General features: G+C 70.6%; 48 protein-coding genes (2 of these 48 only partly in view). 29 read left to right on the forward strand and 19 right to left on the reverse strand.

Features of this window, described 5'->3' with window-relative positions; genetic code table 11:
* Positions 1-464, forward strand: partial view of a hypothetical protein gene (locus AB0K67_RS17025; RefSeq protein WP_364060176.1) — the 3' portion only. It extends 928 nt beyond the left edge of the window; 464 of the gene's 1,392 nt are visible here — the last part of the coding sequence; the start codon falls outside the window, past its left edge; it ends in the stop codon at positions 462-464.
* Between the two features lie 61 nt (positions 465-525).
* Here AB0K67_RS17025 and AB0K67_RS17030 read toward each other — a convergent pair whose 3' ends face one another.
* Positions 526-1,554 (reverse strand): RDD family protein, encoded by a 1,029-nt coding sequence (locus AB0K67_RS17030; protein ID WP_364060179.1) that lies wholly within the window; start codon positions 1,552-1,554, stop codon positions 526-528.
* 51 nt (positions 1,555-1,605) lie between these two features.
* Here AB0K67_RS17030 and AB0K67_RS17035 point away from each other — a divergent pair, with 51 nt between their 5' ends.
* Positions 1,606-2,598: a stage II sporulation protein M gene (locus AB0K67_RS17035; protein ID WP_364060182.1), complete on the forward strand. Its 993-nt coding sequence runs from the start codon at positions 1,606-1,608 to the stop codon at positions 2,596-2,598.
* Positions 2,599-2,700: 102 nt separating this feature from the next.
* On the opposite strand, the gene AB0K67_RS17040 is transcribed toward AB0K67_RS17035, so the two are convergent.
* From AB0K67_RS17040 to AB0K67_RS17060, 5 genes are read right to left on the reverse strand one after another with little or no spacing between them, the layout of a single operon-like run.
* On the reverse strand, positions 2,701-4,074 hold the full coding sequence (locus tag AB0K67_RS17040; RefSeq protein ID WP_364060185.1) for a DUF58 domain-containing protein: 1,374 nt from the start codon (positions 4,072-4,074) through the stop codon (positions 2,701-2,703).
* 34 nt (positions 4,075-4,108) lie between these two features.
* Entirely contained in the window at positions 4,109-5,089 is a 981-nt protein-coding gene (locus AB0K67_RS17045; RefSeq protein WP_364060187.1) for a MoxR family ATPase, read from the reverse strand.
* Positions 5,079-6,254, reverse strand: coding sequence for a DUF4350 domain-containing protein (locus tag AB0K67_RS17050; RefSeq protein ID WP_364060190.1), 1,176 nt, complete (start codon positions 6,252-6,254; stop codon positions 5,079-5,081). The genes AB0K67_RS17045 and AB0K67_RS17050 overlap by 11 nt, the downstream gene beginning before the upstream one ends.
* Entirely contained in the window at positions 6,251-6,949 is a 699-nt protein-coding gene (locus AB0K67_RS17055; RefSeq protein WP_364060193.1) for a DUF4129 domain-containing protein, read from the reverse strand. Before AB0K67_RS17055 ends, AB0K67_RS17050 begins: the two co-directional genes overlap by 4 nt.
* The gene (locus tag AB0K67_RS17060; protein ID WP_364060196.1) at positions 6,946-7,959 is read right to left on the reverse strand and encodes a hypothetical protein; all 1,014 of its coding nucleotides are present in this window, start codon (positions 7,957-7,959) and stop codon (positions 6,946-6,948) included. The genes AB0K67_RS17055 and AB0K67_RS17060 overlap by 4 nt, the downstream gene beginning before the upstream one ends.
* Positions 7,960-8,447: 488 nt before the next feature.
* On the opposite strand from AB0K67_RS17060, the gene mtrA reads away from it, so the two are divergent.
* The 6 genes from mtrA to AB0K67_RS17090 all read left to right on the forward strand — a co-directional run bounded on the left by mtrA (position 8,448) and on the right by AB0K67_RS17090 (position 16,059).
* Positions 8,448-9,125 (forward strand): MtrAB system response regulator MtrA, encoded by a 678-nt coding sequence (gene mtrA / locus AB0K67_RS17065; protein WP_090763607.1) that lies wholly within the window; start codon positions 8,448-8,450, stop codon positions 9,123-9,125.
* 18 nt (positions 9,126-9,143) lie between these two features.
* The gene (mtrB, locus tag AB0K67_RS17070) at positions 9,144-10,889 is read left to right on the forward strand and encodes an MtrAB system histidine kinase MtrB (protein ID WP_364060200.1); all 1,746 of its coding nucleotides are present in this window, start codon (positions 9,144-9,146) and stop codon (positions 10,887-10,889) included.
* Positions 10,876-12,615 (forward strand): LpqB family beta-propeller domain-containing protein, encoded by a 1,740-nt coding sequence (locus AB0K67_RS17075; RefSeq protein ID WP_364060203.1) that lies wholly within the window; start codon positions 10,876-10,878, stop codon positions 12,613-12,615. The genes mtrB and AB0K67_RS17075 overlap by 14 nt, the downstream gene beginning before the upstream one ends.
* A gap of 477 nt (positions 12,616-13,092) precedes the next feature.
* Entirely contained in the window at positions 13,093-13,893 is an 801-nt protein-coding gene (locus AB0K67_RS17080) for a ComF family protein (protein WP_364060206.1), read from the forward strand.
* Positions 13,894-14,519: 626 nt separating this feature from the next.
* Complete coding sequence (raiA, locus tag AB0K67_RS17085; RefSeq protein WP_364060209.1) at positions 14,520-15,188, forward strand: ribosome-associated translation inhibitor RaiA; 669 nt, start codon at positions 14,520-14,522, stop codon at positions 15,186-15,188.
* A 172-nt stretch (positions 15,189-15,360) separates the two neighbouring features.
* Positions 15,361-16,059, forward strand: a complete 699-nt coding sequence (locus AB0K67_RS17090; RefSeq protein ID WP_364060212.1) for a response regulator transcription factor — start codon at positions 15,361-15,363, stop codon at positions 16,057-16,059.
* A gap of 879 nt (positions 16,060-16,938) precedes the next feature.
* On the opposite strand, the gene AB0K67_RS17095 is transcribed toward AB0K67_RS17090, so the two are convergent.
* Complete coding sequence (locus AB0K67_RS17095; RefSeq protein WP_364060215.1) at positions 16,939-18,138, reverse strand: crosslink repair DNA glycosylase YcaQ family protein; 1,200 nt, start codon at positions 18,136-18,138, stop codon at positions 16,939-16,941.
* Between the two features lie 786 nt (positions 18,139-18,924).
* Entirely contained in the window at positions 18,925-19,185 is a 261-nt protein-coding gene (locus AB0K67_RS17100) for an HGxxPAAW family protein (RefSeq protein ID WP_364060218.1), read from the reverse strand.
* Positions 19,186-19,409: 224 nt separating this feature from the next.
* On the opposite strand from AB0K67_RS17100, the gene secA reads away from it, so the two are divergent.
* Positions 19,410-22,199 carry a preprotein translocase subunit SecA gene (gene secA / locus AB0K67_RS17105; protein ID WP_364060221.1) on the forward strand — a complete coding sequence of 930 codons (2,790 nt, stop codon included), beginning with the start codon at positions 19,410-19,412 and terminating at the stop codon, positions 22,197-22,199.
* 266 nt (positions 22,200-22,465) lie between these two features.
* Here the strand turns inward: secA and AB0K67_RS17110 are convergent, their stop codons facing one another.
* The 4 genes from AB0K67_RS17110 to AB0K67_RS17125 form a co-directional block, all read right to left on the reverse strand.
* Positions 22,466-22,876 (reverse strand): Rv3235 family protein, encoded by a 411-nt coding sequence (locus AB0K67_RS17110; protein WP_364060225.1) that lies wholly within the window; start codon positions 22,874-22,876, stop codon positions 22,466-22,468.
* A gap of 209 nt (positions 22,877-23,085) precedes the next feature.
* Positions 23,086-24,321: a PTS transporter subunit EIIC gene (locus AB0K67_RS17115; protein ID WP_364061361.1), complete on the reverse strand. Its 1,236-nt coding sequence runs from the start codon at positions 24,319-24,321 to the stop codon at positions 23,086-23,088.
* 300 nt (positions 24,322-24,621) lie between these two features.
* Positions 24,622-25,935 carry a PTS transporter subunit EIIC gene (locus AB0K67_RS17120; RefSeq protein WP_364060228.1) on the reverse strand — a complete coding sequence of 438 codons (1,314 nt, stop codon included), beginning with the start codon at positions 25,933-25,935 and terminating at the stop codon, positions 24,622-24,624.
* 93 nt (positions 25,936-26,028) lie between these two features.
* Positions 26,029-26,769, reverse strand: coding sequence for a GntR family transcriptional regulator (locus AB0K67_RS17125; RefSeq protein WP_364060231.1), 741 nt, complete (start codon positions 26,767-26,769; stop codon positions 26,029-26,031).
* 127 nt (positions 26,770-26,896) lie between these two features.
* Between AB0K67_RS17125 and AB0K67_RS17130 the strand changes: the two genes are divergently transcribed.
* The 11 genes from AB0K67_RS17130 to AB0K67_RS17180 all read left to right on the forward strand — a co-directional run bounded on the left by AB0K67_RS17130 (position 26,897) and on the right by AB0K67_RS17180 (position 36,207).
* Positions 26,897-27,931 carry an SIS domain-containing protein gene (locus AB0K67_RS17130; RefSeq protein ID WP_364060234.1) on the forward strand — a complete coding sequence of 345 codons (1,035 nt, stop codon included), beginning with the start codon at positions 26,897-26,899 and terminating at the stop codon, positions 27,929-27,931.
* 38 nt (positions 27,932-27,969) lie between these two features.
* Positions 27,970-28,206 carry a PTS glucose/sucrose transporter subunit IIB gene (locus tag AB0K67_RS17135; protein WP_364060237.1) on the forward strand — a complete coding sequence of 79 codons (237 nt, stop codon included), beginning with the start codon at positions 27,970-27,972 and terminating at the stop codon, positions 28,204-28,206.
* Between the two features lie 10 nt (positions 28,207-28,216).
* The gene (locus tag AB0K67_RS17140; RefSeq protein ID WP_364060240.1) at positions 28,217-28,663 is read left to right on the forward strand and encodes a PTS glucose transporter subunit IIA; all 447 of its coding nucleotides are present in this window, start codon (positions 28,217-28,219) and stop codon (positions 28,661-28,663) included.
* Positions 28,664-28,845: 182 nt separating this feature from the next.
* Entirely contained in the window at positions 28,846-29,106 is a 261-nt protein-coding gene (locus tag AB0K67_RS17145) for an HPr family phosphocarrier protein (protein ID WP_364060243.1), read from the forward strand.
* The gene (ptsP, locus tag AB0K67_RS17150) at positions 29,103-30,770 is read left to right on the forward strand and encodes a phosphoenolpyruvate--protein phosphotransferase (RefSeq protein WP_364060247.1); all 1,668 of its coding nucleotides are present in this window, start codon (positions 29,103-29,105) and stop codon (positions 30,768-30,770) included. The genes AB0K67_RS17145 and ptsP overlap by 4 nt, the downstream gene beginning before the upstream one ends.
* A gap of 253 nt (positions 30,771-31,023) precedes the next feature.
* Positions 31,024-32,319, forward strand: a complete 1,296-nt coding sequence (nagZ, locus tag AB0K67_RS17155) for a beta-N-acetylhexosaminidase (protein ID WP_364060250.1) — start codon at positions 31,024-31,026, stop codon at positions 32,317-32,319.
* Positions 32,320-32,382: 63 nt separating this feature from the next.
* On the forward strand, positions 32,383-33,027 hold the full coding sequence (locus tag AB0K67_RS17160; protein ID WP_364060253.1) for an HAD family phosphatase: 645 nt from the start codon (positions 32,383-32,385) through the stop codon (positions 33,025-33,027).
* A gap of 90 nt (positions 33,028-33,117) precedes the next feature.
* On the forward strand, positions 33,118-33,624 hold the full coding sequence (locus AB0K67_RS17165) for a hypothetical protein (protein ID WP_364060256.1): 507 nt from the start codon (positions 33,118-33,120) through the stop codon (positions 33,622-33,624).
* A 104-nt stretch (positions 33,625-33,728) separates the two neighbouring features.
* Positions 33,729-34,172 (forward strand): DUF2690 domain-containing protein, encoded by a 444-nt coding sequence (locus AB0K67_RS17170; RefSeq protein ID WP_364060259.1) that lies wholly within the window; start codon positions 33,729-33,731, stop codon positions 34,170-34,172.
* A gap of 570 nt (positions 34,173-34,742) precedes the next feature.
* Entirely contained in the window at positions 34,743-35,369 is a 627-nt protein-coding gene (locus AB0K67_RS17175; RefSeq protein WP_364060262.1) for an HAD family hydrolase, read from the forward strand.
* Between the two features lie 97 nt (positions 35,370-35,466).
* On the forward strand, positions 35,467-36,207 hold the full coding sequence (locus AB0K67_RS17180) for a haloacid dehalogenase-like hydrolase (protein WP_364060265.1): 741 nt from the start codon (positions 35,467-35,469) through the stop codon (positions 36,205-36,207).
* A 67-nt stretch (positions 36,208-36,274) separates the two neighbouring features.
* Here AB0K67_RS17180 and AB0K67_RS17185 read toward each other — a convergent pair whose 3' ends face one another.
* Complete coding sequence (locus tag AB0K67_RS17185; protein ID WP_364060267.1) at positions 36,275-37,846, reverse strand: penicillin-binding transpeptidase domain-containing protein; 1,572 nt, start codon at positions 37,844-37,846, stop codon at positions 36,275-36,277.
* Positions 37,847-37,933: 87 nt separating this feature from the next.
* Between AB0K67_RS17185 and AB0K67_RS17190 the strand changes: the two genes are divergently transcribed.
* From AB0K67_RS17190 to AB0K67_RS17200, 3 genes are read left to right on the forward strand one after another with little or no spacing between them, the layout of a single operon-like run.
* On the forward strand, positions 37,934-38,851 hold the full coding sequence (locus AB0K67_RS17190; protein WP_364060270.1) for a LysR substrate-binding domain-containing protein: 918 nt from the start codon (positions 37,934-37,936) through the stop codon (positions 38,849-38,851).
* Positions 38,848-39,705: a serine hydrolase gene (locus tag AB0K67_RS17195; RefSeq protein ID WP_364060273.1), complete on the forward strand. Its 858-nt coding sequence runs from the start codon at positions 38,848-38,850 to the stop codon at positions 39,703-39,705. Before AB0K67_RS17190 ends, AB0K67_RS17195 begins: the two co-directional genes overlap by 4 nt.
* A gap of 58 nt (positions 39,706-39,763) precedes the next feature.
* On the forward strand, positions 39,764-41,725 hold the full coding sequence (locus tag AB0K67_RS17200) for an acetoacetate--CoA ligase (RefSeq protein WP_364060276.1): 1,962 nt from the start codon (positions 39,764-39,766) through the stop codon (positions 41,723-41,725).
* An 88-nt stretch (positions 41,726-41,813) separates the two neighbouring features.
* Here the strand turns inward: AB0K67_RS17200 and AB0K67_RS17205 are convergent, their stop codons facing one another.
* On the reverse strand, positions 41,814-42,449 hold the full coding sequence (locus AB0K67_RS17205) for a GNAT family protein (RefSeq protein ID WP_364060279.1): 636 nt from the start codon (positions 42,447-42,449) through the stop codon (positions 41,814-41,816).
* Between the two features lie 168 nt (positions 42,450-42,617).
* On the opposite strand from AB0K67_RS17205, the gene AB0K67_RS17210 reads away from it, so the two are divergent.
* The gene (locus AB0K67_RS17210) at positions 42,618-43,412 is read left to right on the forward strand and encodes a L,D-transpeptidase family protein (RefSeq protein ID WP_364060282.1); all 795 of its coding nucleotides are present in this window, start codon (positions 42,618-42,620) and stop codon (positions 43,410-43,412) included.
* Positions 43,413-44,323: 911 nt separating this feature from the next.
* On the opposite strand, the gene AB0K67_RS17215 is transcribed toward AB0K67_RS17210, so the two are convergent.
* From AB0K67_RS17215 to AB0K67_RS17230, 4 genes are all read right to left on the reverse strand, one after another.
* A complete protein-coding gene (locus tag AB0K67_RS17215; protein WP_364061364.1) occupies positions 44,324-45,907 on the reverse strand; it encodes an NADH-ubiquinone oxidoreductase-F iron-sulfur binding region domain-containing protein in 1,584 nt (527 codons plus the stop codon).
* 61 nt (positions 45,908-45,968) lie between these two features.
* The gene (locus AB0K67_RS17220; protein WP_364060285.1) at positions 45,969-46,820 is read right to left on the reverse strand and encodes a ferric reductase-like transmembrane domain-containing protein; all 852 of its coding nucleotides are present in this window, start codon (positions 46,818-46,820) and stop codon (positions 45,969-45,971) included.
* A 71-nt stretch (positions 46,821-46,891) separates the two neighbouring features.
* Positions 46,892-48,547 (reverse strand): DUF1996 domain-containing protein, encoded by a 1,656-nt coding sequence (locus AB0K67_RS17225; protein WP_364060288.1) that lies wholly within the window; start codon positions 48,545-48,547, stop codon positions 46,892-46,894.
* 15 nt (positions 48,548-48,562) lie between these two features.
* A complete protein-coding gene (locus AB0K67_RS17230; protein ID WP_364060291.1) occupies positions 48,563-49,189 on the reverse strand; it encodes a DUF4142 domain-containing protein in 627 nt (208 codons plus the stop codon).
* 108 nt (positions 49,190-49,297) lie between these two features.
* Here AB0K67_RS17230 and AB0K67_RS17235 point away from each other — a divergent pair, with 108 nt between their 5' ends.
* From AB0K67_RS17235 to AB0K67_RS17250, 4 genes are all read left to right on the forward strand, one after another.
* Positions 49,298-49,852, forward strand: coding sequence for a sigma-70 family RNA polymerase sigma factor (locus AB0K67_RS17235; protein ID WP_345396666.1), 555 nt, complete (start codon positions 49,298-49,300; stop codon positions 49,850-49,852).
* Positions 49,852-50,055 (forward strand): zf-HC2 domain-containing protein, encoded by a 204-nt coding sequence (locus tag AB0K67_RS17240; protein ID WP_364060295.1) that lies wholly within the window; start codon positions 49,852-49,854, stop codon positions 50,053-50,055. Before AB0K67_RS17235 ends, AB0K67_RS17240 begins: the two co-directional genes overlap by 1 nt.
* An 85-nt stretch (positions 50,056-50,140) precedes the next feature.
* Positions 50,141-50,944, forward strand: coding sequence for a tryptophan 2,3-dioxygenase family protein (locus tag AB0K67_RS17245; protein ID WP_364060298.1), 804 nt, complete (start codon positions 50,141-50,143; stop codon positions 50,942-50,944).
* Between the two features lie 38 nt (positions 50,945-50,982).
* A complete protein-coding gene (locus tag AB0K67_RS17250) occupies positions 50,983-55,857 on the forward strand; it encodes an NAD-glutamate dehydrogenase (protein ID WP_364060301.1) in 4,875 nt (1,624 codons plus the stop codon).
* 179 nt (positions 55,858-56,036) lie between these two features.
* On the opposite strand, the gene AB0K67_RS17255 is transcribed toward AB0K67_RS17250, so the two are convergent.
* Entirely contained in the window at positions 56,037-57,053 is a 1,017-nt protein-coding gene (locus tag AB0K67_RS17255; RefSeq protein WP_364060304.1) for a hypothetical protein, read from the reverse strand.
* A gap of 47 nt (positions 57,054-57,100) precedes the next feature.
* Between AB0K67_RS17255 and prfB the strand changes: the two genes are divergently transcribed.
* Positions 57,101-57,671, forward strand: partial view of a peptide chain release factor 2 gene (prfB, locus tag AB0K67_RS17260; protein ID WP_364060307.1) — the 5' portion only. 548 nt of this gene lie beyond the right edge of the window; only the first 571 of its 1,119 coding nucleotides appear in the window; the start codon lies at positions 57,101-57,103; its stop codon lies beyond the right edge, outside the window.

Raw genomic sequence — 57,671 nt, forward strand, 5'->3', positions numbered from 1 at the left:
CCACCTGCAACGAGGCCACCGGGCCGAACCGGGGCGCCGACGCCATCTACGAGATCGTCCGCGGCAAGCTCGTGTTCCAGAGCTACTTCAAGATCTCCCGCTACCAGGACGACAGCGAGAACTGCGTCGCGCACAACGGCTCGCTCATCCCCGTCAAGGGCCGCGACATCATGGTCCAGGCGTGGTACATGGGCGGCCTGTCGATCTGGGACTTCACCGACTCCAAGCGGCCCAGGGAGATCGGCTACTTCGAGCGCGGGCCGCGCTCGGACGGCAGCGGCGGCGGCATCTGGTCCGCGTACTACTACAACGGCTACATCTACGGCGCCGACTTCCACGAGGGACTCGACATCATCAAGATCGACGACCGCCTCACCGACAGCGCCAAGCACGTTCGTACCAACCGGTTGAACGTGCAGACGCAGGAGTCGTACCGGGGCGGCGGACCGGGGCACGGCTGGTGACGGCCCTGCTCTGAGACCCTGCCCAGAGAATCCCGCTCGCCGGCGCGCTCGCTGATCGCGCTCACTGAGGTGGCGCGAACCCGCCCGGAGTCGCCTGAGGCGGCTCCGGGGCGGGTGCGGGCCCCGCCGGCGGCACCGGCCCCTGCTGTCCAGGCCCGTGCCGCCCAGTCTCATGCTGAGCGGGCGGCGGCGCGTACGGCGACGCGGCCGGGGCTGGACCGGGAACCGGTCCGGAACCCGGGACCGGGGCCGGGGGAGCGTAAGGCGGCGCGGCCGGAGGGGCGTAAGGCGGCGCGGCCTGATCAGGTGCCGGAGCGTACGGCTGCGGCGGCTGAGCGAGCCCCATGCGCTGCGCGAAACGTTCCTGCTCCCGCCGATGACGCTCGGCCAGGACGGCGCTCAGGTACGCGTGCGGCGGCACGCCCGCCGGAGCGGCGGGCGAGACGAAGGCCGCCACCTGCGTGGCGATGCGCACCCCCATCTCGTGCTGGACCTGCGGCGACAGGTCGTGCCATCGCGCGAGGTACTGCCTGGCGGCCTGCGCCACCTCCTCGGGAAGCTGAGAGAGCTCCAGCGTGGCCGCCCAGCCCGCGAGCTGCGGCGGCATCAGGATCGGCCGGGCCCGGTCGCGCGGTGCCCGGTCGGAGATCACGATGGTGCCCGCGAAGATGTCACCCAGCCGCTTGCCCTTCTGCGAGATCAGTGACGAGATCAGCGCCGGAGCCCCCGACAGCATCCAGAACTCCAGTACTCCCGCCAGGCCGCGGAACAGCGCCTGGCGGAACCGCTCGGGGCTGCCGTCGTCGCCGACGACCCGCAGGCCGAGTGCGAGCTTGCCGAGGCTGCGGCCCCTGGTGAGCGACTCGAAGATCACCGGATAGCCGACGAGCACCAGCACCAGCAGGACGATCATCGTGGCGCCGAACGCCGCCACGTCGGTCATCCCGGCGAACATGCCCAGGAGCATGTAGGCGCCGATGAGCAGGGAGATCTGCACCGCCATATCGATGAGGAGCGCCAGGGCGCGCGAGGGCATCTGGGCCACGCGCACTTCGACGACGACGGCGTCACCGGTCACAACCTCGGACATACGTGGAGCCTAACGGCTCGGATGCGGTGATCGAGCGGCCAGAATGGTCACGTGGACATCGATGCGTTCGTCACGGCACACCGCCCGGTCTGGGACCGGCTCGACCACCTGGTCAAGCACCGCTCCTCACTGACCGGCACCGAGATCGACGAGCTCGTCGAGCTCTACCAGCGGGTGTCCACGCATCTGTCCATCGTGCGCTCGTCGTCCACCGACGCGCTGCTGATCGGGCGGCTGTCGGCGCTGGTGGCGAGGGCCAGGTCCGCGGTGACCGGGGCCCACACGCCGGCCTGGCGCGAGCTGATCCGCTTCGTCACGGTCTCGTTCCCCGTCGTGGCCTATCGGGCGCGGTGGTGGTGGCTGGCGAGCACGGCGGCGTTCCTGGTCGTCTCGTGGGTGATCGCCGCGTGGGTGGCGGCCAATCCCGACGTGCAGGCCACGATCGGCAGCCCCGACGAGATCGCCCGGCTCGTCAACGAGGACTTCGCCGACTACTACTCCGAGCACCCCGCCGCCTCCTTCGCGAGCCGGGTGTGGACCAACAACGCGTGGATCAGCGCCCAGATGATCATGTACGCGGTGGTGCTCGGCCTGCCCATCCCGTACGTGCTGTACCTCAACGCCGAGAACGTCGCCGTCTCCGCGGGCCTCATGGCCTCCCGCGACAAGCTCGACATCTTCTTCGGCCTGATCCTGCCGCACGGCCTGCTGGAGCTGACCGCGGTCTTCCTGGCCGCGGCCGTGGGCATGCGCCTCGGCTGGACGGTCATCGACCCGGGCCCGCGCCGCCGGCTCGACGCGCTGGCCGAGCAGGGCAGGGCCGTGATGAGCGTGGCGCTGGGGCTGGTCGTGGTGCTGTTCGTGTCGGGGCTGATCGAGGCGTTCGTGACGCCGTCGGGGCTGCCCACCTGGGCGCGGATCGGCATCGGGGCGCTGGCCGAGGTGGCGTTCCTCGCGTACGTGATCGGCTTCGGCCGCCGCGCCGAGCGGCTCGGCGAGTCCGGCGACATCGAGCGCGCCCCCGACGTCGCCCCGTCCGCATAGACCCCGTCCGCGCTTAGACGCCGGCCGCCTGATAGCCGCACGTCTGCGAGACGCACGTCTGCGAGACGCCCGCCTGAGGGACGCCCGTCTGAAGGAGCCTTCTCAGAGACGGCCGGCGGCCTTCAACGCCAGATACGCGTCCGCCAGCGCGGGCGCGATGTCGTCCGGCGGCGCGTCCACCACCTCGACGCCGTGCCTGCGCAGCCGGGCCGTGATGCGTCTGCGGCCGAGCCTGGCCTGTTCGGCGGCCGCCGCGTCATAGACCTCCTCGGCCGACTCCCGGCGCTCGGCCATGGCCGCCACGCTCGGGTCGGACACACCGGCGACCAGCACCAGGTGCCGGGAGGCGAGCTGCGGCAGCACCGGCATGAGCCCTTCGTCCATCGCCGCCGGGTTGAGGTCGGTCAGCAGCACGACCAGGCAGCGCCGCTTGGCGCGGGCGAGCACGGCGGCGACCATGCCCTGCGCGTCGGCCTCGACCAGCTCGGCCTCGATCGGCGCCATCGCGTTGACCAGCGACGGCAGCAGCTCGGTGCGGGACGCCCCGCTCACCCAGGCGCGTACGGCACGGTCGTAGGCCAGGAAGTCGACCCGGTCACCGGCCCTGGCGGCGAGCGCGGCGAGCAGCAGCGCGGCGTCCATCGACCAGTCGAGGCGCGGCCAGCCGGCCGCCGGTCGCACGTCGGGCCTGGCCGGCAGCCCGCCGCCGCTCGGCTGCTCCCCGGCCAGCGGTACGGGGGCGATGCCCACCCGGCCCGCCGAGGTGCGGCCGGTGTCGAGCACGATCAGCACGCGGCGGTCGCGCTCGGGCCGCCAGGTGCGTACGACGACGTCGTGGCGGCGCGCGGTGGCCCGCCAGTCGATGGAGCGCACGTCGTCGCCCACGACGTATTCGCGCAGGGAGTCGAACTCGGTGCCCTGGCCGCGTACCAGGGCGGGGTGCCGGCCTTCCAGCTCGCGCAGCCGGGCCAGCCTGGACGGCAGGTGCTTGCGCGACAGGAACGGCGGCAGCACGCGCACGGTCCAGGGGGAGCTGTGGCCGCCCTGGCGGGCGGCCAGCCCCAGCGGCCCGACCGAGCGCACGGTCACCGCCACGGACGAGCGGTCGCCGCGCCTGGTGGGGGAGAGCGTGATCGTGACCTTGCGGCGCTCCCCGGCCGGCACGTCAAGGGGGACCGCCCTGGGAGCCGCGCCCGCCGACGGCGGCCAGGCGTCCCTGAGCACGCCGCGTACCCGGCGTCCGCCCGGGTTCTCCACCACCAGCTTCACGGTGCCCTGCTGGCCCAGCCGCAGCAGCGTGTCGCCGGAACGGTGGAAGCGCAGCGGGCGCACGGCCCCCGCGAACGTCAGGTCCACCACGATGCCGGCGGCCAGCAGCAGGCACACCCCGGCGAGCGCGGCCCCCGGCTGGGGCGCGAACAGCACCACCACGATGCCGATCGCCGCGAGCAGCCCGGCACGTCCGGTCAGCGCCATCGGCACCCCCGCCCTGCGAATGCGGTGCCCGCCATCAGCGCGGGACCGGGACGGAGGCGAGGATGCCGTCGAGCAGGCCGTCGGCGGTCGCGCCCTCAAGCTCCGCCTCGGGGCGCAGCTGCACGCGGTGGCGCAGCGCGGGCCTGGCCAGGGCCTTGACGTCGTCCGGCGTGACGTACGTGCGGCCCGACAGCCACGCCCACGCCCGCGAGGCCGCGAGCAGCGCCGTGGCACCGCGCGGGGAGACGCCGAGCTGCAGCGACGGGGAGTTCCGCGTCGCGCGGGCCACGTCCACGATGTAGCCGAGCACCTCGGGCGCCACGTGCACCGCGGCCACCGCCTCGCGCCCGGCCGCCAGGTCGGCGGCCGACGCGACGGCCTTGACCTGCGACAGGTCGCGCGGGTCGAAGCCGCGCGCGTGGCGTTCGAGCACCGCGATCTCCTGCTCGCGCGGCGGCAGCGGCACGGTCAGCTTCAGCAGGAACCGGTCGAGCTGGGCCTCGGGGAGCTGGTAGGTGCCCTCGTACTCGACGGGGTTCTGGGTCGCGCAGACCACGAACGGGTCGGGCAGCTCGCGCGCCGTGCCCTCCACGCTGACCTGCCGCTCCTCCATCGACTCCAGCAGCGCCGCCTGCGTCTTCGGCGGCGTGCGGTTGATCTCGTCGGCGAGCAGCAGGTTGGTGAAGACCGGGCCCTCGCGGAACTCGAACTCCGCGGTCTTGGTGTCGTAGACCAGCGAGCCGGTCACGTCGCCCGGCATCAGGTCGGGGGTGAACTGCACCCGCTTGAAGTCCAGCGCCAGCGCGGCGGCGAGCGTGCGGACCATCAGCGTCTTGGCCACGCCGGGCACGCCTTCGAGCAGGACGTGGCCCCGGCACAGCAGCGCGATGACCAGCCCCGTCACCACCGAGTCCTGGCCGACCACGGCCTTGGACACCTCGGCGCGCAGCGCGCTCAGCGCTTCCCTGGCCGCATCGGCCTGCTGCGGTGCGCGGTAAGTCTCGTCAAAGCTCACTGACGGTCCTTTCGATGGAGTCCAGATATCGGGCGAGCGCCACCAGCTCCGCGTCGTCCGGCGGGGGCGGGCCGTAGAGCGCGTCGCCGACCAGGCGGGGGTCCTCGCCCGTACGGGCCGCGAGCGCGGTCACCACCTCGTGCCGGGCCGCGCCCGTGCCGAGCCCCAGCCTGGGCGTGAGCCGGTCGATCGTAGCGGCGCGCAGCGCGTCGGCCGCGCGTTCCCGCGCGCGCCTGGCGCGGTAGAGCCGGCCCCGGCCCTCCACGGTCTCGGCGGCCCTGACCACGACCGGCAGCTTCTCCACGACCACCGGGCCCAGGCGGCGGCCCCGCCAGAACGCGGTGACGGCCACCGCGATGATCGCCATGTAGACGCCCCAGCGGATGCTGCCGGGCATCAGGTCGTACAGCGAGGCGCCGCTCTCGCCGGGCAGCCTCGCCGGAGGCGGCGTCTGCGGGCGTACGACCCAGATGACCGGCTTGCCGGTGCCGATGAGGTTGAGCGCCAGCGCCGCGTTGCCGTCCTCGGCCAGACGCTGGTTGGTCATGAACGAGCCGTCGCCGACGACCGTGATCGTGCCGCCGCCGTACTGGTAGCGCACCAGCGCGTACCCGCCCTCGACCGGGTAGCAGCCGGTCGAGCCCGCGGGGCCGCGCAGCCGCGCGCCGCCGAGATAGGCGCTGCCCGCCGCCGTGGCCGCCGGCAGGTCGCACTCGGGCTCGCGCGAGCGGGTGCGGGCCAGGCCGTCGGGCGCGGAGGTCACGCCGGGGGCGAGCGCGGGCAGGCCGGGCAGGTCGCCGACGAGCACCCGGTCGCCGGGGACCCTGGCCAGGCTGTAGTGGTCGAGGTAGGTGGTGTCGGTGATCAGCAGCAGCCGGTCGCCGCCCGCGCCCTTGGCGGCCGCCGCCTCGACGGAGTCGACCTTCTCGACGGTGACGCCCCGGCCGCGCAGCAGCTCGGCCAGCGCCTTGGAGCCGGCGAGCGAGGTGTCGTCGGGGTCGAGATGGCGGGCGGGTGCGGGGTCGCGGCCCAGCAGCACCGACAGCACGGCGGCCAGCACGATGGCGGCGCCCAGCAGCACGATCGTCCGGCTGGAGCGCCAGGCGGAGCGCACGGTGGGCGAGGTGGGAGTGGAGGCCGCCGGGGGGACGGTGGTGAGGCTCACGGGCCGCTCCCCGTGGCGGAGCCGGCGGTGGGGCCGGCGGCGGTGGCCTCCGCGCCGGTGGGCTTCGCGCCGGTGGGTTCCGCGGCCGTGGCCATGGGGGCGGGGCGGGCCTGGCGCAGGCGCTCGTCGAGGCTCGCCATCGCCGCGTACGCCTCCCTGGTGCCCGCCACCCCGCCATAGGTCACGTCGTCGAACGAGCGGGCCGCCGCCGCGAGTTCCCCGGCGAAGGCGGGCAGCGCCTGGGCCGCTTCGGCGGCGAGCTCGTCGGCCGTGCGTCCGGGCATGCCGACGACCAGCGCGCGCTCCTCCAGGTCGCGGGCGATGGCGCGCAGGCGTTCCTGCAGCGCCTCCGTCCAGCGCTCCTGGGCGGCGAACTCTTCCGCGGCCTGGCGGTGCTGGGCCGCCGTCATGGCCTGCTCGCCGAACAGCCCGGCCGACGGGGCCGCGTCGCGGCGGGACGCCTTGCTCAGCCGCCAGCCGATGAGCGCGATGAAGCCCAGGATGATCGCCGTGATGATCACGGCCGCGATGACCCCGCCCGCCGTGCCGCCGCCGATGACGCCGTCGACGAGGTCGCCGATGAACTGGAGGATGTACCGGCGGATGCGGTCGAGCAGCGGCTCCTTCTCGTAGTCGGGGCGCAGGAGCTCTTCCGCGGCCCTGCGGGCGGCCTCCTCCCGGTCGATCGGGCTCACGACCGCGCGGAGTTGTCCGAGTGCCACAGCTCGTCGGCGGAGGCGTGCACCCAGCCCTGGCGCTGCTGCTCGATGGCCGCCGTCTGCAGGACGAGGTCGAACGCCTCGCTGCGCATGCGACGGTCGGCGTACAGCAGGCCGGCCACGCCCGCCTCGAACGGATAGACCACCATCAGGCCGACCGTCGAGCCGACGGCCAGCAGGACGGCGGTCACCACGGTCGTCGCCGCCGAGCCCGCACCGAACGTGCCGAGGGCGGTGCCGACAACCGTGAACGGAAAGGTCAGGACGCTTCCGACGAACTGCACCAGCAGCATGGTGAGCAGCAGGATGCCGAACATCCGCCAGAAGTCGCCGGTGACGAGCCGCCACGAGCGGCGCATGGCGGCGATGGGGCCAAGGCCCTCCAGCACGACGGCGGGGGATGCGAGGGCGAAGCGGGTTCTGAAGAACAGGTAGTAGCCGATGTAGAAGAGCAGGAACAGCAGCGTCGCTCCGAGCATCCCGCCGCCGCTCGCCCCGGAGACGCTGAGCCCGATGACGAGCACGGCGAACACCACCACCGGTATGATCATGATGAGGGTCATCAGCCCCACCACGCCGAACAGCGCAGGAACGCGCGACTTGGACAGCTGCCACGCCTCGCCCGCGGTGATGTTGCCGCCGAAGACGGCCCGGCCGAGAATGCGGGTCAGCACACCGGTCAGCAGCGTGACGGCGATGAACTGCACGGCGTACGAGACCAGCGTGGCGCCGAACGTGCCGACCATGGCCTCGAACTCGGCGTTGGAGGCGCGTACCGGATCCTCGATCGCGGCACGGCTGGAGTCCATGATGAGCGCCTGCCCCACGCCCAGCGGGACGGAGGTGAGCAGCGCGGCGACGGCCGACAGGCCGAGCACGGCCTTGGGGTTGGACCTGATGAGCTTGATCGTGCCGTCGAGGATGTCGCCGAGACCGAGCGGCCGGAGCGGGATGATGCCGGGCCTGAGCGCCGGCGGATGGAGCATGCTCTGGTACGGCCGCTGCGGGGGATGGGGCGGTTGATGCCCGTCATGGGGTGCCTGCGGCCCGGTGGGCGCCTGCTGATAAGGGGGGCCGCCGTAGGGCACCTGCTGCTGAGAGCCAGGCGCGGTCCAAGGGGAGGCCGGCGGGGCGCTGTAGGGCGGGGGCTGTTCGGCCGACCAGCCTGATGGCGTCTCGGGCGTGGGACCGTGACCGTCTGACATATCCCAATCCTGGCATGCTGGGCCGGACGATGGTGTCACGGAGAGGATTCACCGGTGCATCTTGCCCCCATAGGTTGATGATTCGGGGCAAGGTTCGCGTCCAGGGATGGCCGAAAGTCACCTTGTTCCCGCAGACTGAGATAGCGGTCGCGGGGGCGGACCTAAAATTCGCCTTTTGTAGGGCTCAGGTCACACTCATGGGCCGACCAAGGGTAACCTTCAGCGATCGTGCGGGTATGTCCCACAATGCGTAGAACGAATGAGGGGCCATGAAAGGTCGCGTGCTGGTCGTTGACGACGACGCCGCTCTCGCCGAGATGCTGGGGATCGTGCTGCGAGGGGAAGGCTTCGAGCCGTCTTTTGTCTCCGATGGCGACAAGGCCCTCGACGCGTTCCGGGATACACGCCCGGACCTGGTCCTGCTCGACCTGATGCTGCCGGGAGCCGACGGCATCGATGTCGCGCGCAGGATCAGGGCTGAGTCGGGGGTCCCGATCGTCATGCTCACGGCGAAGAGCGACACGATCGACGTCGTGCTCGGCCTCGAGTCGGGTGCCGACGACTACATCGTCAAGCCGTTCAAGCCGAAGGAACTGGTCGCCAGGGTGCGGGCGCGGCTGCGCCGTACGGACGAGCCCACCCCCGAGATCCTGCAGATCGGCGACATCACCATCGACGTCGCCGGCCACTCGGTCAAGCGAGGCGACGAGACCATCAACCTCACGCCGCTGGAGTTCGACCTGCTGGTGGCCCTGGCCCGCAAGCCGCGCCAGGTCTTCACCCGTGAGGTGCTGCTCGAGCAGGTGTGGGGCTACCGCCACGCCGCCGACACGCGGCTGGTGAACGTCCACGTGCAGCGGCTCAGGGCCAAGATCGAAAAGGACCCCGAGCACCCCGAGATCGTCGTGACGGTACGCGGCGTCGGCTACAAGGCCGGCCCGGCCTGATCCTCGTTCCACCCCGCCATGCCCCCGACGACGAGACGTAAGACCCGCCGACGGACGCTCCGCCAGATTCTTGGCGGCGTCCGCCGGAGGGTCCGTCGTGCGGCGGGCAGGACGCGGAGCATCTGGCGGCGCTCGCTCCAGCTCCAGGTGGTCACCAGCACGCTGGTGATCTCGATGATCGTCGTGGTGGTGCTCGGCACCTTCCTGTACGGCCAGATCTACCAGTCGGTCATCAACAGCAGCACCCAGTCGGCCACCAACGAGGCGTTCACCGACCGCCTGCAGATCGCCGACGCGCTGGCCCCGGAGACCGACGACGAGACGCAGACCGCCGACTCCGGCAAACAGGGCGTGGTCAACCGGCTCGACGAGGTCATGAACACCGTCGCAGGCACCGGCGAAGACGGCTCGGGCAAGCGCTACGACGTGCTGATACTCAACCTGACGACCCCCGGCGAGTCGCGGGCGTCCGGCAACGTCGTGCCCGCGAACGTGCCCGAGCAGCTCAAGCAGAGCCTGCGGCGCAACATCAAGAACGGCCGCTTCGACAAGACCGTCGCGTCGATCCAGACGATCAAGTTCTCCGGCGAGAGCCAGCCGCGGCTCACGTTCGTCGTGGTCGGCGCCGTGCACCAGCCCGACGGGCGCAACTACGAGGTCTATCACTTCTTCCCGATGACCGAGGAAGAAGAGATGCTCTCCAACGTCCGGCTGGCCATCGTCGTGGTGGGGCTCGGGCTGGTGCTGCTGCTCGCCGCCATCGCGTACCTGGTGGCCAGGCAGGTCGTCACCCCCGTACGGCTGGCCCGCCAGGCCGCCGAGCGCCTCGCCGCGGGCAAGCTGGACGAGCGGCTCAAGGTGCGCGGCGAGGACGACCTCGCCCGGCTTGCGAACTCGTTCAACGAGATGGCCGCCAACCTCGCGCTCAAGATCCACCAGCTCGAAGAGCTGTCCCAGGTGCAGCGGCAGTTCGTCTCCGACGTCTCCCACGAGCTGCGCACCCCGCTCACCACCGTCCGTATGGCGGCCGACCTGCTCTACGACGCCCGCGAGGACTTCGACCCCATGGTCGCGCGCTCGGCCGAGCTGATGCAGGCCCAGCTCGAACGCTTCGAGTCGATGCTGGCCGACCTGCTGGAGATCAGCCGCTACGACGCCGGCGCCGCCACACTCGACCTCGACTCCGTCGACATCCGCGACGTCGTGCTGCGCGCCATCGGCGACTCCGAGGCGCTGGCCGAGCGCCACTCCACCCGCTTCGAGCTGCGGCTGCCCAACGAACCCTGCATGGCCGAGGTCGACAACCGACGGGTCGAGCGCATCCTGCGCAACCTGCTGTTCAACGCCATCGAGCACGGCGAGGGCCGCGACATCGTGGTCACCGTCGGCGCCGACCGCGACGCCGTCGCCGTCGCCGTACGCGACCACGGCATCGGACTCAAGCCAGGCGAGGAGACGCTGGTGTTCGACCGGTTCTGGCGGGCCGACCCCTCGCGGGCGCGCACCATCGGCGGCACCGGGCTCGGCCTGGCCATCTCCCGCGAGGACGCCACCCTGCACGGCGGCTGGCTCCAGGCGTGGGGCCAGCCCGGCGAGGGCTCGCAGTTCCGGCTCACGCTGCCGCGCGTCGCGGGCGCCGACCTCAAGGGCTCGCCGCTGTCGCTGGTGCCGCCCGAGATCGAGATGCGGCGCACGTGGCGCACCTCCATGACGCCCGTCCTCCTCCCCGCCACGGCAGACGGGGGCGCCCATGAGGAGGACTAGCCGGCTCGTCGTGACGGCCCTGATCGCGATCCTCGCGATGCTCGCGGGCTCCGGGTGCACGGTCATCCCGCCGAGCGCGCCGTACACGGTGAACGACGAAGGCGCGGGCGACCCGCTGACCAAGCCGTTCCAGCGCATGATCGCCATCGGGCCGCAGCGGTCCTGGGGGCCCATCGAGACGTTCAGGGGGCTGCAGGCCGCCATGGCGGCCTACCCCGAGGACCCGGCCGTGCTCCAGCAGTACCTGACGCCCCAGGCGCGGCAGAAGTGGAGCGCGTCCGGGCCGGTGACCGTGATCGAGGACCTGTACGAGGTCATACCGCCCGCATCCATGGACGGCACCGAGCCCTCCATGAAGATCACGGTCAAGGGCCGGTGGGTCGCACAGATCAGCGAGGACGACTCGTACAAGCCGACCGCCGGGCCGTGGTCGCAGGACTTCGAGCTGGTCAGAGAGCCGGGCGGCGGCTACCGCGTCAACAGCCTGCCGCAGGGGCTGCTGCTGACCGCCGCCGACGTGGCCCGCTCGTACCGGCCGACCAACCTCTACTACCTGGCACTCGACGGCCAGTCGCGGCTCGTCGTCGACCGAGTGCGGCTGCGGCTCAAGACCACCGAGACGTACGCCGAGACCGTGCTCAAGCGCCTGCTCGAGCCGCCGACGGAGGCGCTGCGCGGCGCCGTCACCACGGGCTTCCCGGCCGGCAGCGCCATCGAGTCCATCCGCTCCGGCGAGGAACGCGTCGTCATCAACCTCCGGGGCGACTTCGACGTGCTCGACCTCAGCGCCGAGGACGCCCTGCGCGCCCAGATCCGCCACAGCCTCAACAACAACGAGATCGCCAAGGGCCGCATCATCGAGGTCCAGGTGGACGGCGAGCCGTACATCACCGACCGGCCGGGCACCGAGGACAGCTGGCTCGGCGACGGCGGCGAACGCGCCTACTACGTGGACAACGGCGCCCTGCACTACCTCGGCCAGGACGGCGCGGCCGGCGCCGTCGCCGGCGCGGCGGGCGAGCAGCGCGACGGCTACGACCACTTCGCCGTCTCCAAGGACAACGGCAACGGCATCTACGTCGCCGCCCGCACCTCCACCGGCGTCTCCATCGCCAAGATCGGCCAGGACGGGGGCTGGCAGGAGGTCATCCAGGGCAAGCACCTCACCCCGCCGACCTGGCGGCGCGACGGCACGCTATGGACGTACGACCGCGACAAGCAGGCCCTGCTGCGCTACGACCCCAACGGCAGCGGCGGCCCCCAGCGCGTCGCCACGCCCAAGCAGTTCGTCGGCCTGAACATCACCGGCCTGCGCATCGCCAGGGACGGCGTGCGCGTCGTCGTCACCATCGACAACGAGACCGTGCAGATCGGGGCGCTGATCGGCGAGGGCCGCGGCGTCCGGCTCGGCAACCTGCAGTCGCTGACCACCACGGAGGGCAGCGACGAGATCATCGACGTGGCCTGGGCAGATGACCTGCGGCTGCTCGTGCTCGTGAAGAGCAAGGCCGGGCAGATACTGAACGAGATCAACGTGGGGGACGGGCAGACCAGCGGCGTGCCCTTGAAGGACCGCGTGTCCTCGCTTGCCGCCCTGAACGACCGCATCCTGGCCGGGGTGGGGAGCGGCGGCGACGGCAAGATCCTGGAGCTCAACCAGGACCGCCAGACCTGGACCGCCAAACTGGAGTCGGCCGCCGGCGATCCCCTCTTCCCCCTGGGCTGAGCGATCCGCCGGCGCCCGGCCCGGCCGCGGCCCAAGGCAAGGACCACGACCGCCACCGCCCAAGCCTCGGCCCGGCACCATGCGAGAGCACGAAGGGCCGAGCCCGTCGCTGTCCAGGTCACTGGGGAGCAAGTTCGGCACCGCTGAGGACGTTGAGAGCCGAGCCTGTCACCGCTGTGGGCGTTGAGGACCATGCCCGTCACGGCCGAGGAGGTTGAGGACCACGCCTGGCACCGCTGAGGAGGTTGAGGACCACGCCTGGCACCGCTGAGGAGGCTGAGGGCCGAGTCGGCACCGCTGAGGGGTTGAGGACCATGCCCGCCATCGCCTGGGGACGGTGAGGGCCATGCCCGTCACCGCCGAAGACGTGAAGGACCGAGCCCGGCACCGCGGGCAGGTAGAGGACACAAAGGGCATTTGCGCGGGGCCCTCGGCCGTGGGGCGGAATTGTCGGTGGCGGGCGGCATGCTGGGGCGCGTGCTGACCGCCGTACTCGATCTGGTGTTGCCCGCCGCCTGTGTGGGGTGCGGGGCGAAGGGGGCGTCGTGTTGCGCCGGCTGCCACGCAGCGCTCACCGCCGCGCCTGCGCGGCGCATGCCCGACCCGGCCCCGCCCGGCCTGCCCGACTGCTGGTCGGCGGCGCCGTACACCGGCTCGGTGCGCCGCCTCATCCTGGCCTACAAGGAGCGGGGCGCGGTGGCGGTGGCCGGGGCGCTGACGGAGGCGGTCACGCTGGCGGCGTTGACGGCGTTCGGGTGGTGGCCGCCTCCGGAGAGGCACGCGGCGGCGTTCGGGCGGTGGTCTCCGGAGAGGCGCGCGGCGGCCTTCGGGTGGCCTCTGCCGGAGAGGCGTGCAGCGGCGGCGGCGTTCGGGCGGTGGCGGCCGCCGGAGAGGTTCGCGGTGGTGCCCGTGCCCAGCTCACGCAGGATGCGCAGGGGGAGGGGGCACGACCCCGTGGGGCGGCTGGCGGCGCTGGTCGCGGACCGGCTGCGGGGGCTCGGGCTGGGCGCGGAGCTGTGGCTGGGGCTCGAGCAGGCACGCATGGTGACCGACCAGGCGGGCCTGAGCGGCACTGAGAGAGCCGAAAATCTCGCAGGCTCACTCCAGGTGCCCCAAGCCGTGAAAACGCCTCCAGGGCCCTGTGCGCTGCTCGTGGACGACATCGTCACGACCGGCGCGACGCTCGCGGAGGCCGCGAGGGCGCTGCGGGCGGCCGGCGTGAGGGCGCCACTCGCGGTGACCGTGGCCGCGACACGCCTGACTTACCGAAGATCTTGACCTTTATTACGGTCACCGTCCGTTAGAAAGATCATTTTCATCAATATGCCCAGGAGGCCACATGTCTCTGTCCTGTCACCACTGTGCCCCGGGTCGGGCGTACGGGAGTCACGTCCCCATAAGGGTTGCGGACCGGTTGAAGCGGACATCGGCGAGCGCTTACCCACCCAGGGGAAATCACGGAAAGTGATCCTTCGGCCAACCCTCCGGCTGACATTCGTGCTGGATGCGGATAGCGTTCTGACATGGCACCCGTTCGGGTCCGTGGTTGCGCAGGGTCGGGGTCCCCGGCTCTGCTAGCCGATGCCAGCCGCAGGCAAAACGGTCCACGTAAGGCGACTCTTTGTCGACCGATCACGGTGCGGCTTAGGGGTAAGTCCTGCCTTCCCGGGGGTCCAGATGTCCCCCGTCAGAAGAGAAGGGCAGTAGTGGCGACAGCGCTGCGAGACCCTCAGCAGGCGGATGTGGGGTCGAAGACCAGGTCGGCCGGGCGGGTGCCCTCCGAGATCCCGGTGACGCTCCGTCGGAAGAGGGGAACGGTGAGAGAAAGGCAGACAGTGCACCCGGTCCGGCGCACCTGTCGTCGGGCGCTCTTGCTCAGTCGTTAGACGAAGGGGGGCTGTTGCATGGACATCATCGTCAAGGGCCGGCACACAGGAGTGAGTGATCGGTTCCGCGACCACGTGACGACCAAGCTGGCCAGGATCGAACGTCTGGACAACAAACTCATCCGGGTCGATGTGGAGGTGTCGAAGGAACGCAACCCGCGTCTCGCCGGCCAGCGAGAGCGCGTCGAGCTCACCATCCACTCGCGAGGACCCACAATCCGTGCAGAAGCCTCGGCCGACGACCGGTTCGCCGCCCTCGACCTCGCCCTCGACAAGCTGGAAGGCCGCCTGAGGAGGCTCGCCGACCGGCGCAAGGTCCATCACGGCAACCACTGCCCGCCCTCCGTGGCGGAGATCACCAGAACGCTGCCCGGCGCCCTTGAGCCGGAGCCGAGCACCCAGACCGCCGTCCCCCGGCAGGCCGAAGCCGCAGAGGACGAGCGGCGGCAGGAGAACGACCAGCAGTACGACGACATCGTCCCGATCGAGATGGACGGCGAGGGGCCGCTCATCGTCCGGGAGAAGTTCCACAAAGCCGAACCCATGACCATCGACCAGGCCCTACTCGAAATGGAGCTGGTCGGCCACGACTTCTACCTGTTCCGTGACAAGGAGAGCGGGCTGCCGTCGGTCGTCTACAACAGACGTGGGTACAACTACGGCGTGCTGCGGCTCGTAGAGCCCTGATCACACGCTAAAAGATCTTCTCGACCACCCGAGAACCGCGGGTTACGTGCCATCATGGCGGTTCAACGGCTCTGGCCCCCCGACGAGGAGGAGACGTGAGCGAGCTCAGTCAGGCGCAGGTGAGCGAGCGAAACGAGGGAAAGTCAGGCACGAGGCGGATCAGGGAGGCCTCGTGACCGAGTCTGGCGAGACCCGCACACAGTCGAGCGAACCCATCCGCGTGCTGATCGTGGACGACCACGAGCTGATCAGGCGGAGCCTGGCACTGGCGTTGGCCGCGGAGCCCGACATCGAGGTGGTCGGCGAGGCGAGCGACGGGCAGGAGGCGGTCGAACTGGCCGATCGCCTCATGCCCGACGTCGCGCTCATGGACGTGCGCATGCCCAAGCAGGACGGGATCGAGGCGACGAAAGGCATCAAGGCCTCCGTCCCGAGCACCCGCATCATCATGCTGACGGTGAGCGACGAGGAAGAGGATCTCTTCGAGGCCATCAAGGCGGGAGCCACCGGTTACCTGCTCAAAGACGTGCAGATCAACGACGTCCCCGCCGCGGTGCGGGGCGTGCACGAAGGCCAGTCGTTAATCAACCCGGCGATGGCGGCCAAGCTGATCAGCGAGTTCGCCAACATGAGCCGCAAGGAGGCAGAACGTCCGCCCCAGCTGCCCGTCCCCCGCCTGACCGACCGGGAGATGGAGGTGCTGCGGCTCGTCGCCAAAGGCATGAACAACCGGGAGATCGCCAAGCAACTGTTCATCTCCGAGAACACGGTGAAGAACCACGTCCGCAACATCCTCGACAAGCTGCAGCTGCACTCGCGGATGGAGGCCGTGGTCTACGCGGTACGGGAGCGCATGCTCGAAATCACCTGACCCCCGAACAGCGTCACGGATGGTCGCGCGCGCCGCCGATCCCGGGATCCCCCAGCCAACACCCCCACCCCGCCCAGCCAACACCCCCACCCCCCACCCGGGCCGACACCCCCACCCGGGCCGACACCCCCACCCGGGCCGACACCCCCCGCCCCGCCCGGCCGACAACCCCGCCCCGCCCGGGTCAACACTCCCGTCCCGCCCGGCGCAGCAGGTCGGTGATTTCGGTGGTTCGCGGGTGTTGCTCGTGCTGGGCCGGCATCGCCCGCCTTGCCTGGGGTTGTAGGTCGGTGATTTCGGTGGTTCGCGGGTGCTGCCCGTGCTGGGCCGACACTCCCGCCCCGCCCCGGCTCACCCTGCTGCCCCGCCCTGTCAGTCGCCAGTCGTGTGGGCTGGCCCGCTTGGTGCGGACTATGGTCTTGCTGCGCGCTGTGGCGCTGTGAGGTTCGGCGAACCGGTCTGCCTGCGTGATGGACCCGCAGGTATTCGCCCTTCGCGTTGGACTGGTCTCCTGATGCCTGGGCTTGGTGAGTGGGCAGGTCTTGCGACGGCACCGTCCTGCGCGACGGGCAGCCCCGCCCCGGCGAACCGGTGGGCGGCCGTGGGCAGTGGTGTTGGCTCCAGCGGTTCTCGGGTCTTGCGGTCGGGTGTGATGCGTGGTGTGTGGTGTGGTTTTCGCGGTCAGTCTGTGGTGCGCGGCCGGTCTCGTGAGCCGTCGGTCTTGTGAGCTGGCGGGTGCGTGAGCTCCCTGCGCGCGGCGGTTCGTACTGCCGGCCCACGGCCCCGCTCACATGCTGGGCGGGGCCATGGGGCTTAAGCGCGTTCGTCCCCAGCGCGCGTGCTGAGGACGAACGCAGGGGAGCCGAGTGTCGCTGCGGGTTACGCCCCGTCGGGCCGTGTGTTGAGGATGGGCAGGAGCTCCGGAGGGTTGGCGCGTTCGACGCGTACGTTGTCGCAGCCGACCCACGAGGCCGCGGACCACAGGGCCTCGCGCATGGCGTCGGCCCACTTGGCGGCCGAGAGGCCGGGCTCCAGGCTGAGCTGCCGGGCCACCAGGGTCGAGCCCTCGCGGGCCGGGTCGACCCGCCCGATCAGGCGGCCGCCCGCCAGCACGGGCATCGTGAAGTAGCCGTGGACGCGCTTGTGCTTGGGGACGTACAGCTCGAGCGTGTACGTGAAGCCGAACACGCGCTCGGTGCGCCCCCGATGCCAGATGAGGGAGTCGAACGGCGACACCAGCGTGGTGCGGTGGCGCCCGCGCGGCTCGGCGGCCAGGGCGGACGGGTCGGCCCAGGCGTTGGGGCGTCCACGCTTGCCCGGCCAGCCGGTGACCGTCACCGGCACCAGGCCGGCCGCGCCGCTGAGCAGGGCCTCGTCGAGGATTTCGGCGTAGCGGCCCTTGAGGCGCAGGAAGTCGGTGAGGTCGGTACGGTTGGCCACGCCGAGACTGCGACCGGCGATGCCGGCCAGGCGGGTGATGCACTCCTCGTCGGTCGGCTCCTCGGCCAGCAGCTCCGGCGGAACAGCGCGCTCGGCCAGGTCGTAGACGCGGCGCCAGCCGACGCGGCGGGTGCAGACCAGCTCGCCGATGTCGAGCAGCCACTCCAGGCCGATCTTGGAGTCGGACCAGTCCCACCAGGGGCCGCCGTTCTTGGCGCCGCCCACGTCGGACGTGGTCAGCGGGCCGGACTCGCGGGCCTGGTCGAGCAGCTTCTCGACGCCGTCGGGGACCTCGTGCCAGCGATAACGTCGCTCGCGGAAGGCCCGGCGCCGGAACGAGTAGAGCGGCCAGTGCTCGATGGGCAGCAGGCAGGCGGCGTGGCACCAGTATTCGAAGCTGAGCGCCGGGTCGTGCCAGTAGGCGCGCTCGACCGCGGCCCTGCCGATCGCGCCGAGCCGGGCGTAGGCGACCAGCTCGTGGGAGCGGGCGAGGACCGAGATGGTGTCGAGCTGCACGGCGCCGAGCCTGCGGAGCATGGCGTGCACCCCGCCTTTGCGGGCATCGGCGCCGATGAGGCCCTGCGCGCGGAGGATGATGCGGCGGGCCTCGTCGGGGGTGAGGTCGGTGACGTCGCTCATATCTGCGAGTCCGTACGGCGATGCATGCGAGCAATCTAGCGACGTCCACCGACAAAACCGCCGGCCGAGCAAACCGGCCAGACGAACCGAATGAAGGACATCGACGGTGATCACGTGATGGCCGGTCGTCGGCGTCGGGCGGTTTGGTGTGGCGAGGTGCTCGTCGGGCGGTTTGGTGTGGCGGAGTGGTCGTCGGTGCGGCTGGGTTCGCCTTACCGGGCAGTGTCCGTGTGAGGGTGGGTGGTTTCGGGTTGCTGGGCAGTGTCCGTGTGAGGGTGGGTGGTTTCGGGTTGCTGGGCAGTGTCCGTGTGAGGGTGGGTGGTATCGGCTTGCCGGGCAACGTCCGCGTCGGGGCGGGCCGGGTGACGATCGGACTCGTCCGACGCGCGGCACGTGTGCCCGGCTCAAGGGCGCAGGTGCCGCCCTGTCGTGTGCAGCCGATGGTTCCGAGCACGAAGGCTGCGCGTGCTCATTTGGTGAGCGTTTTCGTGGGTCGCCTGGCCGGTGTGGCCGGTTCGCCCACAAGGCGTGCCGTCCCCATCGACGGCCTGGTGCGGGTCCGTTGAGTGCTGCCGGCGTGTGATCCGGCGACGGATTTCATGCCTGGCCCGCGGAGCGCGTCGAAGATCTTCTGATGGACGTTCGGTGAGCGCTACAAGACGGGGCGGAATGTGGGTGTTCGAGGGGGAATGTGGGGGTGGGACACGCCCGGGCGTAGTCGCAAAGATCTGGATATGAAACGGCGGGCGGCCCGGTGTTCGGGCGCCCGCCGTGCGAAGCCTGGGGTCAGCGATGATCCTCGGCGCGCATCCCCACCCGGGGCGCGTCGATCACGACGTCGGTGAAGATGTCGAAGACGAGGGCGAGGATTCCGCCGACGACGAACACACCGGCGCCGATCCACACGATCGTCCAGTTCGAGGCCGTGAGTCCGAAGCCGGCCACGACCGTTCCCACCAGCATCACGACCACCGCGAGCCACGAAGACGCGCGCCCGGCGTGGCTGCCGAGATGCTCGGTTTGCTCCGACTTCTTCCCCTCAACCATGACTAATCCTTCCTTTGCCGGAAATCCCGCAATTGGTGCGAGCCGGCTCTCCACCGGCATACCCTCTGCCTTCCCTTCATTCTCCCAGACCGGTTCGGTGCCCTCGTCGGCACGGTGGCTGTGTCTGGTTGCGAGACCGCCTACGATGGCAGGCGGGGAAGTTTGTCTCGGCCTCTCCTCCTGGCGGCGCCGCCGGGGTAGACCTGCGAGGAGCTTTACATAAAGTGGCAGCCATTCTCGACAAGATCCTACGTGCCGGCGAAGGCAAGATCCTGCGCAAGCTCAAGCGGATCGCAGACCAGGTCAACTCCATCGAGGACGACTTCACGAGCCTGTCCGACGCGGAGTTGCGTGCGCTGACGGACGAGTTCCGCCAGCGTCACGCTGACGGCGAAAGCCTCGATGACCTCCTGCCTGAGGCTTTCGCTACCGTGCGCGAGGCGGCTCGCCGCGTGCTCGGGCAGCGGCCCTATGACGTTCAGATCATGGGCGGCGCCAACCTTCACATGGGCAACATCTCCGAGATGAAGACCGGTGAGGGCAAGACGCTGACCTGTACGCTGCCGTCTTACCTCAATGCGATCGCAGGCAAGGGCGTCCACGTCGTCACCGTCAACGACTATCTGGCCAAGCGCGACGCCGAGACGATGGGCCGTGTCCACCGCTTCCTCGGCCTCGAGGTGGGCTGCATCGTCGCGGGCCAGCAGCCCGATGAGCGGCGCAAGCAGTACCAGGCCGACATCACGTACGGCACCAACAACGAGTTCGGCTTCGACTACCTGCGCGACAACATGGCCTGGTCGCTGGACGAGTGCGTGCAGCGCGGCCACTTCTTCGCCATCGTCGACGAGGTCGACTCGATCCTCATCGACGAGGCCCGCACCCCGCTGATCATCTCGGGTCCGGGCGAGCAGTCGGGCAAGTGGTACCAGGAGTTCGCCAAGATCGTGCCCCGCCTGCGCAGGGGCGTCGAGGCGAAGAACCCCGGCGAGGAGAGCACCGGCGACTACATCGTCGACGAGAAGAAGCGCACGGTCGGCATCCTGGAGTCGGGCGTCGCGAAGGTCGAGGACTGGCTCGGCATCGACAACCTCTACAAGCCGGAGCACACCCACCTGGTCGGCTTCCTGAACAACGCGCTCAAGGCGAAAGAGCTGTTCAAGAAGGACAAGGACTACATCGTCGCCGACGGCGAGGTGCTGATCGTCGACGAGTTCACCGGCCGCATCCTGCACGGCCGCCGCTACAACGAGGGCATGCACCAGGCCATCGAGGCCAAAGAGGGCGTGAAGATCAAGGACGAGAACCAGACTCTCGCCACGGTCACCCTCCAGAACTACTTCCGCCTCTACGAGAAGCTGGCCGGCATGACCGGTACGGCGACCACCGAGGCCAACGAGTTCCACCAGACGTACAAGCTGGGCGTCGTCCCGATCCCGACCAACCGGCCGATGATCCGCAAGGACCAGCCGGACGTCGTCTACAAGACCGAGGACGCCAAGTTCGCCGCGGTGGTCGAGGACATCGCCGAGCGCCACAAGAAGGGCCAGCCGGTGCTGGTCGGCACCACCTCGGTCGAGAAGTCCGAGCGGCTGTCGCGGGCGCTCAAGCGGCGCGGCGTGCCGCACGAGGTGCTCAACGCGAAGAACCACGCGCGTGAGGCCGCGATCATCGCCGAGGCGGGCCGCAAGGGCGCCGTGACCGTCGCCACCAACATGGCCGGTCGAGGCACCGACATCATGCTCGGCGGCAACTCCGAGTTCCGCGCCGACCAGGAGCTGCGCCAGCGCGGGCTCGACCCGGTCGAGACGCCGGAGGAGTACGAGAAGGCCTACCCCGAGGCGCTGGAGAAGGCGCGTGCGGCGGTCAAGGCCGAGCACGACGAGGTGGTCGCGCTCGGCGGCCTCTATGTCCTCGGCACCGAGCGCCACGAGTCGCGCCGCATCGACAACCAGCTGCGCGGTCGGTCCGGCCGTCAGGGCGACCCGGGCGAGTCGCGCTTCTACCTGTCGCTGGGCGACGACCTCATGCGTCTGTTCAACTCGGCCAGGGTCGAGATGATCATGACGCGGCTCAATATCCCCGACGACCAGCCGATCGAGTCCGGCATCGTCTCCAAGGCCATCGCCTCCGCTCAGCACCAGGTCGAGCAGCAGAACTTCGAGATCCGCAAGGACGTTCTCAAGTACGACGAGGTCATGGACCGCCAGCGCAAGGTGATCTACGCCGAGCGCCGTCGCGTGCTTGAGGGCGCCGACCTGCAGCAGCAGGTGCGGGGCTTCATCGAAGAGGTCATCGACGGCTACGTCCAGGGCGCCACCTCCGAGGGCTTCGCCGAGGAGTGGGACCTCGACAAGCTGTGGAAGGCGTTCGGCGAGCTCTACCCGATCACGGTCCGCATCGAGGACCTCGTCGAGGAGGCCGGCGGCCGCGAGGAGCTGACCCCCGAGCTGATCAGCGAGCGGGTCAAGGCCGACGCGCTGGCCGCCTACGACCGGCGTGAGCAGGAGTTCGGCGCCGAGACCATGCGCGACCTCGAGCGCCGGGTCATCCTGTCCGTCCTCGACCGCAAGTGGCGCGAGCACCTCTACGAGATGGACTACCTGCGCGAGGGCATCGGCATGCGGGCCTACGCGCAGAAGGACCCGAAGATCGAGTACGCCCGCGAGGGCTACGAGATGTTCACCGCGATGCTCGAGGGCATCAAGGAGGACTCTGTCGGCTTCCTGTTCAACCTCGAGGTCGAGGTGCAGGAAAACCCGATCGTCGAGGAAGAGGACGCCGCCATCGCGGAGACCCGCTCGATCATCGCGCGCGGGCTGCGCGGGCCGCAGCGTCCGGCGGAGCTCGAATACACCGCGCCCGGCGAGCAGGGCGACGTGGAGCACGTCAAGGTGCGCACCACTGCGGCCGAGCGCGCGGCGTACGGCAACGTCGAGCGCAACGCGCCCTGCCCCTGCGGCTCGGGCAAGAAGTACAAGCGCTGCCACGGCGACCCGAAGAACGCCGCCTGAGGCAGGCAGAGACTGCGGTCCCGGCCGTGGCGGTCTTCTGGTCGCCACGGCCGTAGCCGCATCGTTCTCGCTGGGCCCCCGCTCTCGTGTGAGGGCGGGGGTTCGTGCTGTTCCCACCGGTGTTCGTGGTGGTCTCACCGGAGTTCGTCTTGTCCTTGCCGGTGTTCGTGGTGTCTCACCGGAGTTCGTCCTGTCCTTGCTGGCGTTCGTGGCGGTCTCGCTGTGGTTCGTGCTGTTCTCGCCGGAGTTCGTCCTGTCGTGCCGGTTCAGGCGGTTTCGACGGCGGTGCAGAGCCAGTGGGCGCCGCGTCGTTCCAGGCGCAGGGCGAGGACGTGGTCGCGGTCGCAGCAGTGGATGAGCGTGCACATCTCGATGGCGCCGTCGCACGGCTCGGTCAGGTGGACGCGGCCCGCGAACGGCGGGCGGTTGCCGTGGTACATGCGGCCCATGCGCACCAGGTCGCGGTAGGCGCGGGCGATGAGCCGGTCGGCCACGGTCGTGGCGGGGCGGCGGCCGGCCAGCACCTCGGCCAGGGCCTGGGCGAGGTGGCGCAGCCTGCGTTCGTCGGGCGGAGCTCCGGCGGGGCCCCACACCATCGGAGGGCGGTCGAGCGCCAGGGATCCGTGGGTGCGGTGGCCCTCGTCGTACGAGGCTGCGGCGGTGGAGTCGAGGGCCATGGCGAACCTCCGTTTCATAGGGGAGAGAAGGAAACGCTTCTAGGAGTTTTCGGTCCGGCCGAGCAATACAACCGCCACCAACTTCGGCGGGTGGGGTGGCGGTATGTCCGCTGATGCGGCGGAAGTCGGTCCCGAGTTGGAGTGGTCCCGGGGTCGCCATGAGCGGTTTCGGGTAGGGCGAAGCGGTGATTTCGGGTGTCTTGAATTGATCAGGAGGGGGCTTTCGTGTCCTTCTGTGAGTCAGTGTCTGGTTCTCGGCCCGGGGTCGGCAGGTTGAGGCGGCGGATCAGGACGGCGAAGACGACGTAGTAGAGCACGAAGTACGCGGCCCCGAACGCCAGGATCAGCGGCAGGCCGTGGGTGTTGGACTTGGTGGCGTTCAGCGCCATGTCGATGGCACCGCCCGAGAACGTGAAGCCGAGCCGCGCGCCCAGCTCGGCCATCAGCGCCATCGACAGGCCCGTGAGCAGCGCGTGCAGGACGAACAGCACGGGCGCGACGAAGATGAAGGCGAACTCCAGCGGCTCGGTGATGCCGGTGACGAACGCCGTCAGCCCGGCCGAGAGCATGATGCCGCCGACCGCCTTGCGCCGGGGCGGCGGTGCGGCCCGCCACATCGCGATGGCCGCGCCCAGCAGGCCGAACATCATGACGGGGAAGAAGCCCGTCATGAAGATCCCGGCGCCCTGCTCACCGGCGAAGTAGCAGTTGAGATCGCCGGAGGCGTCCCTGGTGGCGCCGTTCACGCCCGCCCGGCACTCGGGGAGGGTGAACCAGACGATGGTGTTGAGGAAGTGGTGCAGGCCGACGGGGATGAGCAGGCGGTTCGCGACGCCGTAGATGCCGGTGCCGGCCGTTCCGTGGGCCGACAGCCAGTCGCCGACGTTCGAAAGCCAGTCGCCGATCGGCCGCCACAGCAGGCCGAACGCGACGCCGATGAGCAGCGCGGCGACGGCGGTGATGATCGGAACGGCCCGCCGCCCGCCGAAGAAGGCCAGCCAGGGCGGCGGCTTGACGCGGTAGAAGCGCTGCCAGAGCAGCGCGGCCGTGATGCCGATGACGATGCCGCCCAGCACGCCGGTCGGGTTCTGGGCGCCCAGGTCGAGCGTGGGGGAGCCGTCGCGCAGGGTCACGGCGACCTTGGTGTAGACGGCGCCGTGCCCGGCCTCGAAGAACAGGGTCTTGGTCACCCGGTCGAACACCAGGTAGCCGACCAGCGCCGCCAGCGCGGTGGAGCCGTCGGACTTGCGGGCGAACCCGATGGCCACGCCGACGGCGAACAGCAGCGGCAGGTTCTCGAACAGCGCGCCTCCGGCCGCCGCGAGCACCCCGGCCACCGGCAGGAGCCAGGGGAGCGTGCCGCCGAGCCCGTCCACGCCGAGCAGGTCGTCCTGGCCGAAGCGGAACAGCAGCCCCGCGGCCGGCAGGACCGCGATGGGCATCATGAGCGAGCGGCCGATGCGCTGCAGCACGGCGAACGCCGCGGACGACCAGGCGGGCGGCACGGCCGTCGATCACCCCTCTTCCCGAGCCGGCCGCCGCGCGCCCGGCTCGTGTCACGGGGGATCGCCGATTTCCTGCCCTGGTGGCGGGTGCGGGAAACCGTCCCCAGGCACGCGTGACGATGATGGGTGCGGGAAACCGTCCCCAAGGCGTGGGTGGCGGCGATGGGCGTAGGAGACGGTGTCAGGCGACGGTGACCGTGTCAGGCGCGGGTGACCGTGTCAGGTGTGAGGGAGCGCCGGTCAGCTTTCGCCCGCGTCCACGTCGGGCTCGGGCTCGCGGCCCGGCGTCTGGATGTTCAGCCGGCGGATGAGGAACGTGAACACGACGTAGTACAGCACGCCGTAGACCGCACCGATCGCCAGGATGCCCGGTAAGTTCTCGGTGTTCGACTTGCTGGCGTTCAGCAGCAGATCGAGCAGCCCGGCGGAGAAGCCGAAGCCGAGCTGCCCGCCGATCAGCGTGGTCACCGCCATCGCCACGCCGGTGAGCACCGCGTGCACGACCAGCAGCAGCGGCGCGACGAAGATGAACGCGAACTCGATCGGCTCGGTGATGCCGGTCACGAACGAGGCGAGCGCCGCCGTCAGCATGATGCCGCCCACGCGGGCGCGCCGGTGCTCGGGCGCGGCCCGCCACATGGCGAGCGCGGCGGCCGGCAGGGCGAACATCATGATGGGGAAGAAACCGGCCATGAACTCGCCGGAGTGCGGGTCGCCGCCGAAGTAGCAGTTCCAGTCGCCGCCGAGCACGCGGCCGTTCACCTCGCACTGCGGCACGACGTACCAGACGACGGAGTTGGCGAAGTGGTGCAGGCCGAGGGGGATGAGCAGGCGGTTGATCAGGCCATAGAAGCCGGTGCCAAGAGGGCCGACGGAGGCCAGCGCCTCGCCGGCGTGCCGGATCCACTCGCCGATGACCGGCCACAGCCAGCCGAAGAGCACGCCGATGAGCAGCGCCGCGATGGAGGTGATGATCGGTACGAAGCGCCGCCCGCCGAAGAACGCGAGCCACGCGGGCAGCTTGACGCGGTGGAAGCGCTGCCACAGCAGGGCCGCGAGCAGGCCGATGACGATGCCGCCGAGCACCCTGGTGGGGTTCTGCAGCCCGTAGTTGATCATCTCTTTGATGCCGTCGGGCTGGACCTCGCGGATGAGCACGGTCTCCCTGATGTCCGAGCCGGCGAACATCACCTTCGTCACCCGGTCGAAGACGAGGTAGCCGACGACGGCGGCGAGCGCGGTGGAGCCGTCGGACTTGCGGGCGAACCCGATGGCGACGCCCACGGCGAACAGCAGCGGCAGGTTCTCGAACAGCGCGGCGCCCGCGGCCTCCAGCACCTCGGCCACCCGGCTCACCCAGGCCAGCCCCGCCACGTCGGCCAGGCCGCCGGGCGCGGGGCCGTTGGAGCCGAGCATGTCGGGCTGGCCGAAGCGCTGCAGCAGAGCGGAGGCGGGCAGGGCGGCGATGGGCAGCATCAGCGAGCGGCCCAGGCGCTGGAGCACGCTCATCGTGCGGGCGAACGGCGAGGGCCGGGCGGCGGTGGTCTCGTTCACCGGTCGTTCCTCCGGAGGCGTCTCTGCCGGGGCTGGGGGGTCGTACGAACGCGGCGAACCCGGTCTCGGAGGCTCGCGCGGGGCGGGCTCGGGTCAGCCCCGGCGGGCCGGCATCTCCAGGGAGGTGCGCAGCTGGTAGCGGTCGGCGCGGTAGGTGGACACGCCCAGCTCGGCGCAGACCCCGCCGGAGAACGACCGGCGCTGCAGCAGCAGCACGGCGCCGCCCCTGGGCAGCTTCAGCAGGTCGGCGTCGCTGGGGTCGGCCAGGCCGCCGTCGATGGTCAGCTCACCGGCGTCCATGACGAGCCCGTAGCGGCGCTCCAGCAGCTCGTAGAGTGATTTATCTGACAGGTCGTAGTCTGCCAGGTCCGGTGCGAGCTTGACCGGGATGTGAGCGCGTTCGATGGACAGCGGCTCCCCGTCGGCCGTCCGCAGCCGCTCGATGAAGTGCACCTCTTCGCCCGGCTGGATGCCCAGCTCCTTGGCCAGGTGGGCGCTGGCGCGCACCACGCGGCGGTCGAGGTCGCGCGAGCCTGGGACCATGCCGCGCGCCCGCATGTCCTCGGTGAACGAGGTGAGCTGCAGGGCCAGCTCGATCTTCGGCCGGGCCACGAACGTGCCCTTGCCGGGCACCCGGTGCAGCCTGCCCTCGGAGACGAGGTGGTCGACGGCCTGGCGTACGGTCATCCTGGACAGCCCGAACCGCTGGCAGAGCTCGCGCTCGGACGGGATGGCCGCACCGATGCTGAGCTCATCGCTGTCGATGAGGTCCAGCAGGATCTCGCGAAGCTGGAAGTATTTGGGCACCGGGCTGTCCGGATCGATGCGCGCCACGGATCCTCCCCTCGTCTCCGCCAAGGCCATGGGCTATGGTTCGTACTGGTCTAGTCCGGACTAGACCACCATAAGTCGCGTATGACGGCAAGTCTGAACACCGCATGAGTTGAGGGATGAGCGCGAGATGACCACGAGAATGCGCAGCGAGATCGCCGAGCAGCCGACGGCGCTGCGGGACACACTGGACTCCCTGCTCCCCAAGGCCGGCGAGATCGGCGCACTCGGCGAGCAGACCCGCCAGTTGCTCTTCATCGCGCGCGGCACCTCTGACAACGCCGCAGTGTACGGGCGCTACCTCATCGAGGCGCACGCGGGCCGCCTCGCGGCGCTGGCCGCCCCGTCGATCGCGACCACGTACAAGCGCAAGCTCGACCTCGATGGCGTGCTGGCCGTCGCGATCTCGCAGTCGGGACGTACCGAGGAGATCGTCGAGACACTGGCGTGGGCCAAGGACTGCGGCGCCAAGACCGTGGCCGTGACCAACGGCGGCGAGCAGAGCCCGCTCGCGCAGGCCGCCGACGTGGCCCTGTGCACGGTGGCCGGCGAGGAGAAGGCGGTGCCGGCGACCAAGACGTACACGACGCAGCTCGCCGCGCTGGCCGTGCTGGCGATCGGGCTGGGCGCGGACGTGGACGTGGACGACCTGCGGCGGGTGCCCGAGGCGGTGGAGAAGCTCATCGCGGAGCCCGGCGACCTGGAGGCCGTGGTCGAGGGGCTGCTGGACAAGCAGGGCGTGGTCGTCTCGGGGCGCGGGATGGCGTTCTCCACGGCGCTGGAGACCGCGCTGAAGCTCAAGGAGGCCTGCTACCTGCACGCCATGGGCCTGTCGTACGCCGACCTGCTGCACGGCCCGATCGCGGTCGTGGACGCCGACACTCCGGCGCTGCTGGTGGCCTCCGAGAACAGCCCGACGCTTCAGGGCACGGTGGCGCTGGCCGAGCGGGTGGTCGCGGCGGGGGCGGCCGCGTACACGATCGGCGGCGGCGACGCGCTGTCGCGGGCGGGCACGGCCAGCCTGAACGGCCCCGACCTGCCCGAGTGGGTGGCCCCGATGGGCCTGATCGTGCCGGGGCAGCTGCTCACCGAGGCGCTGGCCCGCCGGCTCGGCATCGACCCCGACGCGCCGCGCGGCCTGAACAAGGTCACCCAGACCGACTGATCTAGCCTGGTCAGAGAGCCGACCCTAGGGAGGACCTGATGGCGGCGGACGTGAACGCGATCATCGCCGCGCTGGGCGGCGCCGGCAACATCATCGACATCGAGCCGTGCATCACCCGCCTGCGCACGGAGGTGCACGACGCCTCGAAGGTCGATCAGGCGGCGCTGAAGGCCGCAGGCGCGCACGGCGTCATGGCCACGGGCAACGTGGTGCAGGTCGTCGTCGGGCCGGAGGCGGACACGATAGCCAGCGACATCGAGGACGCCATCGGCTAAGGGCGAGATCATGACGACTGTTCTCGCCCCGGTCGAGGGGGAGGCCGTGGGGCTGGCAGCCGTGCCCGACCCGGTGTTCTCGGCGGGCATGGTCGGCCCGGGGGCGGCGATCGACCCGCTCAGGGGGCCGGGCGAGGCCGTGGCCCCTATCGCCGGAAAAATCATGAAACTTCATCCGCACGCGTACGTCATCGTCGGCGATGACGGGAAAGGCGTGCTCGTGCACCTGGGCATCGACACCGTACAGCTCAAGGGGGAGGGCTTCGAGCTGCTGGCGTCGGAGGGCGACCGGGTCGCGGCCGGTCAGCCCGTGGTGGCCTGGGACCCCTCGGTCATCGAGGCGGGCGGCCGTTCCCCGGTCTGCCCGGTCGTCGCGCTCGACGCGCTGTCCGGCGCCGTCACGGAGGTCACGCAGGGAGCGGTGCACGCGGGGGACCAGCTCTTCGAGTGGGATTGAGCGTGGTTTGCGCCCTAGTGGGCAGTTTCGCGGCTATCGGGGAATAAGAGGTGTCCAGGGTGGCATCAACGGTAGTCGGGTGGGCTCGTGTGAGCCGTCACAATATTGTCGGTCGTCCGTTTTGGTGGCGATCGTACGAAGGTCCGGCTGGTCTGGACCGGCACAGAAGGAGGAGCACGAAAATGGGGCAACGCAAGGTCACCGTGGCGGCTGAGGTAGGGCTGCACGCCCGTCCCGCGGCGACGTTCGTGCAGCGGGCCAAGCAGGCCCCGATGGACATCACGGTCGAGAAGGCGCACGGTGGCGGGCCGGTCAACGGCAAGAGCATCCTCGCCATCATGGCGCTCGACGTCCGTCAGGGCGAGACCGTGGTGATCTCCGCGGAGGGCGAGGGCTCGGAAGAGGTCCTCGACGAGCTGGCCGCGATCGCCGGCACGCCATGAACCTGCGGGGGGTGGGGGTCAGCCCGGGCATCGGGCACGGACCCTCTTTCGTGCTGACCGTCTCTGTGCCCGAACCCCCCGAGGGCGCCACCTACACCGGTGAGGCGGAGCAGGAGAAGGAGCGTGCCATGGTCGCGCTCCAGCAGGTCGCGGGCGAGCTCGAAGCCCGCGGCAACCAGGCGGGCGGCGAGGCAGGGGAGATACTCAAGGCCCAGGCGCTGATGGCCGAGGACCCCGGGTTGGTCGTCAAGGTGCGCTCGCTCATCGACCGCGGACTCGCCGCCCCCAGAGCGGTCTTCGAGGCGTTCTCGAAGTACCAGGACGTGCTCGCCGGATCCGGCGGATACCTGGGCGAGCGCGCCGCCGACGTGCGCGACATCAGGGATCGCGTGATCGCGCTGCTCTACGGGCAGGCGCTGCCGGGGCTGCCGGTCGCACCCGAGGAGCCGTACGTGCTGGTCGCCAAGGACCTCGCACCCGCCGACACCGCGCTGCTGTCCAGGGACGACGTGGTCGCGTTCGTCACCGAGGAGGGCGGCCCCACCAGCCACACCGCCATCATGGCCAGGTCGATCGGCGTGCCCGCGGTCGTGGCCTGCCAGGGCGCCACCCGCATCCAGCCGGGCGTCCAGGTCATGGTGGACGGCACCTCCGGCGAGGTCCGCGTCTCGCCCGCCGACGCCGACGTGGCCGACGCGGTCGGCGCCGCGACCGCCCGGCAGGCCGCGCTCGCGTCGTGGACCGGTCCGGGAGCGACCGCCGACGGCCATCCCGTGCCGCTGCTCGCCAACATCGGCGGCCCCGCCGAGATCGACGCCGCGCTCGCCGCGGGCGCCGAGGGCATCGGCCTGTACCGCACCGAGTTCCTCTTCCTCGACCGCGCCGAGCCCCCTTCGCTTGACGAGCAGGTACGCGCCTACCGCGCGGCGCTCGACGCCTTCCCCGGCGGCAAGGTGGTGGTGCGCATGCTCGACGGCGGCGCGGACAAGCCGCTGCCGTTCCTGACCGTGCCGCCCGAGCAGAACCCGGCGCTGGGCGAGCGCGGGCTGCGCCTGTTCAAGCGCGCGCCCGAGGTGATGGACGTCCAGCTCAGCGCCCTGGCCGCGGTGGCCGCGCCGGAGCTGCAGGTGATGGCCCCGATGGTGGCCACGGCCGAGGAGGCCACCTGGTTCGCCAGGGAGTGCGCCGACAAGGGGCTGCTGGAGGTCGGCGTGATGATCGAGATCCCGTCGGCCGCGCTGCGCGCCGCTGACGTGCTCTCCCAGGTCGACTTCGTCTCCATCGGCACCAACGACCTCAGCCAGTACGCCTTCGCCGCCGACCGCAGGCTCGGCGCCGTCAGCGACCTGCACGACCCCTGGCAGCCGGCGCTGCTCGATCTGGTCGCCATGGTCGCCGGCGCGGCCGGGCGCGCGGACAAGCCCTGCGGCGTGTGCGGGGAGGCCGCCGCCGACGCCGCGCTGGCCTGCGTGCTGGCCGGGCTCGGGGTGTCGTCGCTGTCGATGGCGCCGTCGGCGCTGGCCGGCGTACGCGCCGGGCTGGCCGCGCACACGCTGGAGCAGTGCCGTGCGGCGGCCGAGGCGGCCAGGGCGCAGCCCACGGCGGCCGACGCCCGCGCGGCGGCCCGCGTGCACCTGCCCGGCCTCGCCAGGCTCGGCCTGTAGCCGTCATGCAGAGGTCCGGACTTATGAGCTGAGGCCCGGCTTTGTGGGGGCTCGGCTCTTGGACTGAGGCTCGGTTGTTGTGGGGCTCGGCTCTTGGACTGAGGCTCGGTTGTTGTGGGGCCTGCTCTTGGGCCGAGGCTCGGTTGTTGTGGGGCCTGCTCTTGGGCCGAGGCTCGGCTCTTGTGAGGCCGGGTTCTTGCGCTGAGGGCGAGCGCGGGCCCGGGCGCGTCGTCGTGTGGATACCTTTGGAGTCATGCTTCGACGGATCGGTACGACAGGACTCCTGGTGATCGCGCTCGTCGCGTGCGGCGGTGGCGGCGGACCCGCGGGGGCCGAGCCGACCGGAGGCAAGGCCGCGCCGCCCGCGCGCAGCAGCGCGCCCGCGACGCCTTCGGCCGCGACCACGCCCGCGCAGAGCGAGGTCCAGCGGGTCCTGTCGCGCCTGACCACCGAGGAGAAGGTCGGCCAGCTCTTCATGCCCGTCCTCTACGGCACCACGGCCGGCTCCGCCTCGGGTGAGAACCAAGCGCGTTACGGCGCGCAGACCCCGGCCAAGGTGATCGCGAAATACCACCTGGGCGGCGTCATCCTCTTCCCCCACAACGTCAAGAGCACCACGCAGGTCGTCGGGCTCACCAACGGCCTGCAGCGCGCCTCGGGGAAGGTGCCGCTGATCATCGGCACCGACCAGGAGAACGGCCTGGTCTCGCGCATGTCGGCGCTGATGACGAAGTTCCCTGGCCAGGGCACCATCGGCGACACCAAGGACACCGCCCTGGCCCGCGAGGTGGCCAAGGCGACCGGCGAGGAGCTGCGCGCGCTCGGGGTCAACCTCGACTTCGCGCCCGTCGCCGACGTCAACGTCAACCCGCGCAACCCCGTCATCGGCCGGCGCGCGTACGGCGACGACCCCAAGCGGGTGGCGAAGATGGTGGCGGCGGCGGTCAAGGGCTTCGGTGACGCGAAGATCGCGGCGACCGCCAAACACTTCCCCGGCCACGGCGACACCAGCGTCGACAGCCACACCGGGCTGCCGGTCATCAAGCACACCAAGGCGCAGTGGGAGCGCATCGACGCGCCGCCGTTCAAGGCCGCCATCGACGCGGGCGTCGACGCGGTGATGAGCGCCCACATCGTCTTCCCCAAGCTCGACCCGTCGGGCGACCCCGCCACGCTGTCCAAGCCGATCCTGACCGGCCTGCTGCGCGAGAAGCTCGGCTTCAAGGGCGTCATCTCCACCGACGCGCTCAACATGGCGGGGGCGCGCAAGAAGTACGACGACGGCGAGGTCGCGGTACGGGCCGTGCTGGCCGGGGCCGACCTGCTGCTCATGCCCAACGACCTGCCCAAGGCGTACAAGGCGGTGCTGAAGGCGGTGAAGTCGGGCCGCATCTCCGAGCAGCGGCTCGACCAGTCGGTCACCCGGCTGCTGACGCTCAAGCAGAAGCGCGGCTTCCTGACAGAGGCGCCCGTGGCCTCGGCGGCGAAGGCGGCCGGGGTGCTGCGCTCGTCCGCGCACCGCAAGCTCGCCGCCCGCGCCGGACGCTGATACTCCTCGATCCACCTGGATCGGGGAGTAAACCGGCGTTTCGTGACGCTCTACCCTAGAACGATGGTTACGGGTGTGCTCATCGACTGGGGCGGGGTGCTGACGACCAGCCTGTCCGACTCCATCGCGCGCTGGATCGCCGCCGACAGGATCGACGCCGACCACTACTACAAGGTGATGCGCGAGCTCATCGACCACGCCTACCGCGGCGGCGACGGCGACAACGTCGTCCACGCGCTCGAAAGGGGCGAGATCGACGGCGCCGCCTTCGAACGCGACCTGGCCGCCCGGCTGCTCACCGTCGACGGCGTGCCGCCGGTCGCCGAAGGGCTCCTCGAGCGCATGTTCGCGGGCTTCGAACGCGTCGAGGCCATGTACGACATGCTGCGCGACGTCCGCGGCAACGGCGTGAAGACCTGCCTGCTGTCCAACTCGTGGTCCAACACCTACCCCCGCGACGACTGGGACGAGCTGTTCGACGCGGTCGTCATCTCCGGCGAGGTCGGCATGCGCAAGCCCGAGGAGCGCATCTTCCGCCACGCGCTCGATCTCATCGGCCTGTCCGGCGAGGACTGCGTGTTCATCGACGACATCGAGGCCAACATCGTCGCCGCCCGAGCCCTCGGTATCAACGGCATACACCACCGCGACCCCGTCACCACGATCACGCGGCTGGAGGGCCTGCTGCGCCTCACCTTGCGGAAGTAGTCCATCACCACGGTCGTGACCAGGGACCGGCAGTAAGGTTGCGATCGGGCTCCCGCCTGGTCGAGCCCCGCACGTTTGGAAAGGTTCGTCATGCGCGTCTATCTGCCGTGTACTCTCCCGGCTCTTGCTGCTGCGGTGAAGGCCGGAGAGGTGGGCCCGGCCCCGCTGACCGGCTACGCGGTGACCCCCGCGCTGATCGAGTGGTACGCCTCGGGCGACACCGAGGAGCTCGAATACGTCGCGCTCACCGAGGCCGCCCGCGCCTCGCTGCGGATGCTGGCCGCCGACCGCGCCGACGGCGTCGACGCCCCGGCTCGGCGCGTCGTGATCGCCGCCGAGGTGCCCGAGAAGGGCGTCACCGTAGGCGCCGCCCTGGAGGAGCGCGGCCGGGTCCGCCTGTCGCGGGCGGTGCCGATGACCAAGGTCGCCGCCGTGCACATCGACGACCACGACGCGGTGACCGACATCGAGGCCGCCATCGCCGCGCTGCCCGCCGCCGACGCGGGCGACGACGACGCCCGCTTCACCGTGGACGGAGCCGAGGCCCACGAGCTGATGTGGTACGCGACGCAGGAGATTCCCGACCTCCTCAGTTGATAACGGTGAGGTCACGGGGCGGGCGGGTCACGTTCAATGATCGTCACATCCCGCTAATGTCCCGACACGGCAGAGTAATCAACTTAAGGAGTCGGTTCTACGTGATGCGTCGAGTCCTGGCGGTCGCCATCGGGGCGGCGGCCATTCTGGCCAGCTCGCCCGCCAACGCTCAGGCCGCCCTCAAGCCGGGGGACCACAAGGATCCGTACAAGTCGGGCTGCGGCAACTCGGCCCGCGCCGTGCGTACGGCGAACATCTCCAGCCGGGTTCACGGGACGGTGGGGACGATCAAGCTCATGTGGTCGGGCAAGTGCCAGACCAACTGGACCGAGATCAAGGTCGGCTCCTCCATGGTCGGCACCATCCACGTCTACACCGCCGACGGCCGCCACAACTCCTTCCGCTTCAAGGCCGGCAACGGCGGACGGCACTGGGGCGACATGCTCTGGGGCAAGGACATGTGCGCCTGGGGCAGCGCGTTCGTCCAGTGGGGCGGCGGGCGCGGCGGCCAGAACGCCCAGGGCACGACCAGCAAGGCCTGCGGCTGACGCCGCTCAGGACCTCAGCTTGGACGAGGGTAAGGCCCTCGTCCGACGGGAATAGGGCCCCTCGCCTGACGGGGTTAGGGGCCCTCGCCTGACGGGTTGGGGCCCGTGTGACGGGGTCAGTGCGCCTGACCGCTTGCGTGCCGCCCGACGGCAGGGAATCCGCCGTCGGCCTGCAGCTCCGCCCGGCCGGGCCCGCGTCGCCTCTCAGCAGTGAGGCCCGCCCGGCGGGCGGCTTCGGTCGCGAAGCCGGTGGATTCGCGCTGGGGGCCGGCTCGCCGCCGCCCGGCCCGGGGCGTCGCAGCGGGAGTCCGGCGGTCGTTGCCCAGTGCCGAGGGGCGGTGGCGGAAGTCTGGCCGTCGTTGCCCCGCTCCGAGAGGCGGTGGCGGGGGGTGGGGGTGGGCCGGTCGCCCCCCAGGGTTCTCAGGTCGGGGTGCTGGAGTTCGAGGCGTGGTGGCTGGGACGGCTATCAGCCCGGGCCACGGAGGCTTGTGGGCCGGGGCGTTCGAGTCCTGGGGCGGCGGAGGGGCCGTCATCGAAATGTCATGTCGGGCATTTAGTCTTGTGCCCGACATGACACAGCACATCATCTGGGACTGGAACGGCACCCTCTTCCATGACATCGAGGCCGTCGTAGGGGCCACCAACGAGGTCTTCAAGCCGTACGAGCTTCCCCCACTGACCGCCGACGGCTTCCGGGCGGTCTACACGCGCCCCATCTGGGTGGCGTACGAGCGCCTGCTCGGCCGCCCGCTCGTCGAAGGCGAGTGGAAGCGCCTCGACGACGGCTTCCACGAGCACTACTTCCGGCTGGCCGAGGTGTGCGAGCTGGCCACCGGTGCCGAGATGGTGCTGGCGAGCTGGACGGGCACGCAGTCGCTCTGCTCGATGGCCCCGCACGCCCACCTGGTGCCCAAGGTGGAGTCGTTCGGCATCACCCGGCACTTCACCAGGATCGACGGCATCAACGGCGCCACCGGCGGCGAGAAGGCCGCGCACATGGCCGAGCACATCAAGGCGCTCGGCATCGACCCCGCCCAGATCCTGGTGATCGGCGACAGCGTGGACGACGGGCTGGCCGCACGCCACGTGGGCGCGAGGGCCGTGCTCTACACCGGCGGCATGACGACCAGGCAGGAGCTGGAGAGCACCGGCTTCCCCGTGGTCGATCACCTCGCCGACGCGCTGAACCACATCTGATCTGCTGGTCACCGCCGGCCCTCCTGCGCGGCCGTCCGGTCATGCCGGATTTCCCGTGGTGAGGGTCCCGGCGGCTCGTGATGGCCTAACCTTTGCAGTGATCCTTCAGGAGGCCGCCATCAACCGCCTTGTGCTGTGGAACGTCGACCTGACGCTGGTCGACGTCTCCATCGTGACCAGAGACGCCTACGCAGAGGCGTTCCGCGTCGTGACCGGGCGCCCGCTCGTCAAGCTCGTCCCTCCGCTGGGCCGCCCCGACTCCGAGGTCGTCTTCGAGACGCTCGCCGTGAACGGCATCGTGGCCGAGGACGACCACCTGCCCGCCTTCCTCTCGGCGCTGGCCTCGGCCTTCGCCGACCGGCGCGGGCGGCTGTCCAAGGAGGGCCGCATGATGGCCGGGGCGAAAGACGCGCTCAAGGCCGTCTCCAGGCTCGACGGCGTCGTCCAGACGGTGCTGACGGGCACGATCAAGAGCAACGCCGTGCTCAAGCTCAAGGCGTTCGGGCTCGACAAGTACATCGACTTCGAGCTCGGCGGCTACGGTGAGGAGGTCTACCCCAAGGCGACGCTGCTGCAGGTCGCCCAGTCGCGGGCTAGGCAGCGGCTCGGCACGCCGTTCACCAAGGCCAACACCGTGGTCATCGGCGACTCCACCCGTGACGTGCAGGCCGCCAAGATCGGCGGGGCCGGGATGATCGGGGTCGCCTCGGGGCGGTCGATGGCCTCCGAGCTGCGCGAGGCCGGGGCCGACATCGTGCTGCCCGACCTGTCCGACGCCTCCGAGGTGGTGAAGGCGGTCGCGGCCCTGACCGCGCCGGTGGACAGCAAGGCCGTCTGACCGCGCCGGTGGGCAAGAAGGTGGTCTGCGCCGGTGGGCAGCAGGGCGGTCTGACCGCGCCGGGGCGTCAGGAGAGGGCGTTGAGAAAGCGGGCGGCGATCGGCGCGGCCACCGCGGAGCCCGCGCCGCCGCCCTCCACGATGACGGAGAACGCCAGGTCGCCCCGGTAGCCGATGAACCACGAGTGTGCGGGCGGCTCCTTGCCCGAGCCGTACTCGGCGGTCCCGGTCTTGCCGGCGGTGCCCGGCGGGAAGCTGACGCCGTGCGCGGTGCCGTCCGTCACCACGGCGGGCATGAGGGCGCGCAGCGCGTTCACGACGCCCTTCTCCAGCGGACGCGGCGTGCCGGGCTGCTGATCGGGGATGCGCTCGCCGACGACCAGCCGGGGCGGGGTCCACGCGCCCGAGGCGATGGCGGCGGCCACGGAGGCCATGTTGAGCGGGCTGGCCAGCACCCGGCCCTGCCCGATGGCGGCGGAGGCGAGGTCGGTGTCGTCCTTGGGGTCGGGGAACTCGGCCCGTACGGCGGGCACGCCCGGCGTGATCGGCGTGCCGAAGCCGAAGCTCTTGGCCACCTCACCGAGCCGGCCGCCGTTCAGCCGGTCGACGCTCATCTGCCCGAACGTGGTGTTGCACGAGTGCGCGAACGCGTCCCGGAACGACAGCGTGCCGAAGTCCTCGTAGCCGGCGTTGTGGAAGGGGAAGCCGCCGATGTTCTGCTCGGCCGGGCAGGCGACCTGCTGCCCGGGCTGGATGCCGTCGGCGACGAGCGCGGAGGCGGTGACGACCTTGAACGTCGAGCCGGGCGGGTACTTGCCCATGAGCGCCCGGTTGAACCCGCCCGGCGCGTTGACCACGGCCAGGATCTCCCCGGTCGAGGCCCGCAGGGCCACCAGCGAGACCGGTTTGTCCACGCCCTTCAGCGCCTTCGCGCCCGCCCGGTGCACCTTGAGGTCGAGCGTGGTCTGGATGGGCCGCTCGCCGCCCTTCTCCTCGGTCAGGATCTTCACCGGCTCGTTCCCCCGGTAGAGGCCGATGACGGTACGGCGGCGCGCCGAGAACCGTTCGGGGAGCGTCGTCTTCATGCCCTCGATGAGCTGCTGCACGGAGCCGGGCGCCGAGGGGTCGTTGACCTGGGTGCCGTCGGCGGCGAGCACGCGTACCGGCTCGGCCTCGCGCGTCACGGCCCGCAGCGACAGTCCTTGCTTCAGCTCCGGGTGGATGGTGGCGGGCGTCCAGGCCACCTTCCATGAACGGTCGCGCTCGACCAGGCGCAGCCGCCCGGTGTAGGTGAAGTCGCGCGGGCCCTGCAGGGCGGCGCGGAAGGCGATGACGCCGTCACGCGCGGCGGAGTCGCGGCGCCGGAAGGTCGCGCCGGTCAGCTTGAGCCCGGTACGGAAGTCGCGATGGGCGCGCTCGAAGCCGGCGGGCGGGTCGGCGACCAGGGACCGCATGGTGGCGTAGTCCTGGGCGCTCCACGCCGCCAGGTAGCGGTCGGCGGTCTCCTCGGGAGAGCCCTGCGTACGCATCACCCAGACGACGCCGCCCGCCGCGACGGCCGGGACCAGCAGCCCCGCCACGATGAAGGGCCATCGCCTGCGACGACGCCGCCCGTAGATTCTCCCCGTTCGCTGTGCCATGCCGCAGAGGACACCAGAGTGGGAGCAATAGTGTCCAATATTGATATGAGGGACATCTAGATATAAATCTGGATATATTTGCTGGTCATGGACCTCGTCCGGCACCTCCGCTACTTCATTGTGGTGGCGGAGGAACTGCACTTCGGCAACGCGGCCATCCGGCTCGGCATGGCCCAGCCGCCGCTCAGCCAGCGCATCAAACGGCTGGAGGAGGAGCTGGGCGTACGGCTGTTCGACCGTTCCGCCCGCCAGGTGCGCCTCACCGAGCAGGGCCGGCTGCTGCTGGGCGAGGCCCGCGAGATCGTCTCCCGCGTCGACCGGCTGCATGAGCTGGCCAGGCAGGGCGGCGGCGCGGTGCTGAAGGTCGGCGTGCCGCCCGACCTGGCCGCCTCCGTGCTGGCGGCCCTGGTGGCGAACTTCCGCGCGGCCAACCCGGACGTACGCGTCGCGCCCGCCGAGATCTGGACCGCCGACCAGGTGACGGCCCTGGCGGAGGGCGCGATCGACGTCGGGCTCGTCCGGCATCCCGTCACCGCGCCCGGCCTGCGCTTCGGTCGGATGCTGGTGCAGACGCAGGGCGTGCTGCTGGCCGAGAGCGACCCGCTGACCGCGGTCGGCGAGGTGCACCTGGCCGACCTGGCGGGCCGTGAGCTGCTGTTGCCGCCCCAGGAGGGCGAGCCGGGCTGGCGGGCGGAGGTGCTGTCCGAGTGCCGCCGCCACGGGTTCGTCCCCGCGCAGGTGCACGACGGCGCCGGGCTCGGCCTGGTGCTCGCGGGGGCGGCGGTGGCGTTCGGTCCGAGGGTGGAGCTGCCGGGACTGGCCTGGCGGCCGCTGCTAGGCTCGCCGATCGCGAGCCGGGTCTCCACGGCCTGGCGTACGGAGACGGCCGCGACCGCCGACTTCTCGGCCGTGGCCGTACGGACGTTGAAGGAGAGCGCCGGGATGACCGAGCAGGGCCTCGCGCCTCAGCGGCGGGTCAGCCGAAGGCCCGGGATGCTGGCATGAACCCGCCCGACTTCGACGCCCTGTTCACCCGCGCCGGCGTGACCGGCTGGCTGTACGCGGCCGACATCGACACCGGCCACGACGTCGGCCACGGGCCGGACGAGCCGCTGCCGACGGCCTCGATGTTCAAGGTGCCGCTGCTGGTGGAGCTCTGCCGGCAGGCCGACGCCGGGCGGCTCGGCATGACCGACCGGGTCACGGTGCCCGCCGAGGGCCGCGTGCCGGGGCCCACCGGGATCGCCGCGATGCTCGACGACGTGACGATGTCGCTGCGCGACCTCGCGTATCTGATGATCGCGGTCAGCGACAACACCTCGGCCGACACGCTGCTGGAGCTGATCGGCTGCGAGGCGGTCAACGCCATGCTGGACGGGTTCGGGCTGACGCGTACGCGGGTCGTGCAGGGCGCGGGGGAGGCCAACGCGCGCATGCGGGAGGACGCCGGGCACGGCTGGCCGTACCTCGACCCCGAGGACATCGCCCGGCTCAGCGTGCTCGACCCGCAGCGCACCAACCGCAGCACGCCGCGCGAGATGGTCCGGCTGTTCGAGCTGATCTGGCGCGACGAGGCCGCCTCCGCCGAGTCGTGCGCGTGGATGCGCAGCGTGCTCAACATGCAGGTCTGGCCGCACCGGCTGGCCTCCGGCTTCCCGTACGACGACGTGGCCGTCAGCGGCAAGACCGGCACCTTCCCGACGCTGCGCTGCGAGTCGGGCGTCGTGGAGTATCCCGACGGCCGCAGGTACGCGGTGTCGGTCTTCACCCGGTCGTTCAGCACCGCGCTCAACCAGCCGCGCGCCGACGCGGTGATCGGCACGGCCGCGCGTATGGCGGTGGACCACCTACGGAGGTAGCAAGTTATGGGGAGCGCCGGGTATGACATTCCTCCGTACGGGCGACAGGATGAGTGACATGGTTGCTGAGGGCGAGCTTCTCTGGGAGCCGGACGACGAGGTGGTCGCATCGGCCAGGCTGACCCACTACCTGAAGTGGCTGGGCCGGTCGGAGGACTATGAGGACGTGTGGCGGTGGTCCGTCGACGATCCCGCCGCGTTCTGGACGTCGATCTGGGACTACTTCGAGGTGATCGGCGAGCGCGGCGACGGGCCCGTGCTGTCGGGCACGATGCCCGGCGCCAAGTGGTTCGCCGGCGCCACGCTCAACTACGCCGAGAACGCCTTGCGCCACGACGAGGGCCCAGGGCTGATCTTCCTGAGCGAGGACGGCGGGCGGCAGGAGATGAGCAGGGCCGAGCTGCGCGAGGAGGTCGCGCGGGTACGGGCCGGGCTCATCAGGCTCGGCGTCGGCCGCGGCGACCGGGTGGCGGCCTACCTGCCCAACATCCCGCAGGCGCTGATCGCGTTCCTGGCCACCGCGTCGCTGGGCGCGATCTGGTCGGCCGGTTCGCCCGACTTCGGCGTGCCGTCCATCGTCGACCGGTTCAAGCAGATCGAGCCGAAGGTGCTCATCGCCGTCGACGGCTACCACTACAACGGCAAGAGCTTCGACCGCTCGGCCGCCGTCCACGAGATCGCCGCGTCGCTGCCCTCGCTGCGCGCCACCGTGTGGATCCCCTACCTGGCCGCCGCCGACGAGGGCCGCGCGCCGCAGCAGGCCGAGCCGGTCGCCGCCCACACCGCCGACGTGCCGCACGGCGAGGTCATCGGCTGGGAGGGGCTGCGGGCCGAGGAGGGGCCGCTGGAGTTCGAGCGGGTACCGTTCGACCACCCGCTGTGGATCCTCTACTCCAGTGGCACGACCGGACTGCCCAAGCCGATCGTGCACGGCCACGGCGGCGTGGTGCTCGAACACCTCAAGGCGCTCACCTTCCACCAGGACCTCGGCCGCGGCGATGTGTTCTTCTGGTACACCACCACGGGCTGGATGATGTGGAATTACCTCATCGGCGCCTTGCTGGTGGGGGCCACGCCGGTCCTCTACGACGGCTCGGCCACGCATCCGTCGCCGGCCGCGCTGTGGCGCATCGCCGCCTCCGAGCAGGTGACGTACTTCGGGGTGGGGGCGCCGTACATCATGGCCTCGCTCAAGGCCGGGCTGCACCTTGAAGGGCTGGAGAAGCTGCGCGGGGTCGGCTCGACCGGCTCGCCGCTGCCGCCCGAGGGCTTCGCCTGGCTCGCGGGTCAGCTTCCCGACACGCCGCTGGGGTCGTTCTCCGGCGGCACCGACGTGTGCACCGGGTTCGTCGGCGCCACCCCGCTCCATCCCATCAGGGCCGGGATCATCCCGTGCCGGTCGCTGGGGGCGAAGGTGGAGTCGTACGACCCGGCGGGCAAGCCGGTGATCGGCGAGGTGGGCGAGCTGGTGGTGACCCAGCCGATGCCGTCGATGCCGGTCTGCTTCTGGAACGACCCCGACGGCCGCCGCTACGCCGAGAGCTACTTCGACGTCTACCCCGGCGTCTGGCGGCACGGCGACTGGATCAAGATCAACGAGGACGGCGGCTGCGTCATCTACGGGCGCTCCGACTCCACGCTCAACCGGGGCGGCGTCCGCATGGGCACCAGCGAGTTCTACCGGGTGGTCGAGCGCTTCGACGAGATCGCCGACAGCCTCGTCATCGACACCGGCCAGCTCGGGCAGGAGGGCAGGCTGCTGCTCTTCGTCACGCTCGCCGAGCAGGCCGAGCTGACCGAGGACCTCGAACGCAGGCTGCGCGCCGCCCTGCGCACGGAGCTGTCGCCGCGCCACGTGCCCGACGAGATCCGGGTGGTGCCGGGCATCCCCCGGACCCTGTCGGGCAAGAAGCTCGAGGTCCCCGTACGCAAGATCCTGCTCGGCACGCCCGTCGAGCAGGCCGCCAACCCCGACGCCATGGCCAACCCGGAAGTGCTGCGCCACTTCACCCGGGACTGACGCGGGGTCGCCTGAGGTCGGCGCGGGCTCGCCCGGGTTGGCGCGGGTCCGCCCGGGATCGGCGCGGGTTCACCCGGGGCGGCGCGGGTCAGTCCTTCAGGCCGAACAGGGGCAGGCACGCCTCCAGGCCGTGGATCTCGAACCCGGGCTGCTCCTTCCAGTCCTCCCTGGGCAGGCGGAAGCGGCGGCTGACCACCGGCTCGCCGCCGCGCTTGAACAGGTTGAAGCCGTCGTCGTGGTAGCCGAGCTTCCGCGTGACGCCCAGGGAGGCGGGGTTGTCGTCGAACGCCTCGGTCAGCGCGTACCGGGCACCGAGGCCGGCGAACGCGAAGTGCAGCACCGCCTGGCGCATCTCGGTGCCCACGCCCTGCCCCTGGAAGCGCCTGCCCAGCCAGGAGCCCGTCTGGACCTCCTTCAGGACGGGGAAGCCGCTCGCCGTCACGCCCTGGGTGCCGACGACCTGGCCGTCGCGTACGACGACGAACTCGATCGCCCACTCGTCCGCGTTGAAGCGGCCCCAAGTGGTGAAGTGGTACTGGATCGTGCGCTGCGCGCGCTCGGCCGGCGTGCCCTCGGTCCACGGGACGACGAACGGCATCTGCCCCTCCTCGTGGACGCCCTCGGCGGCGCGGTCGGCCAGCTCGTCGAGCTCCTCCAGGGAGGGGACGCGCAGGCTGAGGTTGGGTGTGGTGATCTGTAGCTCGAAGAGCGGCCAGTTACGCATGGCACGGGATGCTGCCAGACGCGGTGGCGGCCGCGCGAGTCATTTTTCCGACAAAAGCGCATTTTCCTGAATCTCGATATTAGCCGCGTCTTTTCCTCGACAAAACCATGAATTCTCTGGTGTCTGGGTAGGCGTCGATTTATGACGATAAAGCTTCAGACATTCACCGTGTTCGCTCTGTCCGCCGCCGCCGTCGTTCCGTTCACCGAGACCCCGCTGCCCGCCTCCGCCGCGTCTGCCGCAACGCCGGCCACCACGTCCGCCGCAGGGGCGGTCCGCCTCCTCAGCCCGCCTCCCCCCGCCGAGAGCACGACGACCGAGGAGGAGGCGGAGAGCAAGCCGGTGCTGCTCCGCCCGGGTGACAAGGGCGCGGCCGTCCGTACCCTCCAGCGCAAGCTCCACCGGGGCCGCTACTACTTCGGACCCATCAACGGCAAGTACGACGAGCAGACCAAGTTCGCCGTCTGGGCGTTCCAGAAGCACAAGCGGATGATGCTGAGCAACCAGGTCGGGCCGAAGATGCTGTCAGCGCTGGACAAGCCCGTCAGGCACAAGGTGCTGGTGCCGCAAGGCGCGGCCAACCGGGTGGAGATCAACCTCACCAAGCAGCTGCTCGTCGTCTACCGCAGCCGCAGGCCCGTGCTGATCTCGCACATCTCCACCGGCGCCGAAGTGCGCTACTGCGAGAACGGGCGCTGCGGCAACGCCATCACGCCGGTCGGCGACTTCCGCGTGCTGCGCCGCGCTCCCGGCTGGACGACCGGGCCGCTCGGGTCGATGTACAACTCGCTCTACTTCACCGGGGCCATCGCCATGCACGGCTCGACGAAGGTCCCGCTGCGCCCGGCGTCGCACGGGTGCGTGCGGCTGCCGCTCGAGACGTCCAAGCGGCTCTACCAGATGGTGAAGATCGGGGAGCCGGTGCATGTGCGCGGGAAGTTTTCGGTGCGCGCCTTCCGATGAGATTTCTCGAAATTTCGGACCATAGTGACATTTCTGGCGCGCGCTGCTGGCGCGGCTGCGGGACGCCATTCTTGCCTGCGCCGTTCCGCCGAGGGGCCCGGCTCGGCCATTCCGGCAATACGCCCGAATTCGCCCACTCCGGCTCGGCCGCAGTCCCGACCACGGGTACTCCGGGCCCGCTCCGGCTGCGCGGGGGCGGTCGGCCGGTCCGGCTGCGCGGGGGCGGTTGGTCCGGCCGGGGACGGTCCCACCCTGACCGCTCTGGGGGGACGGGCGCCGGGGAAAGAACGGCGGGCGTAACGCTCCTGCGGCGGGCGCGCTGTGGCGTGGGTGGCGTGGGCCTTTCGGGGCGATGGGGTAGCGGTGCGTGAGCGTGCCGGACGGCGGCGCAGCGCTCCGGGCGGTGGCGCAGCGCTCCGGGCCGGGGCCGGGGATGAGTGGCGGGTGTCGCGAAGGGTGGCGAGCGTAACGGTTCGGGCGCGAGAGCCGCGGTGCTGGGCGGCGCTGTTCGGCGCTGGGCGTCGGGAAGAAGCGGTGGGTGCAGCACTTCGGCGGCGGGCAGCGTGGCGCGGGCGGTAAGTGGCGTGGCGCGGGTGGCGTGGCGTGAGGGGCGGGTGGCGTGGCCCGGGCGGTAAGTGGCGGGTGCGTGAGTGGTGGGTGGCGTGGTGCGGGCGGTAAGTGGCGGGTGCGTGAGTGGTGGGTGGCGTGGTGCGGCGATAGGCGAAGCTCTTCGCGCGGGAGGGTGCGGTGGGTGGTGGGGCGTCTGGGCGGGTGGGAAGGCTGGTGGGTGTCTGTTCGGTGGGCGGGAGGGCCGGTGGGCGTCTGTTCGGCGGGTGGGGGCCCGGCGGGTGGTGCGCGTCTGCTCGGCGGGTGTTGCGAGGACGGGCGTTCACGGCGCCGGGCCCCTCGGGTCAGGCGGGGCCGCCTACCCGGGAGAAGCGGGGGAGGCCGCCCACGCGGGCCAGGCGGGGCACGCCGTCCCCGGCCTTCTTCAGCACGCCGCCCTTGACCAGCCGTAGCGGGGAGCCGGCCGGTTTGGGGCTGTCGCCGGTGGTCTGGGCCAGGCGCAGGGCGAGCGCGGGGCACATGTCGACGGCCCGGCGCGCCTCCTTGAGCATGAACCCGGGAATCGTCCTGAACGACGGGAACCCGTAGTCGTCGAGGTCCACGAACTCGGGCAGCAGGTGCGCGCACAGGCCGTGCCCGGCGCAGCGGGACCAGTCGACCTCCAGCCGGTACTCGGGTTCAGGCTCGCGCTCCGGCATGGGCAGTACGCCGCGTACCGGACGGCCGCACGAGCCGTGCTCCAGGTGGATGGCGATCTCGTCCTCGAACGCGTCCAGAGCCGACAGTACGAACTTGGCCGTGCCGTCCGGGTGGAAGCAGGCACCGCGGCGCTCGACGACGCGTACGGCGCGGCGCACCGCGTCCACGGAGCCGGTGCCCTCGGCGAGCGCGCAGAGGGCCCTGGCGACGTCGGGCAGCCCGAGCCGGCACGGCCCGCACTGCCCGGCGGACTCCGACGCCAGGTAGGAGGCGACCCTGGCCGCCTCGCCGAGCGGGCACGTGGACTCGCCGAGCGGCACGATGATGCCCGCGCCGAGGGTGGCCCCTGCCGCCTTCATGCCCTCGCGCGAGATGACCGCCGTCTCGACGGCCTCGGCCGACAGCCACGCGCCGTGGTAGCCGCCGACCAGCACCCCGTCGCCGGCGTCCGCCTCGCACAGCGCGAGCACGTCGGCCAGCAGGGTGCCGGTGGGCGTCTCGATCACCGCGCCGTTGGCGGCGCCGCCGCTGACGGTGAGCAGGATCGTGCCGGGCTCCTTGGCGGTGCCCACTTCCGCGTACTTATCGGGGCCGTACTCGGCCAGCAGCGCGAGCTGCGCGTACGTCTCGGTGTTGGACAGCAGGGTCGGCAGCCCGTCCACGCCGCTGTGCGCGGCGCGCTTCTTCCTGCCCGGCGGGATGCCCTCCTCCCCGTTGACCGCCCGGACGAGGGCGCCGCCCTCACCGGAGATGAACCGTTCCTTGATCCCGACCACCCTGATCGGGACGCGGCTCTCGGCACCGCCGGAGACGTTGGCCGCGCGGCGCTCGGCCACGGCGGCGGCGACGGACGCCTCGGCGACCTCGCCGCCCGCCGTGGCGACGACGACCTCGCGGGCGCCGAGCGCCTCGGCGGCCAGCACCGCGCCGTCGAGTACGAGGTGCGGGTTGCGGGTGAGCAGCATGGCGTCCTTCGAGCTGGCCGGCTCGCCTTCGGCGCCGTTGACCAGCACGACGCTCTCGCCGGTGCCCGCGGCGTCCGCCACCGCGCGCAGCTTCCTGGCGAAGGGGAACGCCGCGCCGCCGCGGCCCCGCATGTCCACCTCGTTGGCGTACGAGATGAGCTCGGTCAGCTCGCGCGGCTCCACGAGGCCGTGCAGGGTGCGGTGGGCGGGCAGGTCGAGACGGCGGCAGTGGTCCAGTCCGGCGGTGAGCCGGGCCGGACCCATGCGCAGCACCCGTGGGACGCGGGCGGGTATCACGAAGCCTCCTGTTCGCGTGCGGGCGGGGTCATCCCGCCTCCCTGTACCTGCGGCGCGCCTCGGCGAGGCTGACGGGCGCGTCGGCCCGTGCCGTCGCCGCGGCGGCGGCCTGCCTGCTGCTGTCCTGCGCCCTGTTCCGGGCGGCGGCGGGGCGCTCGGCGGGCACGCCCACCGGAGCGGCGGACGTGACCGCGGGCCCCGGCACCCTCTCGGGTACGACCGGCGGCCGCCGGACCGTGGCCAGCACGCGGACGATCAGCGCGCTGCCGACCGCCGCCATGCTGGCCACGTACGACCAGGCCACCCAACCGGCCGGCGGGCGGCCGGCCGTCAATCCGTGCATGATGCCGATGGGCCAGGCGAGGTACGCGGCGGAGTGGAGGATCCGCCACATCCACGGCCTGTTCCGTACGGCGAAGCGTCCTCGGATCATGCCCGTCACCACGGCCACGACCATGAGGTCGAAGGCCAGGGTGCCGAATCCCACCCAGATCCCGGCGATCGGCACGACCGCGGCCCCCGGCGGCACGTGCCCCAGGCTGATCATGAGCGTGATGTGCGTCAGCAGGAACGCCAGCCCGATGAGCGCGGTCGCCCGGTGCGCGAGCTGGGCCCTGACCCGGTTGGCCGGGGACAGGAAGACGCGTTCTGTGGTGATCAGGCCGAGCGCGACGGTCGCGGTCAGCAGTACCAGGGCGAACACGCCCGCGTAGAACTCGAGGAAGCCGACCCCTCGGCCCAGCAGCGCGATGCCTTGCTCCGTCCTGGTCAGCGCGAACGCCGAGAGCAGGACGGCCGCGATCAGCGCGCTCGCCCCCAGCCGGACGTTCCTGGTGTCCAGCAGGGTGGGGGCGTGCCTGGGGTGTCGTCTGTGGAGCATGTATTTCCCTCCAAGGTCGAGTGAGGGTGCGACTCGGAAGGCTGGGTGCCCTGGTCGGGCGGCCGATCAGATCAGCAACGGCGGCCCCGGTTGATGCAGTTGACGACGTTCTGCATCAGCCTGTCGGGCATCACGTTGACGAAGTCGCCGTGGTCGGTGACCGGGTTGTGCTTCTGCTCGGGGAAGGCGTCCAGGGCGTACGAGGGTCCTTGCGGTACTGCGTACGTGAGGGTCATGCGGAGCTGGGGGATCGCCCTGGTCCCCTGGGGGCAGGCACCGTTCTGGCCGGGGAAGACCACGTGCGTGCGGTGATTGGCGCTGTCGGTGTTCTGGCCGTCCCAGCAGCTGGGGAAGTCCAGGATACGAACCACCAGGCTCCCGCGCGGGCAAAGCGGATATTTGTCGGTTGTTATGCGATTTTGGAATCCCGTGCACGTCCAGGCGGCGCGTGCGTTAGCGGTGCCGTTGGTGGCCGCCTTGGCGTCGCCGGTGATGATCCTCATGAACCTCGGCATGGCGACGACCCTGGAGGTCGGGTTGCCGCGGAACTGCAGCTGCACCGAGCGGGGCCGCAGCACCTGGCCGACGTTGCCGTCCGGGTCGCCGGCGTTCGTGTCGGACCTGCGATCCCTGATCACCGGCCAGAAGTACGTGGACTGGTCGCCGAGCCGGCAGGTCGTGTCCGCCGCCGCCAGGCTCTCGTCGGTCGAGAACGCGTCGGTCGAGAGGTTGCCCACGTAGTCGTGCAGGTGGTGCGCGCCGTTCTGCACGCCGGGGGCGACGATGAAGTTGTCCGGGTTGTTGTGGCCCTCGCGGTTGGTGCCGCAGCGCGAGACGAACGAGCCGCGCGAGCCGTTCCTGCTGAACCGCGCGTCGAGGCGGGTCGGCTGGACCCGGCGGATGTCCACGAAGTCCTGGAGGAACGGGCCGAGGTCGGCGCAGGGGTCACCGGCGGTCGGAGAGGGCGAGGGGCTCTGCGAGGGGTCGGCGTTGCCGTTGTCCCCGCCGTTGTCGCCGCCATTGCCATTGTCGCCGTTGTTGTTGCCGTTATCCCCGTTGTTTCCGTTGTTGCCGCCGTTGTCGCCTGTATTCCCGTCGTTCCCGTTGTTCCCGTTGTTGTCGCCTACGTTCCCGTTGTCGCCGTTGTTGCTCCCGTCGTTGGTTCCGTTCCCGTTATTGTCGTTGTTATTTCCGTTGTCCGGATTGCCCTGATTATCGGTCGGGCTGGGGGTCGGGCTGGGGGAATTGATCGGGTTGCCGCCGCGGCGGCGCGAGAAAAGCGAGGGGCTGTCATCGGGCTCGTCGCCGGGGGAGCGCGGGTCCACGGCCACGCTGCCGCCCTGCGGCGCCTGCCGGTCGAAACCCTGCCCGTCCTGATCCTGCTGCCGGCCGCCCTGACGGTTGCGGCTCTGCTGGTCCTGGTCCTGGTCCTGCTGTCCCCGGCCGCGCCGGTCGAAGTCCCGGTCGAAGTCCCGGTCGAAGTCTCGGTCGAAGTCACGGTCGAAGTCACGGCCGAAGTCGCGGTCGTTCCTGCCCTGCTGGTTTCTGCCCTGCTGGTTCCTGCCGGGCTGCTGTGTCTGCCGCCCCTGAGGTGACTGGCCGGTCTGTCCGGGGATGCAGGGGGCGGCCATCGCCGGGCCTACGCCGATGACGGCCGCGGACACCAGGCCGGTCGCCGTCACGGCCAGCGCGGACACGGCCGCGGCCATGCGTCTGGATCTCGTCATGTGTGTCTCCTCTTTTCAACCGCCGTTGACGACGGGTGGAGCGGGTGAGGGCGTCGGCGCTTCCGGGAGCCGGCTATGGTCGACCAGGCCCGTGGACTCCAGGTACGCCATGTGGCGCATCACGTAATTGATGCCTTCCTGGGCGAACTTCCGGATCTCGGAGTTCCTGGTCCCGGACCGCACGCCCGCCACGACGGGGAAGACCTTCCCGTGCGCGGCACGCAACAGGTTGGCGAAGTCCTTGTCGAAGGCCGGGCCGCTCTCCGACGCCAGCTGGGCCATCCAGCGCTGCTGGTCGGGGTTCGGCTCGTCGGGCAGGGCCACGCCGAGCTTCTTGGCCGTCTGGCGGGTGAGCAGGTCGAGCTCCTTGTGCTCGTCCCGCAGAAGCTTCCCGACTTCCTTCACGCGTTGGGACTCGGCGCGGGTCTGGGCGTACTCACCGACGGGCATCTCCCAAAGGCCCGCCTGGCGTACCTTGATGAGCAGATCGACGTCGGCGGCCGTCAGCGGCCCCGACGACCGCGGCGCCCACTGAGCGGACGCGGGGCCGATCGCCGAGGGCATGACCAGCGCGATCGTCGCGGCGGCGGCTACCACGAAGCCGCCGAGCATGAACAACTCGCCGCGCAAAAGCCTGTGCATGGTCGGAGGTACGCGGCCGTAGCAGGCGAGGTTCACGTATGGCCGGAGATAGTTAGAAATGACTGGAGTTATCGGAGTGGCTACCGCTTGGATAACGAAGGTGTAAAGATGTGCCCCGTGCTAGGTCACCTCGACGGCAGGTTCGAGAGTGCGGATGCCGAGGCGGAGCACCGCATCGCGGTGCTCTACCAGGAGTTCGGCGGCCCTCTGCTGCGCCACGTACGCAAATCAACAGGTAACGACCTTCAGTGGGCTGAAGACGTCGTGCAGGAGACGATCGTCAGAGCCTGGCGAAACTCGGCAAGACTGCAATGGGAACCGAGCCTGATATGGGCGTGGCTGCTCACCGTGGCCCGCCGCATAGTCATTGATGGTCGTCGGCGGAAGAGCGTCCGGCCGCAGGAGGTCGAGCCGCCTGAAGTCGACATGATGTCGGTCCCGGACGGATCGGAACGCGCGTTATCGGCGATGGTCGTCGCTGACGCGCTGCGGTCCCTGTCTCCGGAACACCGCGAAGTCATTGAGCAGACCTACCTCCGAGACCGTACGATAAGTGAAGCGGCGGAGATTCTGGGGATCCCGCCGGGCACGGTGAAGTCCCGGCTCTACTACGGGATCCGGGCTCTCCGCGAGCTGCTGCGGGACAAGGGGGTAGCCGGCTGATGCACGACGGGGTGGCCGCCTACGTCCTCGGCGTCCTCGATGAGGAAGAGCACGAGGCGTTCGAACGCCACCTCGAAACGTGTGAGCGATGCCAGGCTGAGCTGGTCGAGCTCGCCGAGGTGCCCCTGCAGCTCGACGAGCTCAAACACGACCCCTCCTCGACCACGGGCGACGACCCGCCGATGTCCTCCATGTCACGTTGACGTTCGTCCCCTTTTCGGGTGGTATCGGTAGGGCAAGGCGTCACGCCCGGTCTGACCTGGCCGGGTGGTCAGGGGGAGGTGTTCGGTGGGCATCGATGGTGATGCGCCCGATCCCCCACGCCGGCGGTTCGGTGAGGAAGGCGGTCTGCTCTCCTACGGCGACTACCTCCGCCTGCCCGAGCTCCTCGACCAGCAGCGGCCGCAGTCCGCGGCCCCTGACGAGCTGCTGTTCATCACCACGCACCAGGTCTACGAGCTGTGGTTCAAGCTGCTGCTCCACGAGCTGGAGTCGGCGCGCGCCGCGATGTTCGCGGGCGAGCTGTGGCGGGCCAGGCACCTGTTCCGGCGGGTGCACGCGGTCGAGCGGGTGATGATCCAGCAGGTCGAGGTCCTGGAGACGATGACCCCGCAGGACTTCCTGGCCTTCCGCGCCGGTCTGGCGCCCGCGAGCGGGTTCCAGTCGGTGCAGTTCAGGGAGCTGGAGTTCCTGCCGGGGCTGAAGGACGAGCGCTATCTCGGCTCCTTCAGGCACGCGGGCGAGGACGAGCTCGCCCGGCTGCGCCGCAGGCTCGCGGAGCCCACCCTGTGGGATGCTTACCTGACCGCCCTTTCCCAGCGTGGCCTGCCGGTCTCCGACAGCGAGATCATGGACTCGCTGCTGGCCGTGGCGAGGGACCGCGGGTCTCACGACGACCTGTGGCAACTGGCCGAAGACCTGCTGACGCACGACGAGACCGCCGCGCTGTGGCGGATGCGCCACGTCCAGATGGTCGAACGCCAGATCGGCACCAAGTCGGGCACAGGCGGCTCGACCGGTGCTCCCTATCTGCGCGGCAGGACGCGCCTGCACTACTTCCCGCTGCTGTGGGAACTAAGGGCCTGGCTATGAACAGCCATGGCGAACCCTCACAAAGGAGTGAGAGCGAGATGCCGCTCGACGAGGCCAAGGATGAGCTGCTCCAGCGAGCCGCGGAAAGCTGCGCGGCCGGCAGTGAGCATATGAGCGCCGAGGAGGCGCTGTCCTTCCTGCGGCTCTATTACCGACATGTCGCGCCGGAGGACCTGCTCGACCGCAACCCCGTTGACGTGTACGGCCCCGCGATGTCCCAGAGGCAGCTCGCGGAGGTCCGCCCTCAGGGCAGGGCGGTGGTCCGTGCCTACACCCCCACGATCGAGGAGAACGGCTGGGACCCCGGCCACTCCGTGGTCGAGGTGGTGACCGACGACATGCCGTTCCTGGTCGACTCCGTCACGATGGAGCTCGACCGCCACGGCCTCGGCACCCACCTGGTGGTCCACCCGCAGATGCGGGTACGCCGCGACATGACCGGCAGGATGCTCGGCCGCGGCCAGGAGGACATCACCGGCCAGATGCTGGCCGAGTCGTGGATCCACATCGAGATCGACCGGCAGTCCGACCCCCTGGTGCTCAAGAGGCTCGAGGCCGACCTGCTGAAGGTGCTCGCCGACGTGCGCCACACGGTCGAGGACTACGCGAAGATGCGCGCCCTCGCCGTACAGACGGCAGAAGACCTGGGCATGAACCCGCCGCCGCTTGAGCCCGCCGAGGTCGAGGACAGCATCGACCTGCTGCGCTGGCTCGCCGACGGGCACTTCACCTTCCTCGGCTACCGCGAGTACCGCCTTGAGCACACCGACGACGGCGAGGCGCTGCGCGCGGTGCCCGGAGCGGCGCTCGGCATCCTCCGCGACGACAAGGCCGGCTCGGAGAGCTTCGCCGCGCTGCCGCCCGAGGTGCGGGCCAAGGCGCGCGAGAAGCAGCTCATGATCATCACGAAGGCCAACTCCAAGGCCACCGTGCACCGGGCCTCCTACCTCGACTACATCGGGGTGAAGCTGTTCTCACCCGAGGGCGAGGTGATCGGCGAGCGGCGCTTCCTCGGCCTGTTCACCCACGTGGCCTACAACGAGTCGATCTCGCGGATCCCCGTGCTGCGCCGCAAGCTGGCCGACGTGCTCGATAAGGCCGGGCTCGCCCCCGACAGCCACGACGGCAAGGACCTCATCGAGATCCTGGAGACCTTCCCCCGCGACGAGCTGTTCCAGACCTCGCTCGACCAGCTCCTGCCGATCGCGCTCGGCGTGCTGCGGCTGCGCGAGCGCAAGCAGGTCAAGCTCTTCCTGCGCCGCGACGACTACGGCCGCTACATCTCCTGCCTGATCTACCTGCCGCGTGACCGCTACACCACCAAGGTCCGGCTGAAGATGCAGGAGGTGCTGCTCAAGGCGCTCGGCGGCACGTCCATCGACTACAGCGCCATGATCGGCGAGTCGACGCTGGCCCGGCTGCACGTCGTCGTACGCGGCGAGCGCGGCAAGCAACTCCCGCCGCCCAGCGTGGACGTCGAAGAGCTGGAGTCCCGGCTTGCGGCCCTCACCCGCTCCTGGGAGGACGACCTGGCCGCCGCGCTGACCGAGCTGACCTCCGAGGAGGAGGCGCCCCAGCTCATCAAGCGCTACGCCTCCGCCTTCCCCGAGGGCTACAAGGCGGACTTCCCGCCCAAGGTGGCCGTGGCCGACCTCCAGCGGCTCGAACAGCTCGTCGCGGCCGGCGACGGCGACAAGGTCGGCATCAACCTGTACGAGCCGTACGACGCGGCCGAGGGGGAGCGGCGGCTGAAGATCTACAAGATCGGCTCGCCCATCTCGCTGTCGCAGGCGCTGCCGCTGATCCAGCGGCTCGGGGTCGAGGTCGTGGACGAGCGGCCGTACGAGATCGACCGCGACAACGACCCGCGCACCAAGAACGCCTGGATCTACGACTTCGGCCTGCGCTACACCCCGGCCGAGGGCGTCGACAGGAAGGACTTCAAGAAGCTCTTCCAGGACGGTCTGAACGCCCTGTGGACGGGCCGGGTGGAGGCGGACGACTTCAACGCGCTCATCCTCAGCGCCGGGCTCACCTGGGAGCAGGTCGAGATCCTGCGGGCCTACGCCAAGTACCTGCGCCAGGCGGGCAGCACGTTCTCCCAGCCGTACATGGAGGCCGTGCTCAACGGCAACGTCAGGATCGCGCGGCTGCTGGTGCATCTGTTCGAGGCCAAGCTCGACCCGAAGCGCGGCGAGGACGTGCGGACCGACCTCGTCGAGGCGCTCAACGAGGAGATACTCGGGGCGCTTGACGAGGTGGCCTCGCTGGACGAGGACCGCATCCTGCGGGCCTACCTGGAGATGATCCACGCGACGCTGCGGACCAACTACTTCCAGACGGTGAACGGGGCGCGCAAGCCGTACATCTCGCTGAAGTTCGACCCGCAGGCCATCAGCGTGCTGCCGCTGCCCCGGCCGAAGTACGAGATCTTCGTGTACTCGCCGCGCGTCGAAGGTGTGCACCTGCGCTTCGGCAAGGTCGCGCGGGGCGGTTTGCGGTGGTCGGACCGGATGGAGGACTTCCGTACGGAGATCCTCGGCCTGGTCAAGGCGCAGATGGTGAAGAACACCGTGATCGTGCCGACCGGCTCTAAGGGCGGATTCGTCGTCAAGAAGCCGCCGAAATCCGGCAAGCGGGAGGATCTGCTCGCCGAGGGCGTGGCCTGCTACCGGATGTTCATCTCCGGCCTGCTCGACGTCACCGACAACCTCGTGGCCGGCAAGGTCGTGCCGCCGCCCGACGTCGTCAGGCACGACGGCGACGACACCTACCTCGTCGTCGCCGCCGACAAGGGCACCGCGACGTTCTCCGACATCGCCAACGAGGTCGCCAAGGAGTACGGCTTCTGGCTGGGCGACGCCTTCGCCTCCGGCGGCTCCATCGGCTACGACCACAAGGGCATGGGCATCACCGCCCGCGGCGCGTGGGAGTCGGTCAAGTACCACTTCCGCACGATGGGCGTGGACGTCCAGACGACCGACTTCACCGTGGTCGGCATCGGCGACATGTCGGGCGACGTGTTCGGCAACGGCATGCTGCTCTCGCAGCACATCAGGCTGGTCGCCGCCTTCGACCACCGGCACATCTTCGTCGACCCCTCGCCCGACGCCGCCCGCTCGTACGCCGAGCGGCGCCGCCTGTTCGAGCTGCCGCGCAGCTCGTGGGAGGACTACAACCCCGAGCTGATCTCCCCGGGCGGCGGCGTCTTCCCGCGCACCGCCAAGTCGATCCAGATCACCCCGCAGATGCGCGAGGCGCTCGGCATCCCGGCCGGAGTCGCGTCCATGGCGCCCCACGAGCTGATCAGCGCCATCCTGAAGGCCCCGGTAGACCTGCTGTGGAACGGCGGCATCGGCACGTACGTCAAGGCCACCTCCGAGTCCCACACCGACGTGGGCGACAAGGCCAACGACGGGCTTCGCGTCAACGCCTCCGAGCTGCGCTGCAAGGTCGTCGGCGAGGGCGGCAACCTCGGCTTCACCCAGCTCGCCCGCATCGAGTTCGCGCTCAACGGCGGGCTGATCAACACCGACTTCATCGACAACTCGGCCGGCGTCGACACCTCCGACCACGAGGTGAACATCAAGATCCTGCTCGACCAGGTCGTCCGCGACGGCGAGCTGACCGACAAGCAGCGCAACCAGCTCTTCACCTCGATGACCGACGAGGTCGCCGAGCTGGTGCTGCGCGACAACTACGCGCAGAACGTCGTGCTCGCCGCGGCCCGCGCGCAGGCGGTCTCGATGCTGCACATCCACTCTCGCTACCTGCGCAAGCTCGAACGCGACGGGCTGGTCAACCGGGAGCTGGAGTTCCTGCCGTCGGACAAGACGCTCGCCGAGCGGCGCCAGGCCAGGCTCGGGCTCACCGCGCCCGAGTTCTCCGTGCTGCTCGCCTACACCAAGCTGGTGGCCGACGCCGAGCTGCTCGGCTCCGACCTGCCGGACGACCCCTACCTGGCGTCGTGGCTGGTCGAGTACTTCCCGTCCGCGCTGCGCGAGCGGTTCAGGACGTACATGGACGCGCACCCGCTGCGCCGCGAGATCATCACCACCCGCGTGGTGAACGAGCTGGTCAACTCCGCGGGCACCACGTTCCTGTACCGCTTCGGCGAGGAGACCGGCGCGTCCACGCCCGACATCGTGCGGGCGTACCTGGTGGCGCGTGAGGTCTTCGACCTGCCCGGCTTCTACCGCGCGGTCGAGTCGCTGGACAACCAGGTCGACACCGCCACGCAGATCAAGATGCTGCTCGAAGCCCGCAAGCTGGCCGAGCGCGGCGCGCGCTGGCTGCTGGTCAACCGGCGGCCGCCGCTCGACCTCGCCGCCTCGATCGCGTTCTTCGACAAGGGCGTCAACGGGCTCATCGCGCACCTGCCGAAGCTGCTCACCGGGCCCGACCTCGCCGCGTACGAGGAGCGCCGCGACTCGTTCGTGGCCCGCGGGGTGCCCGAGGAGATGGCCGAGCGGGTGGCCGCGATGGTGCCCGCGTACTCGACGCTGGACCTGGTGGAGATCGCGTCGCTGACCGGACGTCCGGTCAACGAGGTCGGCGAGGTCTACTTCGACCTGGCCGACCGGCTGCAGCTCGCCCGGCTGCGCGAGCGCATCATCGCGCTGCCCCGCGACAACCGGTGGAACTCGATGGCGCGCTCGGCGCTGCGCGACGACCTGTACGCCGCGCACGCCTCGCTGACCCGCGACGTGCTGGCGCACAGCAAGCCGGGCCTGTCGCCCGAGGAGCGGCTGGCGAGCTGGACCGAGGCCAACTCGGCGGCCGTCGCCAGGGCCAGGCAGACGCTGTCGGAGATCTGGGAGAGCGACAACTTCGACCTGGCCACGCTGTCGGTCGCGCTGCGCGCCATCCGCACGCTGGTGGCCTCGAGCAACCTGCCTCACACGGAGGCGTGAGAGCGGCCGGGGCGGGCTTTCCCGCCCGCCCCGGCACTCTGGGCAGGCATCGGGCACGGGCGGCCGCTCACAGGGCTCTCGCGCGCGTCTGAGCCCGCCTGGGCCGCCGCTCAAAGGGCTCTCGCGCCGCCTTCACCGCTGCTCAGCGGGCTCTCGGCGTCCTCCGGGCGCCCTACCGGCTACTGGCCGGAGGCGCGGGTGAGCGCGCCGTCGTGGGCGATCACGGGCGCGGGCGCCGGGGCGGACAGCGGCGGCACGGCGGTCGCGTACTGGTGCGTCTCGGTGAGCTTGAGCGAGCGGCGCAGCACCGGCGAGCTGATCGCCCAGCGCGCCGAGTCGGGCACCGGGATGTAGTCGTCCTCGGCCGTCTTGGTCTGCGTGGACGTGGTGCGCGACAGCGAGTACTGGATGAGCGCGCCGCCGTCCTCGGTGCGCAGTGCGTACACGGGGAAGTTGTCGGCGCTGAAGATCGAGTCGTAGCTGAAGCCGTCGCTCTTGGCGCTCTCGCGGCGCTCGGCGATCTGCTCGGCCACCTCGGTGGTGTAGGGCCCGGCGGCGAGCAGGCCGTCGGTGACGCCCGCCTTGCCCGTCTCGGCCACGCTCGCGTGGACGGGGCCGATGAACTGCGGGCTGATCGTGATGGTCTTGTCGTCGGCGGGCACGGCCGTGGCGTAGCCCTCGGCGTCGAGCTTGATCGGCGGCAGCTTCTGGCCGGGCAGCAGCTCGGCGGCCGAGCTGAGCCGCCAGCGGTCGAACTTCACGAACGTCAGCAGCGTGGGCCGGTCGTCACGCGTCACCAGCACGCTGAACCAGGGCGCGCCGTCGCCCTTGGCGAACCTCGGCACGTAGAACGTCGGCGTGCCCCACCGGTGGCGCGGCGGGTCGTAGCCGGTGGACAGGTAGGCGGCCTGGGTGAGCTGCCACTGCCCGCCGGTCGTGATGTCCTGCACCTGCAGCAGCCGGCCCTGGAAGTCGCTCGGCACGCGGCGCAGCAGGTCGTCGGTACGGGTGTAGGCGGCGAACTCCTCGGCCGCCTCCTGCTTGGTGACGACCGGCGGCTCAGGAGATGGCGAGGGTGTCGAGGTGGCCGCCGCCGGTGTCGAAGGGGCCGGGCGGGCATCGCCGGAGCAGGCGGTCACCGCGGCGAGAAGACCGGCGGCGAGCGCCAGCGTCCTCCGCCGACCGTATGCACGCACCTCGCCATGTTATTCGGGCCCGCGCGGGTCGCGTACCCTTGGGAGACGTGGCAGGCATCGATCCGGCAGAAGAGATCAACGAGCTTCGGGGCACGCTCCGCAGCATCCAGGACGTGCTCGACCTCGACGCGATGCGCAAGCAGATCGAGGAGCTGGAGCAGCAGGTTGCCGCGCCCGACCTGTGGGACGACCCCGAGCAGGCCCAGAAGGTGACCAGCAGGCTCTCCCACCTCCAGGGCGAGCTCAACCGGGTCGAGGGCATCGCCAGGCGGCTCGACGACCTGACGGTCCTCTACGAGCTGGCGGCCGAGGAGGGCGACGACGACACGCGGGCCGAGGCCGACAAGGAGCTGCAGTCGCTGCGCTCCGACATCGGCGCGCTGGAGGTCCGCACGCTGCTGTCGGGCGAATACGACGCCCGCGAGGCGCTCATCACGATCAACTCCCAGGCCGGCGGCGTCGACGCGGCCGACTGGGCGGAGATGCTGCTGCGCATGTACCTCCGCTGGGCCGAGCGCAAGGGCTACCCGACCGAGGTCTACGAGACCTCCTACGCCGAAGAGGCCGGCATCAAGTCGGCCACCTTCGCCATCAAGGCGCCCTACGCCTACGGCACGC

Source organism: Nonomuraea sp. NPDC052634 (assembly GCF_040678535.1).
GTDB lineage: Bacteria > Actinomycetota > Actinomycetes > Streptosporangiales > Streptosporangiaceae > Nonomuraea > Nonomuraea fastidiosa.

What these genes read in the sequence shown, in the direction of transcription:
- nagZ (WP_364060250.1), top strand. Translation starts at nt 31,024, where the DNA reads ATGCTTCGACGGATCGGTACGACAGGACTCCTGGTGATCGCGCTCGTC.
- AB0K67_RS17225 (WP_364060288.1), bottom strand. Translation starts at nt 48,547, where the DNA reads ATGACGAGATCCAGACGCATGGCCGCGGCCGTGTCCGCGCTGGCCGTG.
- AB0K67_RS17095 (WP_364060215.1), bottom strand. Translation starts at nt 18,138, where the DNA reads ATGAGCGACGTCACCGACCTCACCCCCGACGAGGCCCGCCGCATCATC.
- AB0K67_RS17135 (WP_364060237.1), top strand. Translation starts at nt 27,970, where the DNA reads ATGGCGGCGGACGTGAACGCGATCATCGCCGCGCTGGGCGGCGCCGGC.
- AB0K67_RS17195 (WP_364060273.1), top strand. Translation starts at nt 38,848, where the DNA reads ATGAACCCGCCCGACTTCGACGCCCTGTTCACCCGCGCCGGCGTGACC.
- AB0K67_RS17115 (WP_364061361.1), bottom strand. Translation starts at nt 24,321, where the DNA reads ATGATGCCCATCGCGGTCCTGCCGGCCGCGGGGCTGCTGTTCCGCTTC.
- AB0K67_RS17200 (WP_364060276.1), top strand. Translation starts at nt 39,764, where the DNA reads ATGGTTGCTGAGGGCGAGCTTCTCTGGGAGCCGGACGACGAGGTGGTC.
- AB0K67_RS17230 (WP_364060291.1), bottom strand. Translation starts at nt 49,189, where the DNA reads ATGCACAGGCTTTTGCGCGGCGAGTTGTTCATGCTCGGCGGCTTCGTG.
- AB0K67_RS17075 (WP_364060203.1), top strand. Translation starts at nt 10,876, where the DNA reads ATGAGGAGGACTAGCCGGCTCGTCGTGACGGCCCTGATCGCGATCCTC.
- AB0K67_RS17250 (WP_364060301.1), top strand. Translation starts at nt 50,983, where the DNA reads ATGCCGCTCGACGAGGCCAAGGATGAGCTGCTCCAGCGAGCCGCGGAA.
- AB0K67_RS17190 (WP_364060270.1), top strand. Translation starts at nt 37,934, where the DNA reads ATGGACCTCGTCCGGCACCTCCGCTACTTCATTGTGGTGGCGGAGGAA.
- AB0K67_RS17145 (WP_364060243.1), top strand. Translation starts at nt 28,846, where the DNA reads ATGGGGCAACGCAAGGTCACCGTGGCGGCTGAGGTAGGGCTGCACGCC.
- AB0K67_RS17235 (WP_345396666.1), top strand. Translation starts at nt 49,298, where the DNA reads ATGTGCCCCGTGCTAGGTCACCTCGACGGCAGGTTCGAGAGTGCGGAT.
- ptsP (WP_364060247.1), top strand. Translation starts at nt 29,103, where the DNA reads ATGAACCTGCGGGGGGTGGGGGTCAGCCCGGGCATCGGGCACGGACCC.
- AB0K67_RS17205 (WP_364060279.1), bottom strand. Translation starts at nt 42,449, where the DNA reads ATGCGTAACTGGCCGCTCTTCGAGCTACAGATCACCACACCCAACCTC.
- AB0K67_RS17160 (WP_364060253.1), top strand. Translation starts at nt 32,383, where the DNA reads ATGGTTACGGGTGTGCTCATCGACTGGGGCGGGGTGCTGACGACCAGC.
- AB0K67_RS17110 (WP_364060225.1), bottom strand. Translation starts at nt 22,876, where the DNA reads ATGGCCCTCGACTCCACCGCCGCAGCCTCGTACGACGAGGGCCACCGC.
- AB0K67_RS17130 (WP_364060234.1), top strand. Translation starts at nt 26,897, where the DNA reads ATGACCACGAGAATGCGCAGCGAGATCGCCGAGCAGCCGACGGCGCTG.
- AB0K67_RS17175 (WP_364060262.1), top strand. Translation starts at nt 34,743, where the DNA reads ATGACACAGCACATCATCTGGGACTGGAACGGCACCCTCTTCCATGAC.
- AB0K67_RS17060 (WP_364060196.1), bottom strand. Translation starts at nt 7,959, where the DNA reads ATGCTCCATCCGCCGGCGCTCAGGCCCGGCATCATCCCGCTCCGGCCG.
- AB0K67_RS17170 (WP_364060259.1), top strand. Translation starts at nt 33,729, where the DNA reads ATGCGTCGAGTCCTGGCGGTCGCCATCGGGGCGGCGGCCATTCTGGCC.
- mtrB (WP_364060200.1), top strand. Translation starts at nt 9,144, where the DNA reads ATGCCCCCGACGACGAGACGTAAGACCCGCCGACGGACGCTCCGCCAG.
- mtrA (WP_090763607.1), top strand. Translation starts at nt 8,448, where the DNA reads ATGAAAGGTCGCGTGCTGGTCGTTGACGACGACGCCGCTCTCGCCGAG.
- AB0K67_RS17240 (WP_364060295.1), top strand. Translation starts at nt 49,852, where the DNA reads ATGCACGACGGGGTGGCCGCCTACGTCCTCGGCGTCCTCGATGAGGAA.
- raiA (WP_364060209.1), top strand. Translation starts at nt 14,520, where the DNA reads ATGGACATCATCGTCAAGGGCCGGCACACAGGAGTGAGTGATCGGTTC.
- AB0K67_RS17165 (WP_364060256.1), top strand. Translation starts at nt 33,118, where the DNA reads ATGCGCGTCTATCTGCCGTGTACTCTCCCGGCTCTTGCTGCTGCGGTG.
- AB0K67_RS17040 (WP_364060185.1), bottom strand. Translation starts at nt 4,074, where the DNA reads ATGGCGCTGACCGGACGTGCCGGGCTGCTCGCGGCGATCGGCATCGTG.
- AB0K67_RS17030 (WP_364060179.1), bottom strand. Translation starts at nt 1,554, where the DNA reads ATGTCCGAGGTTGTGACCGGTGACGCCGTCGTCGTCGAAGTGCGCGTG.
- AB0K67_RS17215 (WP_364061364.1), bottom strand. Translation starts at nt 45,907, where the DNA reads ATGGGTCCGGCCCGGCTCACCGCCGGACTGGACCACTGCCGCCGTCTC.
- AB0K67_RS17100 (WP_364060218.1), bottom strand. Translation starts at nt 19,185, where the DNA reads ATGGTTGAGGGGAAGAAGTCGGAGCAAACCGAGCATCTCGGCAGCCAC.
- AB0K67_RS17185 (WP_364060267.1), bottom strand. Translation starts at nt 37,846, where the DNA reads ATGGCACAGCGAACGGGGAGAATCTACGGGCGGCGTCGTCGCAGGCGA.
- AB0K67_RS17220 (WP_364060285.1), bottom strand. Translation starts at nt 46,820, where the DNA reads ATGCTCCACAGACGACACCCCAGGCACGCCCCCACCCTGCTGGACACC.
- AB0K67_RS17140 (WP_364060240.1), top strand. Translation starts at nt 28,217, where the DNA reads ATGACGACTGTTCTCGCCCCGGTCGAGGGGGAGGCCGTGGGGCTGGCA.